General features: G+C 68.1%; 52 protein-coding genes and 3 pseudogenes (1 of these 55 running past the window's edge). 33 read left to right on the top strand and 22 right to left on the bottom strand.

All coding sequences use genetic code 11. The features are described from left to right. A protein-coding gene (locus NS2_RS06565) for a ComEC/Rec2 family competence protein (RefSeq protein ID WP_045436607.1) crosses the window boundary here: on the top strand, nucleotides 1–1,246 show its 3' portion. 308 nt of this gene lie to the left of the window's left edge; 1,246 of the gene's 1,554 nt are visible here — the last part of the coding sequence; its start codon lies beyond the left edge, outside the window; its stop codon occupies nucleotides 1,244–1,246. Here the strand turns inward: NS2_RS06565 and NS2_RS06560 are convergent. Continuing rightward, nucleotides 1,227–2,384 carry a serine hydrolase domain-containing protein gene (locus NS2_RS06560; protein WP_045436591.1) on the bottom strand — a complete coding sequence of 386 codons (1,158 nt, stop codon included), beginning with the start codon at nucleotides 2,382–2,384 and terminating at the stop codon, nucleotides 1,227–1,229. The two genes, NS2_RS06565 and NS2_RS06560, sit on opposite strands and share 20 nt — an antisense overlap. Nucleotides 2,385–2,510: 126 nt before the next feature. On the opposite strand from NS2_RS06560, the gene holA reads away from it, so the two are divergent. Continuing rightward, entirely contained in the window at nucleotides 2,511–3,485 is a 975-nt protein-coding gene (gene holA / locus NS2_RS06555; protein WP_033086443.1) for a DNA polymerase III subunit delta, read from the top strand. A gap of 15 nt (nucleotides 3,486–3,500) precedes the next feature. Here the strand turns inward: holA and NS2_RS06550 are convergent, their stop codons facing one another. Together NS2_RS06550 and rpsT are read right to left on the bottom strand one after the other, a co-directional pair. Then, nucleotides 3,501–4,253 carry an LGFP repeat-containing protein gene (locus tag NS2_RS06550; protein WP_228102671.1) on the bottom strand — a complete coding sequence of 251 codons (753 nt, stop codon included), beginning with the start codon at nucleotides 4,251–4,253 and terminating at the stop codon, nucleotides 3,501–3,503. Between the two features lie 306 nt (nucleotides 4,254–4,559). Beyond that, nucleotides 4,560–4,823: a 30S ribosomal protein S20 gene (rpsT, locus tag NS2_RS06545; RefSeq protein WP_033086444.1), complete on the bottom strand. Its 264-nt coding sequence runs from the start codon at nucleotides 4,821–4,823 to the stop codon at nucleotides 4,560–4,562. Nucleotides 4,824–5,117: 294 nt separating this feature from the next. Between rpsT and NS2_RS06540 the strand changes: the two genes are divergently transcribed. The 4 genes from NS2_RS06540 to NS2_RS06525 all read left to right on the top strand — a co-directional run bounded on the left by NS2_RS06540 (nucleotide 5,118) and on the right by NS2_RS06525 (nucleotide 9,471). After that, nucleotides 5,118–6,698 (top strand): circularly permuted type 2 ATP-grasp protein, encoded by a 1,581-nt coding sequence (locus NS2_RS06540; protein WP_033086445.1) that lies wholly within the window; start codon nucleotides 5,118–5,120, stop codon nucleotides 6,696–6,698. 64 nt (nucleotides 6,699–6,762) lie between these two features. Continuing rightward, entirely contained in the window at nucleotides 6,763–7,737 is a 975-nt protein-coding gene (locus tag NS2_RS06535) for an alpha-E domain-containing protein (RefSeq protein ID WP_033086446.1), read from the top strand. 70 nt (nucleotides 7,738–7,807) lie between these two features. Then, nucleotides 7,808–8,650 carry a transglutaminase family protein gene (locus NS2_RS06530; RefSeq protein ID WP_081985717.1) on the top strand — a complete coding sequence of 281 codons (843 nt, stop codon included), beginning with the start codon at nucleotides 7,808–7,810 and terminating at the stop codon, nucleotides 8,648–8,650. Nucleotides 8,651–8,691: 41 nt separating this feature from the next. Then, nucleotides 8,692–9,471, top strand: coding sequence for an aquaporin (locus NS2_RS06525; RefSeq protein WP_036546671.1), 780 nt, complete (start codon nucleotides 8,692–8,694; stop codon nucleotides 9,469–9,471). On the opposite strand, the gene NS2_RS06520 is transcribed toward NS2_RS06525, so the two are convergent. Further along, the gene (locus NS2_RS06520; protein WP_033086448.1) at nucleotides 9,468–10,049 is read right to left on the bottom strand and encodes a type II toxin-antitoxin system PemK/MazF family toxin; all 582 of its coding nucleotides are present in this window, start codon (nucleotides 10,047–10,049) and stop codon (nucleotides 9,468–9,470) included. The two genes, NS2_RS06525 and NS2_RS06520, sit on opposite strands and share 4 nt — an antisense overlap. Nucleotides 10,050–10,205: 156 nt before the next feature. On the opposite strand from NS2_RS06520, the gene lepA reads away from it, so the two are divergent. The 3 genes from lepA (at nucleotide 10,206) to NS2_RS06505 (ending at nucleotide 16,488) form a co-directional block, all read left to right on the top strand. Continuing rightward, entirely contained in the window at nucleotides 10,206–12,053 is a 1,848-nt protein-coding gene (gene lepA / locus NS2_RS06515) for a translation elongation factor 4 (RefSeq protein ID WP_033086449.1), read from the top strand. Between the two features lie 443 nt (nucleotides 12,054–12,496). After that, nucleotides 12,497–14,683, top strand: coding sequence for a hypothetical protein (locus NS2_RS06510; protein ID WP_071812057.1), 2,187 nt, complete (start codon nucleotides 12,497–12,499; stop codon nucleotides 14,681–14,683). Then, nucleotides 14,680–16,488 carry a P-loop NTPase family protein gene (locus tag NS2_RS06505; protein WP_052086094.1) on the top strand — a complete coding sequence of 603 codons (1,809 nt, stop codon included), beginning with the start codon at nucleotides 14,680–14,682 and terminating at the stop codon, nucleotides 16,486–16,488. The genes NS2_RS06510 and NS2_RS06505 overlap by 4 nt, the downstream gene beginning before the upstream one ends. Nucleotides 16,489–16,562: 74 nt before the next feature. On the opposite strand, the gene NS2_RS06500 is transcribed toward NS2_RS06505, so the two are convergent. Beyond that, nucleotides 16,563–18,497 (bottom strand): glycoside hydrolase family 15 protein, encoded by a 1,935-nt coding sequence (locus NS2_RS06500; RefSeq protein ID WP_045436616.1) that lies wholly within the window; start codon nucleotides 18,495–18,497, stop codon nucleotides 16,563–16,565. A 202-nt stretch (nucleotides 18,498–18,699) separates the two neighbouring features. On the opposite strand from NS2_RS06500, the gene NS2_RS06495 reads away from it, so the two are divergent. Together NS2_RS06495 and NS2_RS06490 are read left to right on the top strand one after the other, a co-directional pair. Continuing rightward, nucleotides 18,700–19,014: a hypothetical protein gene (locus NS2_RS06495; RefSeq protein ID WP_045436596.1), complete on the top strand. Its 315-nt coding sequence runs from the start codon at nucleotides 18,700–18,702 to the stop codon at nucleotides 19,012–19,014. A 49-nt stretch (nucleotides 19,015–19,063) separates the two neighbouring features. Next, on the top strand, nucleotides 19,064–19,321 hold the full coding sequence (locus NS2_RS06490; protein WP_143161415.1) for a hypothetical protein: 258 nt from the start codon (nucleotides 19,064–19,066) through the stop codon (nucleotides 19,319–19,321). Here the strand turns inward: NS2_RS06490 and NS2_RS06485 are convergent. Next, a complete protein-coding gene (locus NS2_RS06485; protein WP_033086452.1) occupies nucleotides 19,318–20,361 on the bottom strand; it encodes a M48 family metallopeptidase in 1,044 nt (347 codons plus the stop codon). The genes NS2_RS06490 and NS2_RS06485 overlap by 4 nt on opposite strands. A gap of 145 nt (nucleotides 20,362–20,506) precedes the next feature. On the opposite strand from NS2_RS06485, the gene NS2_RS38360 reads away from it, so the two are divergent. The 6 genes from NS2_RS38360 (at nucleotide 20,507) to NS2_RS06460 (ending at nucleotide 26,277) form a co-directional block, all read left to right on the top strand. Next, entirely contained in the window at nucleotides 20,507–20,596 is a 90-nt protein-coding gene (locus NS2_RS38360; protein ID WP_310736047.1) for an Ms4533A family Cys-rich leader peptide, read from the top strand. 191 nt (nucleotides 20,597–20,787) lie between these two features. After that, nucleotides 20,788–21,825, top strand: coding sequence for a sulfate ABC transporter substrate-binding protein (locus tag NS2_RS06480; RefSeq protein ID WP_033086453.1), 1,038 nt, complete (start codon nucleotides 20,788–20,790; stop codon nucleotides 21,823–21,825). 35 nt (nucleotides 21,826–21,860) lie between these two features. Beyond that, nucleotides 21,861–22,763 carry a sulfate ABC transporter permease subunit CysT gene (gene cysT, locus NS2_RS06475; RefSeq protein WP_033086454.1) on the top strand — a complete coding sequence of 301 codons (903 nt, stop codon included), beginning with the start codon at nucleotides 21,861–21,863 and terminating at the stop codon, nucleotides 22,761–22,763. Further along, entirely contained in the window at nucleotides 22,763–23,572 is an 810-nt protein-coding gene (cysW, locus tag NS2_RS06470) for a sulfate ABC transporter permease subunit CysW (RefSeq protein WP_033086455.1), read from the top strand. The genes cysT and cysW overlap by 1 nt, the downstream gene beginning before the upstream one ends. Beyond that, on the top strand, nucleotides 23,569–24,564 hold the full coding sequence (locus tag NS2_RS06465) for a sulfate/molybdate ABC transporter ATP-binding protein (RefSeq protein ID WP_033086456.1): 996 nt from the start codon (nucleotides 23,569–23,571) through the stop codon (nucleotides 24,562–24,564). Before cysW ends, NS2_RS06465 begins: the two co-directional genes overlap by 4 nt. Nucleotides 24,565–24,714: 150 nt before the next feature. After that, a complete protein-coding gene (locus NS2_RS06460) occupies nucleotides 24,715–26,277 on the top strand; it encodes a flavin-containing monooxygenase (RefSeq protein WP_033086457.1) in 1,563 nt (520 codons plus the stop codon). Here NS2_RS06460 and NS2_RS06455 read toward each other — a convergent pair. The 4 genes from NS2_RS06455 to NS2_RS06440 all read right to left on the bottom strand — a co-directional run bounded on the left by NS2_RS06455 (nucleotide 26,269) and on the right by NS2_RS06440 (nucleotide 31,694). After that, nucleotides 26,269–29,472, bottom strand: a complete 3,204-nt coding sequence (locus tag NS2_RS06455; protein WP_033086458.1) for an acetyl-CoA carboxylase family protein — start codon at nucleotides 29,470–29,472, stop codon at nucleotides 26,269–26,271. The genes NS2_RS06460 and NS2_RS06455 overlap by 9 nt on opposite strands. Nucleotides 29,473–29,506: 34 nt before the next feature. After that, on the bottom strand, nucleotides 29,507–29,920 hold the full coding sequence (locus tag NS2_RS06450) for a nuclear transport factor 2 family protein (RefSeq protein ID WP_033086459.1): 414 nt from the start codon (nucleotides 29,918–29,920) through the stop codon (nucleotides 29,507–29,509). Between the two features lie 60 nt (nucleotides 29,921–29,980). Continuing rightward, on the bottom strand, nucleotides 29,981–30,301 hold the full coding sequence (locus NS2_RS06445) for a hypothetical protein (protein WP_143161414.1): 321 nt from the start codon (nucleotides 30,299–30,301) through the stop codon (nucleotides 29,981–29,983). Between the two features lie 223 nt (nucleotides 30,302–30,524). Beyond that, the gene (locus NS2_RS06440) at nucleotides 30,525–31,694 is read right to left on the bottom strand and encodes a CobW family GTP-binding protein (RefSeq protein WP_081985719.1); all 1,170 of its coding nucleotides are present in this window, start codon (nucleotides 31,692–31,694) and stop codon (nucleotides 30,525–30,527) included. 112 nt (nucleotides 31,695–31,806) lie between these two features. Here NS2_RS06440 and NS2_RS06435 point away from each other — a divergent pair, with 112 nt between their 5' ends. Beyond that, entirely contained in the window at nucleotides 31,807–33,426 is a 1,620-nt protein-coding gene (locus NS2_RS06435) for a PucR family transcriptional regulator (RefSeq protein ID WP_147207107.1), read from the top strand. Here the strand turns inward: NS2_RS06435 and pucL are convergent. Next, nucleotides 33,408–34,328, bottom strand: coding sequence for a factor-independent urate hydroxylase (gene pucL, locus NS2_RS06430; protein ID WP_033086461.1), 921 nt, complete (start codon nucleotides 34,326–34,328; stop codon nucleotides 33,408–33,410). The genes NS2_RS06435 and pucL overlap by 19 nt on opposite strands. Before the next feature lie 209 nt (nucleotides 34,329–34,537). Here pucL and NS2_RS06425 point away from each other — a divergent pair. Beyond that, nucleotides 34,538–35,910 (top strand): annotated as a pseudogene (locus tag NS2_RS06425) (uracil-xanthine permease family protein). A gap of 72 nt (nucleotides 35,911–35,982) precedes the next feature. Here the strand turns inward: NS2_RS06425 and NS2_RS06420 are convergent. From NS2_RS06420 to NS2_RS06410, 3 genes are read right to left on the bottom strand one after another with little or no spacing between them, the layout of a single operon-like run. Continuing rightward, nucleotides 35,983–36,402, bottom strand: a complete 420-nt coding sequence (locus tag NS2_RS06420; protein WP_033086462.1) for a molybdenum cofactor biosynthesis protein MoaE — start codon at nucleotides 36,400–36,402, stop codon at nucleotides 35,983–35,985. Further along, a complete protein-coding gene (gene moaCB, locus NS2_RS06415; protein ID WP_033086499.1) occupies nucleotides 36,395–37,414 on the bottom strand; it encodes a bifunctional molybdenum cofactor biosynthesis protein MoaC/MoaB in 1,020 nt (339 codons plus the stop codon). Before moaCB ends, NS2_RS06420 begins: the two co-directional genes overlap by 8 nt. A 45-nt stretch (nucleotides 37,415–37,459) precedes the next feature. After that, complete coding sequence (locus NS2_RS06410) at nucleotides 37,460–38,665, bottom strand: molybdopterin molybdotransferase MoeA (RefSeq protein WP_033086463.1); 1,206 nt, start codon at nucleotides 38,663–38,665, stop codon at nucleotides 37,460–37,462. 107 nt (nucleotides 38,666–38,772) lie between these two features. On the opposite strand from NS2_RS06410, the gene moaA reads away from it, so the two are divergent. The 3 genes from moaA to NS2_RS06395 all read left to right on the top strand — a co-directional run bounded on the left by moaA (nucleotide 38,773) and on the right by NS2_RS06395 (nucleotide 40,555). Further along, nucleotides 38,773–39,831 (top strand): GTP 3',8-cyclase MoaA, encoded by a 1,059-nt coding sequence (gene moaA / locus NS2_RS06405; RefSeq protein WP_033086464.1) that lies wholly within the window; start codon nucleotides 38,773–38,775, stop codon nucleotides 39,829–39,831. Next, nucleotides 39,824–40,066 (top strand): MoaD/ThiS family protein, encoded by a 243-nt coding sequence (locus tag NS2_RS06400; protein ID WP_033086465.1) that lies wholly within the window; start codon nucleotides 39,824–39,826, stop codon nucleotides 40,064–40,066. Before moaA ends, NS2_RS06400 begins: the two co-directional genes overlap by 8 nt. A gap of 69 nt (nucleotides 40,067–40,135) precedes the next feature. Next, nucleotides 40,136–40,555, top strand: coding sequence for a DUF1003 domain-containing protein (locus NS2_RS06395; protein WP_033086466.1), 420 nt, complete (start codon nucleotides 40,136–40,138; stop codon nucleotides 40,553–40,555). A gap of 25 nt (nucleotides 40,556–40,580) precedes the next feature. Here NS2_RS06395 and nadE read toward each other — a convergent pair whose 3' ends face one another. Both nadE and NS2_RS06385 read right to left on the bottom strand, forming a co-directional pair. Beyond that, nucleotides 40,581–41,417: an NAD(+) synthase gene (gene nadE / locus NS2_RS06390; RefSeq protein ID WP_033086467.1), complete on the bottom strand. Its 837-nt coding sequence runs from the start codon at nucleotides 41,415–41,417 to the stop codon at nucleotides 40,581–40,583. A gap of 33 nt (nucleotides 41,418–41,450) precedes the next feature. Next, entirely contained in the window at nucleotides 41,451–42,026 is a 576-nt protein-coding gene (locus NS2_RS06385; RefSeq protein WP_033086500.1) for a TetR/AcrR family transcriptional regulator, read from the bottom strand. A gap of 204 nt (nucleotides 42,027–42,230) precedes the next feature. On the opposite strand from NS2_RS06385, the gene NS2_RS06380 reads away from it, so the two are divergent. The 6 genes and pseudogenes from NS2_RS06380 to NS2_RS06355 all read left to right on the top strand — a co-directional run. Then, nucleotides 42,231–42,797, top strand: coding sequence for an NAD(P)H-dependent oxidoreductase (locus tag NS2_RS06380; RefSeq protein WP_033086501.1), 567 nt, complete (start codon nucleotides 42,231–42,233; stop codon nucleotides 42,795–42,797). 159 nt (nucleotides 42,798–42,956) lie between these two features. After that, nucleotides 42,957–43,817 (top strand): G1 family glutamic endopeptidase, encoded by an 861-nt coding sequence (locus tag NS2_RS06375; protein ID WP_036548621.1) that lies wholly within the window; start codon nucleotides 42,957–42,959, stop codon nucleotides 43,815–43,817. A 451-nt stretch (nucleotides 43,818–44,268) separates the two neighbouring features. Further along, entirely contained in the window at nucleotides 44,269–44,508 is a 240-nt protein-coding gene (locus NS2_RS06370; RefSeq protein ID WP_033086469.1) for a redoxin NrdH, read from the top strand. 43 nt (nucleotides 44,509–44,551) lie between these two features. Next, on the top strand, nucleotides 44,552–45,022 hold the full coding sequence (gene nrdI, locus NS2_RS06365) for a class Ib ribonucleoside-diphosphate reductase assembly flavoprotein NrdI (RefSeq protein WP_033086470.1): 471 nt from the start codon (nucleotides 44,552–44,554) through the stop codon (nucleotides 45,020–45,022). Nucleotides 45,023–45,084: 62 nt separating this feature from the next. Further along, entirely contained in the window at nucleotides 45,085–47,166 is a 2,082-nt protein-coding gene (gene nrdE / locus NS2_RS06360) for a class 1b ribonucleoside-diphosphate reductase subunit alpha (RefSeq protein WP_230464640.1), read from the top strand. Nucleotides 47,167–47,233: 67 nt separating this feature from the next. After that, nucleotides 47,234–48,028: pseudogene (locus NS2_RS06355) on the top strand (DUF2332 domain-containing protein); the annotation flags it as partial. 46 nt (nucleotides 48,029–48,074) lie between these two features. Here NS2_RS06355 and NS2_RS37200 read toward each other — a convergent pair. Then, nucleotides 48,075–48,725: a 2'-5' RNA ligase family protein gene (locus NS2_RS37200; RefSeq protein WP_071812055.1), complete on the bottom strand. Its 651-nt coding sequence runs from the start codon at nucleotides 48,723–48,725 to the stop codon at nucleotides 48,075–48,077. Continuing rightward, nucleotides 48,722–50,017: a helix-turn-helix domain-containing protein gene (locus tag NS2_RS06345; protein WP_106852324.1), complete on the bottom strand. Its 1,296-nt coding sequence runs from the start codon at nucleotides 50,015–50,017 to the stop codon at nucleotides 48,722–48,724. Before NS2_RS06345 ends, NS2_RS37200 begins: the two co-directional genes overlap by 4 nt. Before the next feature lie 131 nt (nucleotides 50,018–50,148). On the opposite strand from NS2_RS06345, the gene NS2_RS06340 reads away from it, so the two are divergent. From NS2_RS06340 to NS2_RS37195, 3 genes are all read left to right on the top strand, one after another. Beyond that, entirely contained in the window at nucleotides 50,149–50,460 is a 312-nt protein-coding gene (locus tag NS2_RS06340; protein WP_033086472.1) for a hypothetical protein, read from the top strand. Then, complete coding sequence (locus NS2_RS06335; RefSeq protein ID WP_033086473.1) at nucleotides 50,448–50,714, top strand: hypothetical protein; 267 nt, start codon at nucleotides 50,448–50,450, stop codon at nucleotides 50,712–50,714. Before NS2_RS06340 ends, NS2_RS06335 begins: the two co-directional genes overlap by 13 nt. A gap of 338 nt (nucleotides 50,715–51,052) precedes the next feature. Further along, nucleotides 51,053–51,340: a DUF6968 family protein gene (locus NS2_RS37195; RefSeq protein WP_228102674.1), complete on the top strand. Its 288-nt coding sequence runs from the start codon at nucleotides 51,053–51,055 to the stop codon at nucleotides 51,338–51,340. Between the two features lie 165 nt (nucleotides 51,341–51,505). Here the strand turns inward: NS2_RS37195 and NS2_RS38355 are convergent. Continuing rightward, nucleotides 51,506–51,748: pseudogene (locus tag NS2_RS38355) on the bottom strand (DUF222 domain-containing protein); the annotation flags it as partial. 267 nt (nucleotides 51,749–52,015) lie between these two features. Continuing rightward, complete coding sequence (locus tag NS2_RS06325; protein WP_228102894.1) at nucleotides 52,016–52,864, bottom strand: EamA family transporter; 849 nt, start codon at nucleotides 52,862–52,864, stop codon at nucleotides 52,016–52,018. Between the two features lie 587 nt (nucleotides 52,865–53,451). Between NS2_RS06325 and NS2_RS06320 the strand changes: the two genes are divergently transcribed. Continuing rightward, nucleotides 53,452–54,375: an alpha/beta hydrolase gene (locus NS2_RS06320; RefSeq protein WP_228102676.1), complete on the top strand. Its 924-nt coding sequence runs from the start codon at nucleotides 53,452–53,454 to the stop codon at nucleotides 54,373–54,375. Between the two features lie 36 nt (nucleotides 54,376–54,411). On the opposite strand, the gene NS2_RS06315 is transcribed toward NS2_RS06320, so the two are convergent. Next, nucleotides 54,412–54,654, bottom strand: coding sequence for a hypothetical protein (locus NS2_RS06315; protein ID WP_033086476.1), 243 nt, complete (start codon nucleotides 54,652–54,654; stop codon nucleotides 54,412–54,414). Between the two features lie 319 nt (nucleotides 54,655–54,973). Between NS2_RS06315 and NS2_RS06310 the strand changes: the two genes are divergently transcribed. Then, entirely contained in the window at nucleotides 54,974–56,188 is a 1,215-nt protein-coding gene (locus NS2_RS06310) for a lipase family protein (RefSeq protein WP_033086477.1), read from the top strand. A 4-nt stretch (nucleotides 56,189–56,192) separates the two neighbouring features. On the opposite strand, the gene NS2_RS06305 is transcribed toward NS2_RS06310, so the two are convergent. Beyond that, nucleotides 56,193–56,516: PucR family transcriptional regulator (locus tag NS2_RS06305; protein WP_147207106.1), on the bottom strand; the 324-nt coding region annotated here is incomplete at its 5' end.

The following is a 56,516-nucleotide window of genomic DNA, read 5'->3' as shown; positions in this document are numbered from 1 at the left end:
GGTGCAGACGCACCCGCTGGGGGCGGTGCGGGCCGGGCAGCGGGTGGTGGCGGTGGTGGAGCTGGCCGACGATCCGAAGCGGGTGTCCGGCAGGGGATTCGGCGGGCCACAGGTCATGGTGCGTGCCGGGCTGGTCGAATATCGGTTGGGCGGCAGGGTCGTTCGTTCCGGTGGGGCCGTGACGGTGCTGGCACCGGCGGCGGGGTGGCGCGGGCGGATGCCCGGGCAGCGGGTGGAATTCCGTGCGCGCGTGGGGCGTCCGTGGCGGTCGGACCTGACCGTGGCGGTACTGCGGGCCGAGGCGGCCCCGCTCGCGGCGGGAGATCCGCCGTGGTGGCAGCGGGCGGCGGGGCGGGTACGGGGCGAGTTCGCGGGCTCCGCACACCGGGCGCTGTCCGAGGATGCCGCAGGACTGTTGCCGGGCTTGGTCATCGGCGATACCTCCGCACTCACCGAGCACGTTCAAGAGAACTTCCGCGAAACCGATCTGTCGCACCTCACGGCTGTCAGTGGCGCCAACGTGACGATCCTGCTGGGGGCCGTGCTGGTTTCGATGCGTGCCCTCACCGTCGATCCCAGGATCGGCGCGGTCGCGGCGGGTGCGGCGCTGGTCATGTTCGTGATCCTGGCCCGCCCGTCCCCGAGCGTGCTGCGCGCGGCCGTCATGGGCGCCGTCGCCCTGCTGGCCCTGTGTACCGGACGGCGCAAGCAGGCCCTGCCCGCGCTGTGCGCGGCGGTCATCGGGCTGCTGGCGTGGTCGCCGGGTCTCGCCGTGGATGCGGGTTTCGCGCTGTCGGTGCTGGCCACCGCCGGGTTGATCGTGCTCGCGCCCGGCTGGTCGGATTGGCTTCGGGCACACGGCTGGTGGCGGATCCCCGCCGATTCCCTGGCCGTGGCCGCGGCGGCGTTCGTGGTCACCACACCGCTCGTCATCGCCGTGACCGGTCACCTCAGCCTGGTGGCCATCGCGGTGAACATGCTGGTGGAGCCGGTCATCGCGCCCATCACCATCCTCGGCGCGATCGGCGCGCTGCTCGCCTGCCTCTGGTCGCCGATCGCCACCGCGGTCATGCACTGCACCGCCCCGCCGCTGTGGTGGCTGCTCACCGTCTCCGACCGCGCTGCCGCCCTGGGCGCTTCGATCTCACTGCCCACCGGTCTGCGGTCGGGTCTGGTGGCGGCCGTCCTGTGCGGCCTGGTCTTGCTAGCGCTGCATCCGCGCCGGGTCAGGCCACCGAGCAGATGATGTCGGTCAGCGCCGTGGGGTAGTGATCGTTGGTCTGTTCGGTATTGACGCTGACCGCGAATCCGGTTCCGGTGGGTGTGGCGAAGGCGAGGGTGCTGAAGCCGGGTATGCCGCCGGCATGCCCCCAGACCTCCTTCTCCTGCTGCCCGCAGGGCACCCGGAGCCGCAGCAGGCCCAGTCCGTAGGCCATAGCGGTGTCGTCGGACATGGGGATCGTCTGCCTCATCTGTTCGAGTTGCGGTGCGGGAAGGAGTTTTCCGGTCATCAACGCGGTGAAGAAGCGGTTGAGGTCGGCGCCGGTGGAAACGATCGCGCCCGCCGCGCCCGCCCACGCCGTCTCGGTATCGGTGATATCGGCCCACCTGTCGCCGACCTTCTTGTACCCCTCAGGATGCGGGTCGCGCAGCGCGGTTTCGCCGGGGCGCGGGAAGTAGGTGTCGTGCATCGCGAGGGGTTCGAGGATGCGGGTGCTGATCGCGGTGGCGAGGGGCCCGCCGGTGAGGTGCTGGATCATCAGGTCGAGCAGCACGTAATTGGTGTTGGTGTAACGGAATTGCGCTCCCGGCTCGAATTGCGGAGGCATGGTCAGCGCGATGCGCACCAGGTCGGCGGGTCCGAGATCGCGGTAGGCCTTGCCGTCAGAGGTTTGATCGAGTTGCTGCGGCAGCTTCTGCGTGGGGTCCTCCGGTGCGAAGTCCGCCAGCCCGCTGGTGTGCTGCAGCAACTGGTGCACGGTGATCCGATTGCCGTCATTGCCACCGCTCTCGACCACCCCCGGCAGGTATCGCCCGATCGGGGCCTCGAGATCGACCTTGCCCTCGGCGGCGAGTGGCAGCACCACCGAGGCGACGAAGGTCTTGGTGACGCTGCCGATCCGGAAGTGCGCGCCGTCGGCGTAGGGCGCGCCGGTGGCGAGGTCACCGGACCCGGCCGTGGCCGTGCGCACGCCGTCCGGTCCGCTGATGACGGCCTGTGCGCCCGGCATGCCCGAGCGGACCAGATCGTCCAGCGCATCGGTCACCTCGGTGGGAACCGCCGGGGCCGAATGGGACTCGGCGGTTCCCGAACCGCACCCGGCGATGACGGGCAGGGTCAGGGCGAGACAGGCCGCGATGATCGGCACGGTTGAACGTCGCATCGCCCGAGCCTAGGAACCCGACCGGTTCTCCCACATCCAGGACAACCCGGACCCGGCACCCATCCTTTCGGTATTCGAACGCGAGCGGGTGCGGGGGCTGTCGGGGTGGACTCGTAGGATCGGGGCGTGAACCAGCGACCCGCCCCCCTGCATCTCGTGCTCGGTGAAGAGGAACTGCTGATCGAGCGCGCGGTGGCGGGCATTACCGCCCAGGCCCGGGCCACCACCCCGGATCCGGACGCGCTCCCGGTGGACCGGCTGCGGGCGGGCGATGCGAGCACCGCGGAACTGGCCGAGTTGCTGAGCCCTTCGCTGTTCGCGGAGGACCGCGTGATCGTGCTGGAGTCCGCCGCCGAGGCCGGGAAGGACGCGGTCGCGGTCATCCAGGACGCCGCGTCCTCGCCGCCCGAGGGCGTCGTGCTGGTGGTGCTGCACTCCGGTGGCGGCCGGGCCAAGGCGCTCGCGCCCGCCCTGCAGAAGCTGGGCGCGGTGGTGCACCCCGCCGCCAAGCTGACCAAGGCGGGGGAGCGGGTCGAGTTCGTGCGCAACGAATTCCGCACCGCCAATGTCAAGGTGTCCGCCGACGTGGTGCAGGCGCTGATCGAGGCCGTCGGCTCGGACCTGCGCGAACTCGCCGCCGCCAGTTCGCAGTTGGCGGCCGACACCGGCGGGAAGGTCGATATCGCCGCGGTGCACCGGTACTACTCGGGCAAGGCCGAGGTGACCGGGTTCGAGGTGGCCGATCTGGCGGTGTCGGGGGATCGGCCCGCCGCCATGGAGGCGCTGCGCTGGGCCATCGATCGCGGGGTGCCCGCGGTGCTGCTGGCCGACGCGCTGGCCGATTCGGTGCACACCATCGCCCGCGTCGGATCGGCCGGGCGCGGCGACCCGTTCAAGATGGCCGGTGATCTGGGAATGCCGCCGTGGAAGGTGAAGAAGGCCCAGGGCCAGGCCCGCGGCTGGAACGGGGCTTCGATCGGCGCGGCGCTACAGGTGGTGGCGGCCCTCAACGGCGACGTCAAGGGCCAGGCCGCGGACGTGAATTACGCGCTGGAGCACGCACTCTCGCGCATTCTGGACCTGCGCGAGAGCGCCTCGTAGCGAAACCGCCCGGAACTACTCCGAGGGCTTCCAGACGATCTTGCCGCCCTGGAAGTCCTGGGCCTTGCCGCCCTGGTAGTCGTACTCGTCGCCGGTCGGGTAGCCGTAGCGGCCGTTCTGCCCGCCATTGCGCACCCAGTCGTCGCGGATCGCGCCCCACACGATGTGGGTGCCGGTCTTCTGCGTCGAATAGATGGCCCCGCCCTCGAACAGCTGCTCGTGGGTGGTGGTGCTGCCGGTCTTGTTCTCATCGGCGATGGGGAAGCCCAGCGGGCTGGACTCCCACCCGGCCCCGGCGTACTTGTCGCGGATCACGCCGCTGATCACGTGCGTGCCCGAACCCACCGACCAGTAGATCGACCCGCCCTGGAAGTGCTGGAACTGACCGGGCTTGGCGGTCGCGCCCGCATCGGTGACCGGGTACTTCAGCGACCCCGACTCCGACCCGGTGCCGCGCCACTTGTCGCGGATCGCGCCGCCGATGGCGTGCGCGTCGGTGGCCGGGGTCCAATAGATCGAGAGGTTGTTGGCGAAGTCCTGCTTCTTGCCGCCCCCGGCCGCGTCGGTCTCGGGAGTGGTCGGATCGCCGAAGAACTCCGGCCCGCCCGCCGCGTCATACTCCACCTCGATCGCCCCGCCGACCTCGAAGGGTCCGATGGGCCGCGCCGCGGCGACACCGATTCCGGTGGTCAGCGCGACCGCGGCGACGCTGAGCGTCAGCGCCCCCCGAGTCCAGAACGAACGATTGTCACGACGCAGCGATGCCAAGAGAACTCCCAGTAGACGTTTTCGATTGCCCCCGACGGTTCGCAGCCATCCTGCTTCGTATGGCCCGAGTCGGCAAGTGTGTCAGTCGTACCGGACGTGACAACTGATTTCGTAACGGTCGGGGTAACTCGTCGGGTACGCCCGACATTGTTTCGGCTGGCGACCGCCGGCCCGCATGCGCGACGGTCAGCGGATCCCGAGCCGTGCGCTGAAGTCGCGGGGAGGCGGGTATGCCAAAAACCGCCGTGGTCGTCGTGGCCACGGCGGCTGTGAAAAGCATGATGCCGGTAGAGGTTACCGGGTGGATCAGCCGAGCTTGTTGAAAGCCAGCGACAGGGCCGACTTCTTGTTGGCGGCCTGGTTGGCGTGGATGACGCCCTTCGAGGCGGCCTTGTCCAGGCTCTTGCTCGCGGACTGCATCAGCTCGAGCGCCTTGTCCTTCTCGCCCGCCGCGGCGGCCTCGCGGAACTTGCGGATCGAGGTGCGCAGCGCGGACTTCACCGACTGGTTACGCTGACGCGCAAGCTCGTTGGTGCGGATCCGCTTCATCTGGGACTTGATGTTGGCCACGCCGGTTTCCTCGTGTTCCTTCGTTTGGTGTGTATGCGGGATGCAAAGTCTTCGGGCGCGCACTACGAGAGGGGCAGTTGCAGCACCGACCGTCGAGGTTACCAGGCAACGCGCCGAGGTATGAAATCGGGCCTATCCGCTACGTGGCTGAAACCAGAAATTTATCCCGGTCCAACTGCGTGTTGCCCCTGCGTGATGGACCATTTTCCCATGACCCCCGCCGCCTCCGCACCGGGTCTTCCGAGGACCGACAGATCTGCCGCGCTTGCCCCCGTCGCGCCCACTCCCGCCGGTATGCCGCCCGAGAAACCGGATAAATCGGGTGTCTTCGCTGGTTATCAACCCGGTCGGTATGACCGGGCCTACGACGAAATGTTCGATTCGGCGGGCCGCCCGCGCGCTCCCTACCGGGGGATTTTCAATGCGCTGGCCACCATCGACGCCGAGGATCTGGCCGCCCGCGCCGAGGCCCTGGACCGCGCCTTCGTGGATCAGGGCATCACCTTCTCCCTCTCCGGGCAGGAGCGCCCCTTTCCCCTGGACCTGGTGCCCCGGGTGATCGCCGCCACCGAATGGACCAAACTCGAGCGCGGCATCAAACAGCGGGTGCGCGCGCTCGAGGCCTTCCTCGCCGACGTCTACGGCGAACAGACCATCCTGCGCGACCGCGTGATTCCCAAGCGCCTCGTCACCTCCTGCGACCACTTCCACCGCGAGGCCACCGGCCTGGTGCCGCCCAACGGGGTGCGCATCCACGTGGCCGGGATCGACCTGGTCCGCGACGAGCACGGGGATTTCCGTGTGCTGGAAGACAATCTGCGCTCCCCCTCGGGGGTGTCCTACGTCATGGAGAACCGCCGCACCATGGCCCGGGTGTTCCCGGACCTGTTCGCCTCCCACCGGGTGCGCGCGGTCGGCGACTATCCGACCCATCTGCTGCGTGCCCTGCGCGCGGCCGCCGCGCCCAACGAGGCAGACCCGACCGTGGTCGTGCTCACCCCCGGCGTCCACAACTCCGCCTACTTCGAGCATTCGCTGCTGGCCCGGCAGATGGGCGTGGAACTGGTCGAGGGCCGGGACCTGTTCTGCCGCGACAATGTCGTCTACATGCGCACCACCGCCGGGGAGCGGCAGGTGGACGTCATCTACCGGCGCATCGACGACACCTTCCTCGATCCCATGCAGTTCCGGCCCGATTCCATGCTCGGGGTGGCCGGGATCCTGAACGCGGCCCGCGCGGGCTCGGTGGTACTGGCCAACGCGGTCGGCAACGGGGTCGGCGACGACAAGCTCATCTACACCTATGTGCCCGCCTTCATCGAGTACTACCTGGGCGAGAAGCCGGTGCTGCCCAATGTGGACTCCTACCGCTGCTGGGAGCCCGAGGAACGCGACGAGGTGCTGGACCGGATCGCGGAACTGGTGATCAAACCGGTCGAGGGCTCCGGCGGGTACGGCATTGTCATCGGCCCCGCCGCCGGTGCCCGGGAACTCGAGGCCACCCGCCGCAAGGTGCGGGCCAATCCGCGCGGCTGGATCGCCCAGCCGGTGGTGCAATTGTCGACCGTGCCGAGCAAGATAGACGGCAGGCTCGCGCCCCGGCACGTGGATCTGCGGCCCTTCGCCGTCAATGACGGTGACGACATCTGGGTACTGCCGGGCGGTTTGACCCGCGTCGCGCTGCCCGCCAACTCGCTGGTGGTGAATTCCAGTCAGGGCGGCGGCAGCAAGGACACCTGGGTGCTGGCCCCGAGAACCTCGGTGGCGCAACGGGAATTGGCAGGCTCCGAGCTGGTCGCCGAGATGCACATCGCCCCGGAGCGCGATCAGTCGCGCGAACCCTCGCCCGCGCGGATCAATCAGCAACAACAGTAGTAATTCCGGAAACATCAGCAGCAATGGCGCTCGGCAGGTGGTTACAGCGTTAGGTGGTCGGATCATGTTGGCGCGCAATGCCGAATCCCTGTTCTGGATCGGTCGTTACGTGGAGCGGGCCGAATATACGGCGCGCATCCTCGACGTCGCGGTTCATCAGTTGCTCGAGGACGCCACCGTCGATCCGGACAGAACCTCGCGAGTTCTGTTACGCGTGCTGGGTATCGACCCGCCCGAGCAGGACCAGGAATTGGATGTGTGGTCGGTGACCGAGCTGGTCGCCTTCGGCCACGACGGCGGGTCCATCGTCGATTCCATTGCCCGGGCCCGCGAGAATGCCCGGGGTGCAAGGGAAGTCACCTCGACCGAAATGTGGGAGTGCCTCAATGCCACCTACAACGGGCTGGCCGCGGCCGAGCGTGCGGCGCGGGCGCTGGGGCCGCACGAATTCTGTCACTACATCACCGACCGCGCCGCCATGTTCGCCGGACTTTCCGATTCCACCCTCAGCCGCGACGACGGCTATCGATTCCTGCTGCTCGGCAGATCCATCGAACGCGTGGATATGACCGTGCGCCTGTTGCATTCACGCGCCGGTGACCGGACCTCTTCTCCGGCCTGGGTGACGGTCTTGCGGTCGGCCGGCGCCCACGATCCGTATCTGCGCACCCATCGCGGCGTGCTGGATGCCAATCAGATCGCCGAATTCATCCTGCTGGACCGGCTTTTCCCGCGCTCGGTCTTCCATTCGCTGCGGGTGGCCGAGACCTGCCTGCAGGAATTGGATCAACGCCCCAACAGCAGATTCGCCGCCCGGCACGAGGCGCACCGCCTGCTCGGGCGGGCGCGCAGCGAACTGGAGTTCATCCCGCCCACGGTGCTGCTCGAGGATCTGCCCAGTCGGCTGCTGTGGCTGCAGCAGACCTGCCGCGAGGTCGGGGAAGCGGTGGCGCTGCAGTACTTTCACGCCGAATCCTGGGTGGCCTGGACGGGACTGCACGGTCGCAACTCCATCGGTGCCGAGGAGGTCTCAGCATGAGCGGTCAAGCGCGGAGGCGGCAGCGAAGCGTAACCATGGAGCGCTCCGCTCATGCTGGAAAGGACGCAGCATGAGCTGGCGCATGCGGGTGGTGCACACCACCGGATATGTCTACGACGCGCCGGTGGCCCGGTCGTTCAACGAGGCCCGGCTCACGCCGCGCGCCGACAGCAGGCAGAACGTGATCCTCAATCGGGTCGACACCGTGCCCTCCACCCGGTCCTTCCGCTACGTCGACTACTGGGGCACCGTGGTCACGGCCTTCGATCTGCACGCGCCGCACACCGAATTGGAGGTGACCAGCGCCTCGGTGGTGGAGACCGAACCCTTCGCCGGGCCCGCCGAGGAGCTGTCCTGGGAGGAGTTGCGCGACGACGCCGTCGGCGACCGCTTCGACGAATTGCTCGAGCCCACCGCGTATGTCCCGCGCGAGCGCCGCCTGGCCACGATCTCGCGCCAGCTGGCCCGGGGCGTGCCGCCCGCCAAAGCGGTTGTCCGCGCGGCCGAATGGGTCAACCGGGAGATGACCTACCTGCCCGGCACCACCTCGGTGCACACCTCCGCGGTGCAGGCCTTCGCCGAACGGCAAGGCGTGTGCCAGGATTTCGCGCACCTGACCCTGCTGCTGTTGCGCGGCATGGGGATTCCCGGCCGCTACGTCTCCGGCTACCTGCACCCCGATCCCGCCGCCGAGGTCGGAGACACCGTCGCGGGGCAGATGCACGCCTGGGTGGAGGCTTGGACCGGCCAGTGGTGGGGCTATGACCCGACCAACAACATCCCCGTCACCGAGCAACACGTATCCGTCGGTGTGGGGCGTGATTACGCGGATGTGCCCCCTTTGAAAGGTATCTTCAGCGGGAGCGGCTCGACCGATCTCGAGGTGGTGGTGGAGATAACCCGCCTAGCCTGACTTGTTCCGAAGCGGTACCCATGCGAAGCGGAAGGTAGCCGATGTCCCCTACAGCTCAGGAAGTCGCCGAGGATCTCACCGATCTACAACCTCCCACCCTGGGGCGCAAGGTATTCGCCGAGGCACTGGGCACTTTCGTGCTGGTGCTGGGCGGTGTCGGCACCGCCGTGCTGGCGGGCGGACGGGTGGGTGCGCTCGGCGTGGCCCTGGCCTTCGGCCTCACCCTGCTGTTCCTGGTCTACTCGATCGGTCCGATCTCGGGCTGCCATGTCAATCCCGCGGTGACCGTGGGCCAACTGCTGCTCGGACGCGTGAATATCGTGGTGGCCGTGGCCTACTGGATCGCCCAGGTCATCGGCGGTCTCGCGGCGGGCGCGGTGATCTACGCCATAGCCAAGAACCTGCCCTCCTACGATCGCGCCAAAGACGGTCTGGGAGCGAACGGTTGGGGCGCGCACAGTCCCTCCAAGCTGACCCTGGGTGAGATCACCATCAACGGTTACGGCCTGGCCGCCGCCATCACCGTCGAGGTTCTGCTCACCGCGCTGCTGGTGTTCGTGGTGCTCGCCTCCACCGACCAGCTCTCCGACATCCCGCTGGCCGGTCTGTCGATCGGCTTCACACTCACCGTGATCCATCTGATCTCGATCCCGGTCGACAACACCTCGGTGAACCCGGCCCGCAGTCTCGCGGTCGCGTTCTACCAGGACGGCGCGCCCGCGCAGCTGTGGGTGTTCATCGTCTTCCCGCTGGTCGGCGGCGTGCTCGGGTCGCTGGTCTACGGCATGATCTACGGCCGCTCCCGCAATATGGTCAGCTAGTACCAGTGGTATTCGGCGCACAGCCGGTGCGCCACCAGGTCGAAGGTCTTGCGGGGCACGATCGCGCCCTCCCGGCGGATGCCCATCTCGGGAACATCGAGGACGCGATCCAAACGCACCCAGCTGTCGCGCCCGGCGCTGTCCCACGCGCCGGAGCCGATGCCCACCCAGTTGAGATGCTGCGCGTGTTCGGCATTCGAGGACAGCATGAGCCCGAGCAGCGTCTTGCCCTCGCGGCCGACCACCAGGACCGGGCGGTCCTTGCCGTTGTCAGGGTCCTCCTCGTAGGGCACCCAGGTCCACACGATCTCGCCCGGATCGGCGCGGCCGTCCAATTGCGGGCTGTAGACGATCTGGCGGGCGCGTTCCCCGGAGGGGACTCCGGCCGAAGAGGTCGGCCGCACCGAGACTCCCGGACCCTGCCGCGGGGTGCCCATCGCGCGCAGCGCGCGGTCCCACATCGACGACTGCCGCACCTTGCCCACCAACTTCGGGGCCTGCTGATTCACGAGCTGAGCCCCCTGCTCCTTAGCCACAATCCCCAACTGCTTCCCCAGAGCGCTCCACCTGCCGGCCATGCCCGGCAGCCTAACGGCGTACAAGCGGTTTCTCATCCGCACCGGATTCGCCTGCGGCGATTGGCCGTTCGAATGCGAGGAATGCCGAGGCGAGGACATTCCGTCCAGCACCGTAGACTTGCACGTTGACATGCCGCTGTTTCGCCATGCCGAGGAGTGACTCCGATTAGCAGCTTCGCCGACAAGACGTTCACCGATCCCAGCCGGATCAGGAACTTCTGCATCATCGCGCACATCGACCACGGGAAATCGACCCTGGCCGACCGCATGCTGCAACTCACCGGTGTGGTGGAGGAGCGCGCCATGCGCGCCCAATACCTGGACCGCATGGATATCGAGCGTGAACGCGGCATCACCATCAAGGCCCAGAACGTGCGGCTGCCGTGGAAGGTCAACGGTGAGGAGTTCGTCCTGCACCTGATCGACACCCCCGGCCACGTCGACTTCACCTACGAGGTGTCGCGCGCGCTCGAGGCCTGCGAGGGCGCGATCCTGCTGGTCGACGCCGCCCAGGGCATCGAAGCGCAGACGCTGGCCAACCTGTACCTGGCTATGGACAAGGACCTGACCATCATTCCGGTCCTGAACAAGATCGACCTCCCGGCTGCCGACCCGGACCGCTACGCCGCCGAGCTCGCCCACATCGTGGGCTGCGAGCCCGAGGACGTGCTGCGCGTGTCCGGCAAGACCGGCGTCGGCGTGGCCGAGCTGCTCGACGAGGCGGTCCGCGTGGTGCCGCCGCCGGTCGGCGAGGCCGATGCCCCGGCCCGCGCCATGATCTTCGACTCGGTCTACGACACCTACCGTGGCGTCGTCACCTACGTGCGTGTGGTGGAAGGCAAGCTCGTCCCGCGCCAGAAGATCAAGATGATGTCCACCGGCGCGACCCACGAACTGCTCGAAATCGGCATCGTGTCACCCGAACCCAAGCCCACCCAGGGCCTCGGCGTCGGCGAGGTCGGCTACCTGATCACCGGTGTGAAGGACGTCCGTCAGTCCAAGGTCGGTGACACCATCACCTCGCAGCGCGACGGCGCGACCGAGGCGCTGACCGGCTACCGTGAACCGCGGCCGATGGTCTACTCCGGCCTGTACCCGGTCGACGGGTCGGACTACCCGAACCTGCGTGACGCGCTGGACAAGCTGCAGCTCAACGATGCCGCGCTGACCTACGTTCCGGAAACCTCGGTGGCCCTGGGCTTCGGCTTCCGCTGCGGCTTCCTGGGCCTGCTGCACATGGAGATCACCCGCGAGCGGCTGGAACGCGAGTTCGGCCTCGACCTGATCTCCACCGCGCCCAACGTGATCTACCGCGTGGTCATGGAGGACGGCACCGAGCACGTCGTCACCAACCCGTCGTACTGGCCCGAGGGCAAGGTGCGCGAGATCTACGAGCCCATCACCCGATGCACCGTGATCGCGCCGAGCGAGTTCATCGGCACCATCATGGAGCTGTGCCAGTCCCGCCGGGGCGAGCTGCTGGGCATGGACTACCTGTCGGAGACCCGCGTCGAGATGCGGTACACGCTGCCCATGGCGGAGATCATCTTCGACTTCTTCGACTCGCTGAAGTCGCGCACCCGCGGCTACGCCTCGCTCGATTACGAGGAGGCGGGCGAGCAGCAGTCGGCGCTGGTCAAGGTGGACATCCTCTTGCAGGGCGAGGCGGTCGACGCCTTCTCGGCCATCGTGCACAAGGATGCCGCCCAGGCCTACGGCCACAAGATGACGACCAAGCTGCGCGAGCTGATCCCGCGCCAGCAGTTCGAGGTGCCGATCCAGGCCGCCATCGGCTCGAAGGTCATTGCGCGCGAGAACATCCGGGCGATCCGCAAGGACGTGCTGGCCAAGTGCTACGGCGGTGATATCAGCCGCAAGCGCAAGCTGCTCGAGAAGCAGAAGGAAGGCAAGAAGCGCATGAAGACGATCGGCCGCGTCGAGGTGCCGCAGGAGGCCTTCGTGGCCGCGCTCTCGACCGACTCCGCCACGGAAAAGAAGAAGTAGGACAGGCTCCGGACCTCGTGCCCCGCTTCCTATCGGGAGCGGGGCACAGTGCTGGATGGGGTGGGTGGTGGCCACCGCCGAGGGACCTCGTGCCAGGTGGGGTGATGGCCGCCGCTGTGCTGATGCGGGGGCGGGGCCGTCCACCGGCTCGCCTTCCTCTTGCCCTGTGTCCCGCTTCCGAAGGAAGCGGGACACGAGAGGTATGAGAGCTGTTAGTGTTTGGGACCTCGCAGGGTGCCGGTCGGGCAACGGGTTCGGTATGCAGGCGGAAAATGGGGCTTCCGTACTGATAGGCAGGGTGACAAGCTATGCGGCGCACCTGTGTGAACACCGCCCCCTACCTGGTGGATGTGACAGACCGGTTATCCGGAAATAGGGTGTGAAACGAGTTCGGTCCGGCGATTCGCGCGACGGATTGCCGGAGCCCTGAGAGCGGAGCCTGTATGACACGTGATCTGCCCCTCGACGATGCTGCCGGCGCCGATGACAACGGCGGGGACGCCGCGTATCACATTGCCAACGGTGTAGCGCGCGTGGCCAGGGCAGGCGCGTATGTCACCGGCGGCGCGCTGATCGCCGCGGGCGGCAGCCGCGGCGGCACCCCGGCCATCACCCACGACTCCAAGCAGGTGGGCTGGTCGCAGGTCAACGACCCGCAGCCCGAGGCTCCCAGCCCGACCAAGGCCTTCCCCGATCTGACGCCGGACTCGATGCCGCCGCAGCATCACGCGCCTGTGGCGCTGGTGAACACGCCGTTCCACCGTCTCGACGGTTTCGACCACGGCCTCGAGCGCGGCACCGACGCGGGCCTGTTCCCGACCTCGTTCGATTCGGTCCCGCAGAACCCCGCGGCCCTGTCCGGCTTCCAGGGCCTCGGCCTGCCGGATTCGGATCCCGGCGTCGGTGGTCCGCCCGGCTACGGCCAGCACCCGGCCTGGATGCCCGAGCAGCTCGGGCAGTCCGAGACCGTGACGGCCCAGCCGCACCTGCCCGCCGCCGAGCTGCCCGAGCCCAACTTCCTGCAGCACCTGCCCGGCTTCGGACTGCCCGGGACCGGCGGCATGCATGTGCCCGGCATGACGAACGGCTCGTTCGTGCCCGGCGCCGACGTGGGGCACCAGCCGGGTGCCTTCGACGGCATCGGCGGCATCGGACACACCGATGGACAGGGTGTCGGCGCGTTCGTCGGCACCAACTGGACCGTGGACGCGCACATCGGGCTGGACGGCATCTGGTTCCGCTCGGATCTCAAGGTCGATGTCGGCCTGGGCGATGTGGGGCATCAGCTCGATGCCTTCAATCAGCAGGTGAGCAACAGCCTTTCGCACGGCGGCCCGGCGTACGCGAACCAGCCCAATGCCGGTGCGAACGGTGTGCCGGGGGCCTCCGCCAACCCGGGCCAGTCGGCGAACACGCCGGGATCGGCCACGCCCGCCGCCGCGAATTCCCTTCCGGCGCACGGTGCCTCGGACGCTCCCGCGGGCGCGACACCCACTTCCGCTGTGCCCGGTTCGAATTCGCCGACCGGTACGCCTTTGACCTCGTCCACCGCTCCTGCTTCGACCGCGCCGGTCGGCGGGCTCGGCGCGCCGAGCCCGGTTGCCGCGCAACCGGCCGCGCCCGTGCTCGGCACGCCCGCGCCGTCGGCTCCGGCCGCGCCGGTGACGTTCACCCCGGCCCCCGCGCCCGCCCCGGTCGCCGCGCCCGTGGTGCCCGCACCCACCGCGCCGGTCGTGGTCGCGCCGGTGCCCGTCGCCCAGCCGGTGGCGGTGACACCGTTGCAGACCACCATTCAGCCCGACGCCGCCAATCAGCCGATCGCGAACCTGCTTTCGACGCACGGCGGCCCGTCCCCGCTGACCGCGCCCGCCGCCGTGGCCGCGCCCGCGCTGTACGACCACGGCAAGCAGCCGGTGCCGGCCGGTGGTGAGCCGTCCGCGCCGGGTCATCCGGCCACGCTGGTCGACAAGCCGGTGACGGCCGCGCCGGCCCCCGCGCCGCACCTGAGCGCCCCGGCCACCATCGAGCCCGCGCCGGTGCTCACCACCGTGCCCCCGGTCCCGACCATCAAGGTGCCGAACCCGGACACCGAGATCACCAAGCCGGGTACCGCGGTGACCACGCCCGTCACCCCGCCGGCGAATCCCGGCGGCAAGGACGACATCACCACCAAGCCGCACACGCCGGCCGATGAGCCCGGCGGCCACGGCAGCACCCCGACCGTGCCGACCGACGACGCGGTGCCGACCCATGTGCCGACCGCGCCCACGACCCAGCCGCAGGTGTCGGTCGCGCCCGCCCCGACGGTGGCTCCGGAGCCGGTCCACACCCCGCAGCCGACCGTCTCGGTCGCGCCCGCCCCGACCGTCGCCCCGGTCCCGACCGTGCAGGCCCCCATCACCACGCCCGCGCACATCGAGCCGGTGCCGGTGAAACCCATTGCGGATCACTACGATTCGGGTGCGCTGCCGATCGCCGACGACTCCGGGCTGCACCCGATGTCGGTGCACGACGGCGGTCTGCTGGTGCACGATGCCGGTCTGTTCTCCGGCCTGACGCCCGATGCCTCGTTCGTCGATGCCCACCACACCCCGGCACCGGATCCGGGCAATCACATGCTGCTGCTGTGAGCGTCGCCGGACATCAGGTCGCGGTGAAGAATCCCGATGCGCTGGGTCCGCTGGTCGAGCTGCTCGATCGGCTGCTCGAACTGACCCATGCCTCCGGCCGGTTGGATCTGTCCGGCCGCCTGGGTATCGCCCGGGCGCGCCTGACCGATCCGCGGGTGCGGCTGGTCGTGGTCGGCGAGTCCAAGTCCGGCATGAGCACGCTGGTCAACAGCCTGGTCGGGGCCGCGGTGAGCGCCACCGAGGGCCGGCCCAGCGTGCCGGTGATCGCCGAGTACGGGCCGCAGCCCAGTGCCACGCTGGTGACCCCGGGCCCGGGCGGCAATGCCCGGCGCACGCCGGTGGATCCGCGGGCGGCACTGGCCGAGCTGGCCTCCGGTGAGGTGATCCGCGCCGAATTCACCCAGCCCAGCCCGCTTTTGGCGGAGGGCTTCGTGGTGCTGGACTCGCCGGGCTCGCCCGCCGACACCCCGGCCGCCTGGTCGCTCATCGCCGCCGCGGACGCGGTGCTCTACGTCGCGGACGCGGGCGCGCCGTTCACCCCGGCCCAGATCGAGCAGCTGCAGCGCATCCAGCAGGTGTGCCCGACCGTCGTCTGCGTGCTCAACAAGATCGACCAGTATCCGCACTGGCCGCAGGTGCAGCAGCACGATCGGCAGCTGCTCGACGACGCCGGGCTGGCCTTCGCGGTCGCGCCCGCCTCGGCCCGGCTGCACGCCAAGGCCGGTTCCGATCATCAGCTGGACCTGGAATCCGGTGTGCCGCAACTGCTCGACCACCTGCGCTCGTACGTGCTGGGCCGCGCCGACGCGGTGGCCGTGCGGGCCGCCGTGCGCGACGTCGCGCTCATCACCGACCATCTGGCGCTGGCACTGCGCAGCGAGGCCGAGACGCTGCGGGATCCGCGCCGACTCACCGTCATCACCGAGCAGCTGCGCCGCACCCGCGAGGAGGCCGAGCAGCTGCGTCAGCGCACCGCCAACTGGCAGGTGACCCTGGCCGACGGCGCGGGCGAGCTGATGGCCGACACCGAGCACGACCTGCGGCACCGGCTGCGCAGCCTGATCCGCGACGCCGAGGCCGACATCACCAAGGGCGATCCGGTCAAGGGCTGGGCCGATTTCGGCGCGGACCTGGACGCCAAGATCTGCGAGGCGGTGGAGGAGAACTTCGTCATCGCCCACTACCGCTCGGTGGAGCTGGCCGAGCAGGTGGCGGCGAAGTTCCCCGACAGCGGCATCCCCACCCCGGATCTCAAGCTCGACAATCCCGGCGATGTCGGCGAGGTGCTGGAACCGGTGGCGGCGCTGGACAATCTGGACAGCGCCAAACTCGGTATCACGCAACAGGTCCTGACCGCGCTGCGCGGCTCCTACGGCGGCCTGCTCATGGTCGGCCTGGTCACCAGCCTGCTGCACATGTCGCTGGTGAACCAGTACTCGGTCGGCGCGGCGGTGCTGCTGGGCGGCAACGCGCTGTGGGACGACCGCAAGGCCCGCCGCGCGCGCCGCCAGGCCGAGGCCAAGCTGGCGGTGGCCCGGCTGATGGACGATGTGATCTTCCAGGTCAGCAAGGAGTCCCGCTACCGGCTGCGGTCGGTGCAGCGCAGCCTGCGCGATCACTTCACCGAGATCGCCACGGCCACACTGCGTTCGGTGGACGCCTCGCTGCGCGCCGCGGAGGAGGCGGCCACCGTGAGCTCGGGCGCGGGCCGCGAGGCCCGGCTCACCGAGATCGAGCGCTCGCTGGTGCGGTTGCGCGAGATCCGCGAGCACGCCGACAGCATGGGTGAGAATCCCTCGTACTGACGAGAACCCCTCGTACGGAAAGGAAGTCGGCCGTCGAAAGCGGCCGACTTCTTTCGTCCGGCGTCTTCTTTCGTTCAGCGTCCCGGATGCGCCGGGCTGAAGTGGCTGGCGCTGCGCGACTCCTCGGCCCTGATCACGTGCATGACCGCGTTGATCAACGCCAGGTGGGTGAACGCCTGCGGGAAGTTGCCCAGGTGCCGCCCGGTGCGCGAGTCGATCTCCTCGGCGTAGAGCTTGAGCGGGCTGGCATAGCCGAGCAGCCGCTCGCACAGCTGCCGGGCACGTTGCAGCTCACCGATTTCCACCAGTGCCGACACCAGCCAGAACGAGCAGATGGTGAACGAGCCCTCCGCGCCGGACAGGCCGTCGTCGGTGGTCTCGGTGCGGTAGCGCAGCACCAGGCCGTTCTCGGTGAGGTCGTCGGCGATGGCCAGCACGGTGGCCCGCACCCGGTGGTCGGTGGGCGGCAGGAAGCGGGTCAGCACCACCAGCAGCAGGGAGGCGTCGAGGCTGTCGCTGCCGTAGCTCTGGGTGAACACGCCCGCGGAGTTGACGCCGTGGTCGAGGATGTCGGCGCGGACCTCCTCGGCGAGGTCGTGCCATTTCTTGGCGTAGTCGAATTCCCCGTGCAGCTCGGCCAGTTTCGCGCCGCGGTCCAGCGCCACCCAGCACATCACCTTGGACGAGGTGAAGTGCTGCGGCTCGCCGCGCACCTCCCAGATGCCGCGATCGGGCTTGCGCCAGTTCTCGATCGCCGCCTGCACCTGCCGTTCCAGCATGGGCCACAAGGTCTCCGGCACCTGCTGCCGCGATTTCACGTGCAGGTAAACCGAATCCAGGATGGTGCCCCAGACATCGTGCTGTTCCTGGTTGTACGCGCCGTTGCCGATGCGCACGGGTTGCGCGCCGTCATAGCCGGACAGGTGGGGGAGTTCGGATTCGGTGATCTCGCGCTCGCCGCCGATGCCGTAGAGCACCTGCAGCGGAACGGCATTCCCATTGCCGTCGGTGGCCACATCGTGCAGGAAGGCGAAGAAGTCGTCGGCCTCCCGGTCCAGGCCCATGGTGTAGAGGCCCCACAGCGCGAAGCTGGAGTCGCGCACCCAGGTGTAGCGGTAGTCCCAGTTGCGTTCCCCGCCCGGGGTTTCCGGCAGCGAGGTGGTGGCGGCCGCCAGCAGCGCCCCGGTCGGCGCGTAGGTGAGGCCCTTGAGGGTCAGCGCGCTGCGTTGCAGATAGCCGCGCCACGGATGATCGGGGAAGCGCCCCAGAGTGATCCACTGCCGCCAGCATTCGGTGGTCTGCCACATCTTCTCCGCCGCCTCGGCGAAGGTGCGCGGCGGCGGCAGGTCCGACCAGGACAGTGCGACGAAGACCTCGTCGCCCTCCTTCATCCGGGTGCGCGCCCGCGCCTCCCGGCCCTCCAGGCCCAGCCGCAGATTGGTATTGAGGGTCAATGGCGGGCAGCCCTCGATATCGCAGGTGGCGCTGGCCTGTTCGTACACGTCGCCGCTGTAGTGCCAGACGGCCGGGCCGCGATGGTAGTCGAAGGCGGGCTCGCAGCTCATCTCCAGCTCGACCACGCCGTTCACGCATTTCACCGTGCGCAGCAGGATGTGCTCGGCATCCCAGTCCATGGGGGTGCGCTTGTGGGTGCGGCTGCGCGAGCGGTTGTTGTGCCACGGGCCCAGCACCAGCGCGTCGCGCACGATGAGCCAGCCGGTCTCGGTCTGCCAGGTGGTCTCCACGATCAGCCCGCCCGGCAGATACCGCCGCGCGGCAGGCACATTGCGCCCGTAGGGGCCGATGCGGAAGTGCCCGGCGCTGCGGTCGAGCATGGCCCCGAAGATGCTGGCCGAGTCCGGGCGCGGGACGCACATCCACTCCACCGAGCCATTGCGGGCGATGAGGCAGTTGGTCTCGCAGTCGGACAGGAAGGCGTAGTCGTCGATGGGGGGAAACACCGAGTGATGCATGCCACCGGTGGGGGAGGGCAGGAAGCTGTCCGACATCGACGGGTCGGCGGGCAACAGGGGGTCGCGAGGGGCGTCTACCTCGGGAGGATCGTCGAAATCGGTGCCGGGATCAACGCCGAGCTCACTGCCGAGCGGCCGGTCCATGGACTCCGGTTCGTCGTACGACTCCATACCCAACATCATGTGTCCGGACGGCCCGAATCGTCCACCATCCGCCATTCGGCCTAGGCTGGGGTCCGTGCATGCGATTGCAAATTGGTGGGACAGCGTCGAACTGTGGGTGGCAGGTCTGCCCTTCGTTCCCCAGTTCGCGGTGGTGCTGGCCGCCATGGTGCCGGTCTGCCTGGCCATCGCCTACCTGCTCGACCGGACGCTGCGAGTGGTGCTGCACGTGCTGGGCCGCGACCGGGTCGCCGCCCGGGAGGCCGCGGTCCCCGCGCGCAGCCGCGCCGCATCCGGAAGGAAGCCGCCTGAGATGCCTCGCTCCCGTGTCCAGCTTGCCCTGATCGCACTTCTTGTTCTCGTAGTCGTCGCCTGGTTGTTCACTCGCTGAGCGGGTTTCGGTACCGCTGCGGCGAATTCTCCGCGTACTGTGCAGACCCATGTCAACAACCGATGAAGGTCTGGAAGTGGAGACGCTGTTGTCCGAAGAGGACTTCGACGACGAGCCCCGTCTGATCGCCACCCACTACTGCGGCCCCGACGAGGCCCTCGAAATGGTGAAGGCCGCCCAGCTGCTGGGTCTGGGCGTCCGCCTGAGCAACCGCATCCGCCCCGACGAGGAGGACGCCGAGAGCGCCACCGAGGAGTGGCTGCTCGACATCTTCGAGACCCCGCCGGTCGTCGACCCCGAGGACTAGTCGTCGGATCCGCGGATCCGCTTGCCCAGTTTCGACAGTGTTTCGCTGACTTCCTGACCCACCGTGCCGACCGTCTCGCCGAAGTCCCGGCCCAGGTTGCGCACGGTGCGGATCAGGGGGTCTGCGGACTGCTCGAAATTCTCCCGGTACGACCGTGCGGCGTGCTTGATCTCCTCGCTGATCCGAACGTCCTTGTCCTGATCCCGGCGCGGGTATCGGCCGTCGAGGATGCGGTCGTAGTCGCCGCTGGCGATCCAGCGCCGCAGCTCCGCCGCCCGCAGCACCGAGAACGGGTGGGTCTGCAATTCCAGGTTCAGCAGTTTGAGCACCCCGTCGCGCAGGTCGCCCGCCCGGTCGTAGTCGTCGGCCTGGGCCAGGAAGGCGGCGTGGCTCATCTGGTCCACCCGCGACCCGCCCGCCAGCTTCATGTGCACCCGGACCGAGGCCTCCACGTCCTGCCCGGCCAGCAGCCCGGCCCGGTCGCCGGAGAGCTCGGACTTGCGGCTCCACTCCAGCAGCGCCGCCACGATCGCGCGCAATGCCCAGCCGCCCACCGGCATCCAGCCGATATTGGCCGCCAGCCGCATCAGATGCATGAGCATGGTCCGGTAGACCGCGTGCCCGGACAGCGCGTGCCCGAGCTCGTGGCCGACCACGAACCGCAGCTCCTCGGCGTCGAGCAGATCCAGCAGCCCGGTGGTGAGCACGATGAAGGGCCGGTCCATGCCGATGGTGAAGGCATTGGCCTCCGGGTGCTGCAGCACGAACATCTCCGGCGTGCGCTGCGCGTCCAGGATCCTGACCGCGTCCACGCGCAGCTGATGGATATTGGCGAACTGCCGCTCGTCCACCCGCACCGCGGTCGCCAGGTACATGAGCCGGTGCTGGCGTTCCTGCAGCAGCCCCGACAGGGTGCGCAGCAGGGTGTCGAATCCGCTCAGCTGCCGCAGCCCGACCAGCGCGGTGCGGTCGGCGGGATGCTCCCAGGCGCGGGTGGAGATGCCGGGGAACTCCCGGCGGATGCGAGCGGGTGTGGTCATGTGTTCCCCCGTTGGTGTCAGCAGGCGATGCGGCATCGGGCCGCCCGGATACAGTCTGCCGCGTCGGGCCAGGGTTGTGCTCGAGTCGATTTCAACCCCCGTTCCGAATTCGCGGCCTGACGTGCCGCTCTGCTAAGGTCGCGGCGTGTCATCGAGTGTTCTCCCCCGGGTCCGCCATGAATTGGCGTTGATCGCTGTGGGCTGCCTCGCGGTCGCTGACATCCACTGTCGCTGATCGCCGATCGGGCACTGCTGCACGTCTGAGTAGACTTGGCGCGCACATTTTTCGCAGTTCGTGTTCGTTTCCCCGGCGGCCTCAGGGCCGGAGCGCCACCGTCGCGTGATTCTCGCGGCGGGTCTACGGCAGCACGTTCATTTCCGCCGGTCGATGTTCCCACCGGTGGATCGCCCGAAAGGTCCACGCCGATGTCCCGCAGTGCTCGCTTCTCTCGCCGAACCACCTTCGCCGTCGCCCTGACCGTGGTTGCCGCCACCGTGAGCACCGCGTGCAGCGGTGGTTCCAGCGACACCAAGGACGGCGGCGCGGCCGGCGGGGGCGGCGGCAATATCAACCTGTTCGCCTACTCGGTGGCGAAAGCCGCCTACGACAAGGTGATTCCGGTCTACAACAAGACCGACGCGGGTAAGGGCACCCAGTTCCAGGCCTCGTACGGCCCCTCGGGCGATCAGTCCCGCAAGGTGAAGGACGGGGCCGAGGCCGACGTGGTGAGCTTCTCCGTCGCGCCCGACATCACCCGCCTGGTGGATGCCGGTCTGGTCGACGCCGGCTGGAATGCCGACGCCAACAAGGGCGTGCCGTTCGGTTCGGTGGTGGCCATCGCGGTCCGCAAGAACAATCCGAAGGGCATCAAGAGCTGGGACGACCTGCTCAAGCCGGGCGTCGACGTCGTGACCCCCAACCCGTTCTCCTCGGGTTCGGCCAAGTGGAACCTGCTGGCCCCCTACGCCGCCAAGAGCGAGGGCGGCAAGAACCCGCAGGCCGGTCTGGACTACCTGACCCAGCTGCTCACCCACGTGCACGTGCAGCCCAAGTCGGGCCGCGAGGCCACCGACGCCTTCCTGCAGGGCACCGGCGACGTGCTGATCAGCTACGAGAACGAGGCCATCTTCTCCGAGACCAAGGGCGACCCGATCGAGCACATCGTGCCCGACACCACCTTCCGCATCGACAACCCGGTCGCGGTGCTGAAGAACGCCAAGAATCTCAAGCAGGCCACCGCCTTCCGCGACTTCCTCTACACCAAGGATGCCCAGGAGGCGTTCGCCTCGGCCGGTTTCCGCCCGGTCGATCCGCAGGTGCGCGCGGACCACGTCAAGGACTTCCCGACCCCGGGCAAGCTGTACACCATCGACGACCTGGGTGGCTGGAAGGCCGTGGACAAGGAGCTGTTCGCGCCCAACACCGGCTCGGTGGCACAGATCTACGACAAGGCCACCAAGTAGCCGGGTGACCTGGGACACAAGCGATACTCGAAACCGTGAGTGACAGCAGTTCGAGCGCCGGGATCGATCATGATCCCGGCGTTTCGGTAGACGACAACCCCCGCCGACCGGCGGGCCCGGGCCGGATCCGGTCCTGGCTGCGGGTGAGCGGATCGGTGGGTACGCTCGGCATCGGCACGTCGGTGCTGTGGCTCAGCATCATCGTGCTGCTGCCGCTGGCCGCGTTGACCGCCAAGTCCTTCGAGGACGGCTGGTCCGGGTTCTGGGACGCCATCACCGCGCCCGGCGCGCTGGACGCGCTGAAGGTGACCGTCTTCGTGTCGATCATCGTCACGTTGATCAATGTGGTGATGGGCACGCTCATCGCGTGGGTGCTGGTGCGCGACGAATTCCCGGGCAAGGGCTTCGTGAACGCGCTCATCGACCTGCCCTTCGCACTGCCGACCATCGTGGCCAGCATCGTGCTGCTGGCGCTGTACGGTCCGCAGTCGCCGTTCGACATCCACCTCAACGCCACCCAGCCGGGTCTGGTGGTGGCGCTGGCGTTCGTGACGCTGCCGTTCGTGGTGCGCTCGGTGCAGCCGGTGCTCATCGAGGCCGACAAGGATGTGGAGCAGGCGGCCGCGTCACTGGGCGCGGACAACCTGACCACCTTCCGGACCATCGTGCTGCCGACGCTGGCCCCGGCCATCGTGAGCGGTTCGGGTCTGGCCTTCGCACGCGCCATCGGCGAGTACGGCTCGGTGGTGCTGATCGGCGGCGGCATTCCGAAGAAGACGCAGATGGCCTCGCAGTACATCCAGCAGCAGATCGAGGTGGACCGCCCGGTCAACGCCGCCGCGGTTTCGGTGGCGCTGCTGGCGATTTCGCTGGTGACCCTGTTCGTCCTGCGCGTCACGTCGGACCGGCTGGCGCGCAAGGAACGGGAGGCGGCCTGATGAAACTCGGCTTCTGGACCAGGATCTCGCTGCGCACGGTGGCGCTGTCGTATCTGTTCGTGCTGCTCGTGGTGCCGCTGGGCATCATTCTGTGGCGCACCTTCGAGCGCGGATTCGGCGCGTTCTTCGACTCGATCTCCACGCCCGCCGCGATCTCGGCGTTCAATCTGACCATCACCATCGTCGCGATCACGGTGCCGGTGAACGTCATCTTCGGCGTGATCATCGCGCTGGCCCTGGTGCGCGGGCGCTTCCCCGGCCGCAATCTGCTGCAGGCCGTGGTGGATCTGCCGATGGCGACTTCGCCCGTCGTGGTGGGTGTTTCACTGATCCTGCTGTGGGGCGCGAACGGCTGGTTCGGCGGGCTCGACCACAACGGCTTGAAGATCATCTTCAATCTGCCGGGCATGATCATCGCCACCATCTTCGTGACGCTGCCGTTCGTGGTGCGCGAGGTGGAGCCGGTGTTGCACGAGATCGGCGACGATCAGGAGCAGGCCGCGGCCACCCTGGGCGCGTCGGGCTGGCAGACGTTCTGGCGCATCACGCTCCCGGCCATCCGCTGGGGCCTGACCTACGGCATCGTGCTGACCGTGGCCCGCGCGCTGGGCGAATTCGGCGCGGTGATCATGGTGTCCACCGGTCTGCCCGGCAAGTCGCAGACGCTCACCCTGCTGGTGAACGGGCGATACGTCAACGACCACAACACCTTCGGCGCGTACTGCGCGGCGACCCTGCTCATGGGCATCGCCCTCGTTGTTCTTCTGCTCATGACCCTCCTAGAACGCAAGCGGGGCACTGCCAAATGATCACCGTGACCAATGCGAACAAGCATTACGGCACCTTCGCCGCGCTCGACAATGTCAGCCTCGACATCCCCTCGGGCGCGCTGACCGCGCTGCTGGGTCCGTCGGGTTCGGGCAAGTCGACGCTGCTGCGCTCGATCGCCGGGCTGGAGACCCTCGACAGCGGCGTGGTCACCATCGCCGAGCGCGACGTCACCAATGTGTCGCCGCAGAAGCGCGATATCGGTTTCGTGTTCCAGCACTACGCCGCGTTCAAGCACATGACGGTCCGCGACAATGTGGCCTTCGGGCTCAAGATCCGCAAGCGGCCCAAGCCCGAGATCAAGAAGAAGGTCGACGACCTGCTCGAGATCGTCGGCCTCGACGGCTTCCAGCACCGCTATCCGGCACAGCTTTCCGGCGGTCAGCGTCAGCGCATGGCCCTGGCCCGGGCGCTGGCGGTGGATCCGCAGGTGCTGCTGCTGGACGAGCCGTTCGGCGCGCTGGACGCGAAAGTCCGTGCGGACCTGCGCACCTGGCTGCGGCGGCTGCACGAGGAGGTGCACGTCACCACCGTGCTGGTCACCCACGACCAGGAGGAGGCCCTGGACGTGGCCGACCGCATCGCGGTCATGAACAAGGGCCGCATCGAGCAGATCGGCAGCCCGGAGGACGTGTACGACCGGCCGGCCAACGAGTTCGTCATGTCGTTCCTGGGCGCGGTGGCCAAGCTGAACGGACATCTGGTGCGGCCGCACGACATTCGCGTCGGACGCGATCCCAGCATGGCGCTGGCCGCGCACGAGGGCACCGCGCAGTCCGCCGGTGTCACCCGGGCCACGGTGGGGCGGGTCGTGCAGCTCGGCTTCGAGGTGCGCGTGGAGCTGCGCAACGCGGCGACCGGTGACCTGTTCACCGCGCAGGTGACCCGCGGTGACGCCGCGGCGCTGCACCTGGCCGAGGGCGAGACCGTCTATGCCCGTGCCACCCGGATTCCGGAGCTCCCGGTCTCGTAAGTTCGTCCCGTTTAAGCGATTTCGGCGGGAAGTCACGACACGCCCAGCTGAGTAGCGGTTTGGCGAGTCGCCTCGAGCCGTGTACGCCGGACCGCGCGCTGCCGTAGCGTGTGGCCGGGAAACGTGCAGGTCCCGAGGGGACAATCGAACGTGACGAGTACGGGTGGCAAGCGCGTCGGCATCATCGGCGCGGGCATCGCGGGGTTGGTGACCGCGAAGGTCATGCGAGACGACGGATTCGAGGTCGTCGTTTTCGACAAGGAGGACGCGGCCGGCGGCGTCTGGATCGCGGCGCGCACCTATCCGGGCTTACGCACCAATAATTCCCGGGACACCTACGCCTACACCGATCACCCGTACCCGGAGTCGGCCGATGTGTTCCCCACCGCCGCGCAGGTGCGCGAGTACCTGGCCTCGTATGTCGAGCGGTTCGGACTGACCCCGCTGCTGCGGCTGTCCACCGAGGTGATCCGGGTGTCGGAGGCCGACGGCGGGTTCGAGCTGAAGGTCTGCGGCCCGGACGGGGTCGAGGACCTGCGCTTCGATTTCGTGGTGGTGTGCGCGGGGGTGTTCTCGGCGCCGCGGCTTCCGGAAATCGCGGGTGCCGGGGAATTCGGTGGCGCGCTGCTGCATTCGAGCCAGGCGATCGACCCGGCGGTGTTCGAGGGCAAGCGGGTGGTCGTGGTCGGGGCCGGGAAGTCGGCGCTGGACTGCGCGGCGTGGGCGGGGGAGCACGCGCGGGAGTGCTCGCTGGTGTTCCGCAAGGCCCATCCCATGCTGCCGCGGTTCATGCCCGGCGGGGCGCCATCGGATCGGGTCATCTTGAACCGGTTCACCGAATCGTTCTTCCGATATCACCGGCAGAGCCGGATCGAACGGTTTCTGCACGGGCCGGGCCAGGGGATCACCGACCGGTACTGGCGGGTCATGTCGGCGTTTCTGCGGTTCCTGCTGCGCTCGCCCAAGGCCATGACGCCCGACGCGCCGCTGCCCGCGGGCATCGAGAATCTCGGGGTGAGCGACGAGTTCTTCCGGATGGCCCGGCGCGGGCGAATCGCCTTGCGGCGCGGCAGTATCGCGGCGTTCTCCGGGGACACCGCGGTCGAGCTGGCCGACGGGCAGCGGCTCGACGCCGATGTCGTCGTCTTCGCCACCGGCTGGCGGCAGGAGCTGGAATTCCTTGCGCCCGAACTGGAGAAGACGGTGCGGGTCGAGAGCCGGTTCCAGCTCTACCGCCACATCCTGCCGCCGACCCTGCCGCGGCTGGGCTTCATCGGCTACGGGTCCTCCGACGCCTGCCAGCTCAGCGCGGAGGTCTCGGCGCACTGGCTGTCCCAGCACTTCCTGGGCGAGCTGACGCTGCCGAAGGCCGATGACATGCACGGCGAGATCGCGCGGGTCGGCAAGTGGCTGGGCGAGGTCATGCCCGCGCGGCCGGAGGGCTATTACCTCGGTCCCTATCTGACGCACCACATCGATGAGCTGATGCGCGATATGGGCCTGCCGGTGCGCAGGACCGACAACTTCGTGTCCGAATACTTCGACACGGTGCTGCCGGGCCGCTATGCCGATCTCGCCGAGGAACGCCTACAGGTCCGGGTGCGCGGGTCGCGCCGCCGACGGTATGTGAGCGCCGGTCGGTCCCTGACCGGGGTCGCGGCGCTCACCATGGCATATGCCTGCTACCGGAAGTATCGCGGCCGATCAGCGTAGCGTGGCCAGCCAGCGGCGGGTGTCGGCCGGGTCGATGACATCGTCGAGTTCGAGAACCGTTGCGGCCGTGAGCGCCTTGCCGCTGTCGTAGGCGGCCTTGACCAGGGCGTCGAAGGCCGCCTGCCGCTGTGCCGGATCCTCGATGGCGGCCAGTTCCTTGGCGAAGCCCAGCCGCACCGCGCCTTCCAGGCCCATGCCGCCGATTTCGCCTGTCGGCCAGGCGATCACGAAGCGGGGCGCGCGGAAGGAGCCCGCCGCCATGGCCGGTGCGCCCAGGCCGTAACCCTTGCGCAGGATGACCGTGCCGAACGGGACCTCGAGGGCGGCGGAGTCGATGAACAGGCGGCTGAACTTGGTGACGGTGGCCTCCTTCTCGGCATCGGGGCCGACCATGAAACCCGGTGTGTCGCACAGGGAGACGATGGGCAGGCCGTGTGCGCCGCAGAGCTGGAGGAAGGCCGAGAGCTTGTCGGCGGCGGGTGCGTCGATCGCGCCGCCGAGGTGATGGCAGTCGTTGGCGATGAGGCCGAAGGGGCGGCCCTCGACGCGGACCAGGGCGGTCACGACGCCGACGCCCCAGTCGCGACGCAGCTCCAGGGACGAGCCGAGATCCACGACGGATTCGATGGCGGCGCGGATGTCATAGGCGTGCAGCCGGTTCTCCGGCACCACGTGCCGGGCCAGGCGCGGATCCGGGGCCTCCCAATCATCCACGGCCCCTTGGAAATACGAGAGGTAGCGGCGAGCCACGGCCACCGCCTCGGCCTCGTCGGCGGCGACCACGTGGATCACGCCGTTGCGGCGCTGCACCTCGACGGGCCCGATGTCCTCCGGCGCGTACACCCCCAGCCCGCCGCCCTCGATCATGGCCGGACCGCCCATCCCGATATTGGCGTCGGGGGTGGCGATCACGACGTCGCACATGCCCAGCAGTGCGGCGTTCCCCGCGAAGCAGCGGCCCGACACGATGCCGATCAGCGGCACCTTGCCCGACAGTGCGCCCATCGCCCGGAAGGTGGTGACATCCAGCCCCGAAATGCCGCCGTGATCGGTGTCGCCGGGCCGCCCGCCGCCGCCCTCGGTGAAGAAGACCACCGGAAGCCGTTGCTCGCGAGCCAGTTCCAGCATCCGATCGGTCTTGGCGTGATTGCGCATGCCCTGGGTACCGGCCAGCACCGTGTAGTCGGAGGACATGATCAGCGCCCGCGCCCGATCCGGTCCGAACCGATCGGCGTTGACCGTGGCCAGGCCCGCGATCAGGCCATCGGCGGGGGTGTTCGCGATCAGATCCTCGAGGCTGCGGCGACTGCGTTGCGCGGCGACCGCCAACGCGCCGTACTCCACGAAGCTCTCCGGATCGACCAGATCGGTGATGTTCTCCCGGGCGGTGCGCCGCCCGAGCCGATGCCGTTTCGCGACGGCTGTCTCACGCCGGGCATCGAGGGTGGTCTCGTGCCGGGTCAGCACCTCGGCGAGATCGGCGCGTACCGAATCCAGGTCCACCACGGTCGATTCCGTGGCCGGGCCGTCGTGATCGGCGGCCACCCAGGTGACCAGCACGGCGTGCGGGTCGACCACATCGCCCGGCGCGACGGCATGCCTGAGCACCCGCAGCGGTTCGGTCGCGCGCAGCACGTGCTGCATCTTCATCGCTTCCAGCACCGCGACCTCGGCCCCCGCGGCGAGCACGATGCCCGGTTCGGCCAGCGAGACGACGGTCGCGCCCATCGGGGACCGCAGCGGTTGTTCGCCCTCGGCCGGTTCGAATTCGGCGGTGGGCACAACGGGCGTGGAGTCCGTCGGCCGGGGCGGGGTGGCGTCCTCGAAAGTCTCTGCGCGCGAGCGCAAGTCGTCGAGTCGCTGTTCGAACCAATCGGTGGTCACCACGGTCGTCCCGCCCCGCTCGCGCAGTTCGGCGAGTACGGCGCGCAGCAGGTGCAGGTTGGTGTCGACGCCCTCGATCACCGTTTCCGCGAGCGCGTCCGAGCACCGGCGCAGCGCCGCCTCGTGGGTCGGTGCGTGCGTGATGATCTTCGCGAGCAGCGAATCGAACCGCACCCCTTGGCGCATACCCACCCGGGCGGCGGTGTCCACGCGCACGCCCGCGCCGGTCGGGGCGTCGAAGCGGCCGAGCACACCCGTGCTGGGCAGCACGGTGCCGTCGGCCGCGAGCAGTTCGGCGTTCACCCGCGCCTGCACGGCGTAGCCGCGGGTCTCGTTCTTGGGCAGATCGAGTTCGGCCAAGGTCGCGCCCTGTGCCAGCTCCAGTTGCAGCGCAACGAGATCCACCCCGGTCACCGCCTCGGTCACGGTGTGCTCGACCTGGAGCCGCGGATTCACCTCCAGGAACCAGACATTCGTGCCCTCGACCAGGAACTCCACTGTGATGACGCCACGGCAGCCCACCGCCTCGGCGATGAGCACCGCCTCCCGCTGGACCCGATCCCGTACCGCCGCGGGCAGATCCGGGGCGGGCGCGATCTCGACGAGCTTCTGCCGTCGCCGCTGCACACTGCAATCCCGGTCACCCAACGCGACCGCCGCGACTCCGTCCGCCACCACCTGCACCTCGATGTGCCGCGCCCGGGTCACCAGCGCCTCGGCGTACACGCGATCGTCCCCGAACCCGGCCAGCGCCTCGGCCCGGCAGCGTTCGACGGCCTCGGCCACCCGGGCCGGATCGGTCACGGACCGCATGCCGCGCCCGCCGCCGCCCGCCGCGGCCTTGACCATGACGCCGTCGGGATGATCGGCGAGCAGGGCCGCGATCTCGTCGGCCCCGGCTCCGGCGGGCGTCGCGGGCAGCACGGTGACCCCGGCCCGTTCGGCGGCCGCGCGGGCCGCGACCTTGTCCCCGAAGATTCCCAGCACCTCTGGCGACGGCCCGACGAAGGTCAGCCCCGCCGCCGCACACGCGGCAGCGAATTCGGCGCTCTCACTGAGGAATCCGTACCCGGGATGCACCAGCGCGCCCGGCCCGCATTCGGCCGCCGCCGCCGCGGCGACCACCGCCGCCACATCCAGATAACCCGCCGCACCGCTGCCCGGCAGCCCGAGCGCGCGCTCGGCGAGCCGCACCGCCAGGCTCCCGCTGTCCTCGCCGGTGTGCATCACCGCCGTCTCGTACCCGAGTTCCCGCGCCGTCCGCACCACCCGGACCGCGACCTCACCACGATTCGCAACCACTACTCGCACGCCGCCAGGCTATGGCACGAATCACGGTGGGCGGTCAGAACTTCGTGACGTAGCAGTCGTAGTTGCGTTGCTCGGCGATCAGTCCGTCCCGGATGGTGAGAAAGGTGGCGATCTCCGCCCGCAGCTGTGCGCCGGGCTCCAGCGCACCCAGCGCGACCGCCAGCGTGCCGGTCCAGGTGACCTCCAGCGCCACATCCTCGCCGGTGGCCACGGCTCGGTGAATGTCGAAGTGCTGCTCGCGGATCACCTGCTGTCCGCGCTCGGCGGCCGCGAGAATCCCGGCGAGGTCGCGGGTCGCGCCGTTCGGCAGCAGGGCGTTCGGCAGTTCGCGGTGGACGGCGTCGGGGTGGAAGAAGCGAGCGAGGTCTTCGCCGGTGGCACCGGCGGCGACGGCCTCGTGATAGCGGACGGCCAGCTCGATGTTCGGATGATCCGGAAGCGCGGTCACTCGGCCAGTCAATCACGGCGGTGATCGACGGTGGGGATATGTTCGGGGCATGCATTGGGATCAGATGACGGCTACGCCCGGCGCGCTGCGGACCGCGGCGGCACGACTGCGGCGGGGTGTGGGGCAGCTGGAAATCCTGGCGCGGATTATCGAGGCGGCGGAGGGGCCCTGGCTGGGGGCCATGGATTCCGATGGGCGGGGGACCGCCGAGTTGCGGATGCATCTGGCGGGGAAGTACCGGTTCACCGCGGTGGTGACGAGTATGGGGAAGCTGGCGCTGGCGGAGATGAATTCGCCGGGGCGGGGGAAGCGTGCGGAGCTGGTGCTGTCCACCAAGGCCGCGCAGCGCAAGGGGTTCGACAATCCCAAGGACGTGCCCAAGCCGCAGGAGTGGGTGGATTACGTGGTCGGCTGGGTGAAGTACGCCAGCGCCGAGGTCGGCCGCCGCGATGTGGTGGAGTGGCAGCTCAAGGGCGCGGATCAGCGGCTGGCGGCGATGAACGAGAGCGTCGAGACCATGCGGGCCGCGCTGGTCGAGCGCGAGCAGATGCGCGATGAGCTGGCGGCCGAGGTCGCCGAGCTGCGGGCGGAGTTCGAGGCCGAGTCAGCCCTCGCCGACAAGCGCGTCGTCGGTGGCGGCAGTGTCGCGGTCGGCCGAGACACCGCGGTCGGCCAGGACACCGCGGTCGTCGGAGATGCCGCCGTCCTCGACGACGTAGCGCCAGACGGGGAGCAGGGCGTGGTCGTCGAGGGGGTCGACGGCGAGGTGGGCGGTGGCGCGGAGGCGGTCGAGGACGGCGGGCTCGTCGAGGCCGGAGCCGATCAGGACCAGGTTGCTGACCCGGGGTTCGTGGCGGGTCCAGGCGGTGGGCTCGATGATGATGTGGCGGCCGACCATGTGCAGCACGAACTTTCGCGGGTCGTCGGGGACGGCGAAGGCGAGCACGCCCTTGGCGCGGAACAGGCCGGCGGGCGGATCCTCCAGTAGCGCAATGAGTTCGCGCGGATTCAGGTCCGTGTCGGAGGTGAAGGCGACGCTGTCGTAGGCGTCGTGCAGGTGGCGGTGGTCGCGGCAGTCGCCGTCGTGACTGCACTCGTGGTCGTCGCCGTGCTCGTGATGCTCGTCGTGCAGCAGCTCGTCGAAGCTGAGCTGTTCACCGACCCGGGGTTCGTGCGGCGCGCGGGCGGGGACGTCGAACAGCAGGCCGGGGTCGATGCGCCCGTGGCTGGTCGCGTACACCGGGACCTGCCCGACCAGTTCGGTGATCTCGGTCCGCAGCCGTTCCAAGGCATCGGTTTCGACGCGGTCGGCCTTGTTCAGCACCACCAGATCCGCCATGCGCAGGTGCGTCGCCAGCTCCGGGTGCAGCTCGCGGCTGTCGGGGAAGTGCTCGGCATCGACCACCTCGACCAGCCCGCCGTAGCGGATGCGCGGATTGTCGCTGTTCACCACCATGCGAATGAGATTGCGCGGCTCGGCCAGTCCGCTGGCCTCCACCATGATGACGTCGATCTTCTGCCTGGGATGGGCCAGCCGGTCGAACAGTTCGTCCAGTTCGCTCACGTCCACCGCGCAGCACACGCAGCCGTTGCCGAGCGACACCATGGCGTCGACCTGCCCGGCCACCAGCATGGCGTCGATATTCACCGCGCCGAAGTCGTTGACCACCACCCCGATCCGCGTGTTCCGCGACCGCAGCAGCCGGTTGAGCAGCGTCGTCTTCCCGGCACCGAGGAATCCGGCCACGCTCAGGACAGGGATACGCCGACTCATCCCGACCACCCTACCGATGGCGCGTGAGGCGGCCGCAGCATGTATGAAACCGGGTGGAAATACCGGAGTTCTACCGTGACGGACTAGTCGAACCGACCACGGGAGGTGCGCCGTGCGGGTGCGGGACATTCTCGATGCGCCGCAATTGCGAATGCGGTTGCTGCACGGGAACGCGGGGGAGTTGGATCGGCCGGTGGCTCGGATCTGCGCGACGGACATGCCGGATCCACGCCCGTTCGTGACTCCGGGGGCGCTGGTGTGCACGGGTCTGATCTGGCGGCAGGAACCCACGGATTCCGAGCGGTATGTCGGAATGCTGGCGGGCGCGGGCGTCGCCGGGGTGGTGGCCGGGCAGGCGCTGCACGGGCATGTGCCCGAGGACGTGGTCGCCGCCTGCGAACGCCACGGTCTGCCGCTGCTGTCGGCCCCGCAGAGCGTGCCGTTCAGCCGGATCATCGAATACCTCGCCGAACAGGCCGCCGAGGTGCGCTGGCGACGGGTGCAATCGCGCGCCGACCGGCAGCGCCGGCTGCTGACGGCGGTCGCCGCCGGGGCCGGGATCGAGACCCTGGTCGCGGATTTCGCTGCCGAGCAGCAGGTTTCGGCGTGGCTGGTGACCTCGACCGGGACGGTGATCGCGGGCACCTCGGATCTGGGCGAGGACGAGATCAACCGCATTGTCGCCACCGCCCTGACCGCGCCGCGCCTGCCCGCCGTCACCACCGGCGCGATGCGGGTGCTGCAGGTCGGCGCGGGCGATCGAATCACCGCCTGGTACCTGGTGATCCGGCCGTCCGCCCCCGAACTCGATCCCTTCGGCACGGATCTGGCCGCGGTCGCCGAACTCTATCGTCAGCGCCGCGCCGACCGGCAGCATCTGGACTGGGAACTGGCCGACCGGTTCCCGGTGCCGTTCGCCGAGCGGGCCGATGGCGGCGATGTGGCCGTCGTGTGCGAGATACACGCGGCCGAGGGCGCTCTCGGCATGGCGATGAAAAATGATGCGCAGCAGCGGCGCTCGCTGCCCGGCGGGGTGGCGGGTGCCATCGATCGGGCGGGTGCACCCGTGAACGGCGCGGATGTCACCGCCCCACAGCATGTTTCGGGCTGGACGGATACGGCGGCCGGTTTGTCGGCGGTGCGCGCCGCGCTGCACGACGCGCTGCCCGCGATCGTCACCTCGGTCGACCGGGAGGGCCGGGTGGTCGGGGTGACCGGCGGGACACAGGACGAGATCGCCACCGTCATCCGGCAGCGCATCGGCCGAATCGCGGCCGCGCTCACCGAGATTCGCCTGGCCATCGGCGTCGGCGCCCGCCAGCCGGAGGAGACCCTGGCCGGGGCGATCGGCGCGGCGGCCGCGGCCGCCACCGCCGCCCGCGACGACACCGCGCCGGTCAGCATGCGGGTGGCCGATATCGATACCGCCGTCGGGCTGCTCACCGCGGTCCCGGGCGGCCTGCAACGCCGCTTCGCCGAACGGGTGCTCGGGCCGGTGCTGGATTACGACCGGCGGCACGGGGCCGGACTGCTCGAGACCCTCGGCGTCTTCCTCGGCTGCGAGGGCTCGTGGCGGCAGGCGGCGGATCGAATGCATCTGCACCTCAATACCGTTCGCTATCGGATCGGCCGGATCGAGGAGCTGACCGGGCGTGACCTCGGGCGGCTCGACGATCGGCTGGACCTGTACCTGGCGGTGCGGACCCTGGCGGGTCAGACCGCGCCGGTGTAGGGGTCCCAGGCGATGCCGGCGTCGGGCGCGCCCTCGCGCAGCACGCTCGCCTGGATCAGGCCGTAGGGGCGGTCGTCGGCGTGGAAGACCTCGCCCTTGTTCGGAACACCGAAACGGTCGATGTCGTAGGAGAAATGGTGTTTGTTGGGCGCCGACAACCGGATCTCGGCCAGGCCCGGGTAGGCCGTCAGCGCGGCCTTGCCCATCTCGAACAGGGTCTGCTGCAAGGCTTTCGAGTGCAGCGTTGCGAAGGTCTCGACCAGGGCGGCGCGAATGCCGTGGTAGGCGGCGTCCCAATCCTCCGGCGGGGTGGCGAAGCGCCAGCGGGCGATCAGGCTGGTGGCCAGAATCCGGTCGTAGGCGGGTTCGAGAACGGTGAACGGGTCGGTCAGGAAGCCCGCGAATTCCGAGCCGGTGGACTTGAGGATCACCAGGTCCTTGACGCCGCCGATCACCCACTCGCGGCGGTCGGGGCCGGATCCGCTGACGGTGATCGCCGCGATCCGCACCTCCGGGCCGATCCGCGTCCAGGTGTGGTCGTGTTCGCCCCCGCCGACCGGAACCCGTTGCCACGCATACTCTTCGATCTCGATGCGGGCCGAGTCCACCGGCTCGATATCGTCGACGAAATGCCGGGCCAGGGCCAGCCCGTAGTCCTCGATGCTGCCCTCGCCGTGACTCTTGGCGTAGGTGTAGATGGTCTGCTTCTGCGAATCGGTGGGCAGCACCGCGCCCTGATCGCCGATGGTGTGCGCCTCGTCGAACGCGCCGCGCAGGCACGAGGAGACGTTCAGGTCCCGGATCTCGTGCCGGGCGGTATCGCGGTAGATCCGCACCACCCGGTTCTCCGCCTTGCCGTACTGGTGCGGGCCGAGCACGATCCGGCCGCCGGCTTCGCCCATGGTCGCCTCCCGTCGTCGCTGAACACGGTGTCGCTGCTGAACAAACACTGTGCCCCACTGTGGCGCACGCGGGCCGCCGCCCGGGCTGGTTCGGAAGACAAAACGCCGGAGCCCGTGGGCCCGGGGTTTCGGCACATCGGACAAATCTCCGGCGCGTCGCGACTGCCTAGCCTGACGAGTAACTGACCCGGAAGGAAGATCGGTCCATCATGACGACGACTCATCCCGTGGACACGCGGCTGCCGTGGCATCGGCTGTTGATGTTCGGCATCCAGCACGTGTTGATCATGTACACGGGATGCGTCACCGTGCCTTTGGTTTTCGGCGCGGCCGCCAAGCTCGACAAGCCCACGGTGGCCCTGCTCATCAGCCCGATCTGCTGGTGGCGGGCATTATCACGGTGGTGCAGAGCCTCGGGCTGGGCAAGCTGGCGGGCGCGAGGCTGCCGATCGTCACCGGCGCGACCTTCGTGGCCATGAGCCCGATGATCCTGATCACCAAGGACTACGGGCTGCAGGCCATGTACGGGTCCATGCTGCTGGGCGGTGTCATCGGCATCGCGCTGGCCTGGCCGTTCGCCTCGATCGTGCGGTTCTTCCCGCCGCTGGTGAGCGGGTCGGTGCTGACGGTCGTGGGCATTTCGCTGATCGGGGTGGCGGGCGGGCTCATCGTCGGCAGCGACCCCAAGGCCGCCACCTTCGCCGCACCCTCCCGGATCGCGCTGGCCGCGGGTGTGCTGGCGATCGCGGTGCTGTTCACGGTGCTGGGGCGCGGGGTGTGGTCGCAGCTGGGCATCCTGATCGCGCTCATCGTCGGCGTCGCCGTCGCCGCGCCCATGGGGCTGGTCAAGCTGGACGGGGTGTCCAAGGCGGCGTGGTTCGGTGCGCCGCATCCGTTCCACTTCGGTGCGCCGCAGTTCCCGATCACGGCCGTGGTCGCCATGGCCATCGTGATGGCCGTGGTCTTCGCCGAATCCACCGCGAGCATGCTGGCCATCGGCGAGATCGCCGGAAAGCCGCTGAGCCGCGGCGATCTGGCGCGCGGCCTGGTCGGTGACGGCCTGTCCGCCGTGCTGGGCGGCCTGTTGAACTCGTTCGTGGACACCATCTTCAACCAGAATGTCGGCGCGGTCGCCAGCACCCGCGTCTACAGCCGCTACGTCACCGCGGTCAGCGGCGCGATCCTGGTGCTGCTCGGCCTGGTGCCGCGGTTCGGAGCCCTGGTGGCCGCGGTCCCGCAGCCGGTCATCGGGGGCGTCGGCCTGATGCTGTTCGCGACGATCTCCGTGATCGGCATCGACACCCTGCGCAAGGTGGATCTCTCGGATCGCCTGAACCTCACCCTGATCGCGGTCTCCATCGGCGTCGGCCTGGTCCCGGTGCTGACCAAGGGCATGTTCGACAAGTTCCCCTCGTCGGCCCAGATTCTGCTCAACAGTGGCATAAGTCTCGCCGCCGCAACGGCTTTCACACTGAACCTGATCTTCAACCACACTGGAATCGGCGATATGGCGCGGGGCACGACGAAACCCGCACCGGCGGAACCGGATCCGGAAACCCCCGAGACCGTGCCCGCCACCTGACCCCCCTCCTCATCGGGGAAGCCGGAGCCGTGGATTCCGTCCGAATCCACGGCTTCGGTTTGTCCGGGGGGATCAGCCGCAGGCGTTGACCCATTCCGAGAGGCCGTCGGCGAACAGCTGCCGCTTCCAGATGGGGACCTCGTGCTTGATGCGGTCCACCAGTTCGGCACAGGTGGTGAAGGCCTCACCGCGATGGGGCGCGGCCACCGCCACCACGATCGCCAGGTCGCCGATGCTCAGCGAGCCGATGCGGTGCACCGCGGCGACCGGCAGACCCGAGGACTCGGCGACCTCGGCGCACACCTTGCGCAGGAACTGCTCGGCTTGCGGGTGCGCGGAGTACTCCAGAGCAGAAACCGCCTGCCCGCCATCGTGATCACGGACCTTGCCGGTGAACACCACGATGCCGCCGTGCTCCGGGCCGCTCACCGCCTTCTCCACCTCGGCCGGGTCGAGCGGTTGATCGCTGATCCGGGCCAGCAGCTCACTCATGGTCGCCTCCTCCGGCCACCTGGGCCAGCAGATGTTCGAGAATCGGGGTGAGCACGGCGATGCCGTCCTTCACCCCACCCGGCGAACCGGGCAGATTGACCAGCACGGTGCGCCCGGCCAGGCCCGCCACGCCCCGGCTCAGCGCCGCGAGGGGGAACTTCGCGGTGCCCGCCTGGCGGATGGCATCGGCCACGCCGGGCAGTTCGCGATCGATGAGGGCGCGGGTCGCTTCCGGGGTGCCGTCGGTGGGGGAGGCCCCGGTGCCGCCGGTGGTGACGACCAGATCGGGCTCGGAGGACAGGGCCTCGGAGAGGCCGTAGGCGATATCGGCGTCGGCGAACACCAGCGGGCCGCGGACCGAGAAGCCCTGCTCGGCAAGCCATTTCGCGAGAACAGGACCGGTGGTGTCGGTGCGGGAGCCCGCGGCCGCGCCGGTCGAGGCGACCACCACCGCGGCCGTGCGGCCCTCGCCCGCGCGCGCGGCCGCCGCGGCGGTTTCGTGGCCTTCGTGCTGCCTGTGGTGCCCGTGCTGCCGCTCGGCCTCGGGGCGCACCCAATGTCCGTGCTTGCCACCCTCTTTGGTGATCAGCCGGACCCCGTTCAGGGCGGCCGCCGGGTCCACCGCCTTCACCATGTCGTGCAGCGTGAGTCCCGCGACCGCGACCGCGGTCAGCGCCTCCATCTCGACCCCGGTGGGCCCCTTGGTCTTCGCGGTCGCCTCGATGGTGATGGTGGTGTCGGTGAACCCGAACGACACGTTCACCGACGACAGCGCCAGCTGATGGCACAGCGGAATCAGCTCGGAGGTCTTCTTCGCCCCATTGATCCCGGCGATGCGGGCGGTGCTGAGCACATCGGCCTTGGGCATATCGTCGGCCCGGACCAGCCGGATCACCTCGGCGGTGGTCTGCAATTCGCCGACGGCGACCGCGATGCGCGCGGTATCGGCCTTGGCGCTCACATCGACCATGCGGGCGCGACCCTCGCGGTCGACGTGGGACAACTCACTCATGAAAACCACCTTGGCACAGGGCGGACGGGACGCACATCGAAGGGTTCACAGCGGCCGGACCTCGACGATCGTGCCCGCGGGCACCTCGGTGGCGGCGGCCGGAATGTCCACCAGCACATCGGCGTGCGCCATGGCCGCGATCAGATGCGAGCCCTGACCCGATACCGGCGCCACCCCGCCCTCGGCCAGCCTGCCGCGCAGGAATTGGCGCTTGCCCGCGGGGGAGCGGACCGATTCCAGCAGGGGCAGTTCGGAGATCGGGATGGCGGGCAACCCGGCCAGTTCGCGCAGCAGGGGGCGGGCGAAGATCTCGAAGGACACCATGGTGCTCACCGGATTGCCGGGGAAGCTGAGCACCGGCACGCCCTCGATCAGACTCAGGCCCTGCGGGCCGCCGGGTTGCATTGCCACCGAACCGAATTCGCCGCCCAGCGGGGTCAGCACCTCCTTGACGACCTCGAAGTCGCCCATGGAGACACCGCCGGAGGTGAACACCACATCGGCCGTCGCGACCGCCGCGTCCAGGCGGGCACGGAAATCCGCATGGTCGTCGGTGGCATGCGTGACCGACACCACCTCGACGCCGTTGTCGGACAGCGCCGCCGCCAGCGCGATGCCGTTGGAGTTGAAGATCTGGCCGGGCAGCAGAGTCGCTCCGGCGGGCCGCAATTCGTCGCCGGTGGTGATCACCGCCGCGCGCACCCGGCGCAGCGCCGGCAGCTCGCCCAGCCCGACCGCGGCCAGCGCCGCGATGTGCCGGGGCCGCAGCAGCGTGCCGGCGGCGGCCAGCAGCTGTCCGGCCCGCACATCGGTGCCCGGTTCGCGCACGAAATCGCCGGTGGCCCTGCTGGTTCGGATCGTCACGGTGACGCCGTCGGACTCGGTGTGCTCCACCGGGACCACGCAGTCCGCGCCCGGCGGCACGGGCGCGCCGGTCATCACCTTCACCGCGGTGCCCGGCGCGAGTCGCACCTGCTCGGTATTGCCCGCGGCGACCACACCGGCCAGCGGCAGGGTGGCGGGCACGACGGCCACCGACTCGGCCTGCACGGCGTATCCGTCCATGGCCGAATTCCGGAATACCGGCAGGTCCATGGGGGCGTACACGTCGGCGGCCAGGCGGCGGTCCAGGGCCCGGTCGATCGGGACGGTCTCGGCGGCGCGGTCGGCCAGCGGCCGCAGCGCATCCTCGATGCGCCGACGGTGGTCGTCGACGGGCCGGGCCGGGGCGAGCGCGTGCCGGGAACTCATGCTGGTGAGCCTATACGCGGGTGAAACCTCCGATTGCGGACCGGGCAGTCGACCTGGTTGGCTCGTGCGAATCTACGAACACTTGCGGACCCGGCAATAATGGTCGAATGACCGTGGTTGCGATGGGCATGCCCGCTGTGCGTACCGGGCGACCCGCGATGGATGGGCGCCCGGACACACCATTCCTGCTGGACCGCTTCGGCCGGGTCGCGCGGGACCTGCGAGTCTCCATCACCGAGAAGTGTTCGTTGCGCTGCACCTACTGCATGCCGGAGGAGGGGCTGCCGCCCATTCCCGCCGATGAGCTGCTCTCCACCGCGGAGATCGTGCGCCTGGTCGCGCTCGCGGTGCGCGAACTCGGCGTCCACGAGGTGCGCTTCACCGGCGGCGAACCGCTCATGCGCCGCGATCTGGAGCAGATCATCGCCGGTTGCCATGCGGCGCTGCCGGATACGCCGCTGGCCATGACCAGCAACGGGGTCGGGCTCGAGCATCGGGCGCACAAGCTGGCCGAGGCGGGGCTGAGCCGCATCAATATCTCACTCGACACCGTGGACCGCGCCGGCTTCCACCGCCTGACCCGCCGCGATCGCCTGGACTCCGTGCTGGCGGGCATTCGCGCCGCCATCGCGGCCGGGCTGACCCCGCTCAAGGTGAATGGCGTGCTCATGCGCGAAACCCTGGACGGCGCACCCGATCTGCTGCAGTGGTGCCTGGACGCGGGCGCGGAACTGCGGTTCATCGAGGAGATGCCGCTCGACGCCGACCACGAGTGGGCCCGCGCCAATATGATCACCGCCGCCGAACTGCTCGAGGTGCTCGGCAAGCGGTTCACCCTCACCGAGGCCGGGCGCGAGGACCCGTCCACTCCCGCCGAACGCTGGCTGGTCGACGGCGGTCCGGCCACCGTCGGTATCATCGCCTCGGTGACCCGCAAGTTCTGCGGTGACTGCGACCGCACCCGCCTGACCGCCGACGGCCGGGTCCGGTCCTGCCTGTTCAGCGATCAGGAGTACGACATTCGCGCCGCCCTGCGTTCCGGCGCGACCGACGCCGATATCGCCCAGCTCTGGCGCGGCGCCATGTGGAACAAATCGGCCGGGCACGGCATCGACGCCGACGGCTTCGTCCCGCCCGAACGAACGATGGGAGCCATCGGTGGTTGAGGTCCGCTATTTCGCCGCGATAGCCGACGCGGTCGGCAAGGAGAAGGAGACGCTGGACCTGCCGTCCGGCGCGACCCTCGCGGACCTGCGCACCACCCTCTCGGCCACCTACGGCCCCGAGCTCGAGCCGATGCTCAAGGTCTGCGCCTACCTCATCGGCGACGAACTCACCCGCGACGCCGCCGCGACGCTGTCGCCGCGGGTGGACGTGCTGCCGCCGTTCGCGGGTGGCTAGCCCTCGGTTTCACTGCCGGGCGCTAACATTCGCCGGTCACCGCACGCCGCCGCCAGGAGACCGACCCGAATGACGCCAGCCCCCGAGTCACGACCCCAGTCCCAGCCGCATCCGGCCTTCGCGCAGGTGCAGGCCGACCGCGCCGCCAGCCTTCAGTTGCGCGCGGCGGACTGGATCACCAAATTCGCCGGCTCGATGCACTTCGTGTACATCCACGCGATCGGCTTCGCCCTGTGGATGGTCTTCTTCGAGAAGAGCCCCTGGCCCACCCTCACCCTGGCGGTCTCCCTCGAAGCGATCTTCCTGTCCACCTTCGTCATGATCGGCCAGAACCGCCAGGCGGACTTCCAGCAGGCCAAGGCCGACCACGACTTCCAGGAACAGGAACTCGAACTCAAGACCAACACCGAACTCACCCGCGCCATCCACGCCATGACGGCCGAACTCCACCGGCGCATCATCGAGGACCCGGATCAGCACAAGAACTGACGGAGTCGCTCGACCACCCCGGTGACTATTTCCACCAGGTGTCGAGCGGGGTAACCGGGACGGCTCGCTTGTGGCGGGTGTTTCGGAAGATGGTTTCGAGGCGGTCGGCGACCTCGGGGGTGACGGGCTTGCCCTCGAGGTAGTCGTCGATCTGGGAGTACTTCAGGCCCAGGGCTTCCTCGTCGGGGAGGGAGGGGCGGTCGTCCTCGAGGTCGGCGGTGGGGACCTTCTGCCAGACGCTGGGGGGCGCGCCGAGTTCCTGGAGCAGAGCCGCGCCCTGGCGCTTGGTGAGACCGGTCAGGGGAGTGATGTCGACGCCGCCGTCGCCGAACTTGGTGAAGAAGCCGGTGACCGCCTCGGCGGCGTGGTCGGTGCCGACGACCAGCAGGTTGAGCTGACCGGCGATGGCGTACTGGAGGACCATGCGCTCGCGGGCTTTGATATTGCCGCGCACGAAGTCTCGGAGCGTGGGCTGCTCGTGCAGTTCCAGGATTCCGGTGGCGGCCTCGCCGGCGGCGGCGTCCGCGCTGGGCTTGACGTTCACCACGACCGACCGGTCCGGCTGGATGAACTTCAGCGCGATCTGCGCGTCCTCCTCGTCGAACTGCACGCCGTAGGGCAGGCGCACGGCCACGAAGAGGGCGTCGTGGCCCTCGGCGCGCAGTTCCTCGGCGGCCAGCTGGCACAGGCGGCCGGTGAGGCTGGAGTCCTGGCCGCCGGAGATGCCGAGCACGAAACCGGCCGCGGGCGTAGAGCGGAGATAGTCCTTGAGGAAGTCGATGCGCCGCCGCACTTCGGTTTTCGGTTCGATGGTCGGCAGGACGCCCAATTCGGCAATGATCTGTTCGCGCAGGTTCCCCATGCGCTCACACTGTACTGACCCGGCCGGAGCCGCCTACACCGCCGGAGCGGTCACCTGCCGGACGAGGCTCTCCCAGTGCGCGCCGACCTGTTCCATGGTGTAGCCCAGTTCCCGGATCTGATGCAGCACCAGCGCGGCGTCCAGGGCGGCCAGCAGCGTGTCGGCGGTCAGGCCGATGTCGCCGGGCGCCTGGGCCTGCCGGAGCAGCAGCGACACATGGGTTTTCGCGATGTTGTACGGCGGTCCGGCGTACTGGCCGCCGATGTTCGCGTTCTTGCGCACATCGCCCTCGACCTCGACCAGGGCCAGGCGGGCGCGGCCGAAGGCGACCAGCCGCTCCACCGGCGGCGCGCCCGGACCCAGCGGCGGCGGCCCGAACATGTAGGCCCACTGCAGCTTCTGGTCGGATTGGTCCAGCAGCGCCAGCATGAGCCCGGCGCGATTGCCGAAGCGGCGGAAGACGGTACCCTTGCCCACGCCCGCCAGCTTGGCGACGGCGTCCATGGTGACCGCGTCCGCGCCGCACTCCCGGACCAGGGCCTCGGCGGCGTCGAGCAGCAGTTGCCGGTTGCGGGCGGCGTCGCTGCGCTCGTGGCTGCTGCCGGGCATGAGCAGCGGCACCGAATGCGGCGGCTGCTTGGTGCCGATCGGCTCGATCGACAGGGCGATATTGGGCAGGGCGACCGGCTCGCTCGGCGGTGTGTCGCGTGTCACTTGCTTCCTGCTCCTACCCGGGGAATGTAATCGGACTGCGGTCCGGTTACAGCGTATCGAAAGTCCGCCGCTGAATCGGTAACCCTTGGAGTGATCATCATGTCGCAGACCCGCATTCTCGTTCTGGTCGGTAGCCTCCGCGCCGCGTCCATCAACCGCCGACTGGCCGAGGCCGCCGTCAAGACCGCTCCCGAGGGCGTCGAGCTCGCCATCTACGAGCGTCTCGGTGAGATGCCTTTCTACAACGAGGACATCGACGCCGAGGGCGAAGTGCCCGCCGCCGCGCAGGCCCTGCGTGACGCCGTCGCCGCCTCCGACGCCGTGCTGCTGGTGACCCCCGAGTACAACGGCACGCTGCCGGCCGTGCTGAAGAACGGCATCGACTGGGCCTCGCGCCCGTACGGCGCGGGTGCGCTCAAGGGTCGTCCGGCCGCGGTCATCTCGGCCTCGATCAGCCCCAACGCCGCCAAGTGGTCGCACGACGACGCCGTGAAGGCGCTCGGTGTGGCCGGTGCGGAGGTCGTCGAGGAGGCGTCGCTGAACTTCGGCACCATCGGCCGGCGCTTCGTGGAGACGCACCCGGCCGACGACGCCGAGGCCATCACCCAGCTGGCCGCCACCGTGCACCTGCTGGCGCAGGCCGTCAATGCTCGGGCGAACGTCTGACGCAGCTGGCGAACATCTGATCGATTGTCTCGATCGCTTGCTGAATTCAGCGCAAGGCCACGGCTTTTCAGCCGTGGCCTGCCGCTTTTACGGGACGATCCGGGCTACCGTCAGACCATGAAGCTATCAACGGGCAACTCTGCGGTAGGCCGTTGTTTCATGGCGGTCACGCTGGCCGTCTCCGCGGTCGCGGTGGTGGTGAACGCGGCCGACGCGATGGCCGAATCCGGCGTCGCCTCGAATGTCCGCCTCTACCTGGGCAACTGGGCCGGGTACGTGGTGCGGGGTGATATCCGCGAGGTCAGTGCCACCTGGGTGCAGCCGGAGGTGGACTGCCGGGATCCCGGCGTGCTGCAGCGCGTGGTGCCGTGGGTCGGGTTGAACGGGGCGCAGGGGCTCGACGGCCAGGTGGCGCTGCCGCTCATGCAGACCGGCGTCGAATCCCTGTGCGCCAGTGAAGCGGCCGTGTACGCGGCGTTGCCGGGGTTGCAGGTGGAGAATCTCGCGGCGGGGGTGGCCTACGCGGATCCGCGCTTCGCCGGGACGGTCATGAACGCGGGGGCCAAGCTCTCCAACGCGCTGGGGGCGGCCGCGAACGGGCTGTGCTCGACCGGCATTCTGGGCGGCTTCTGCCGTCCGGACAAGGAGGTCGACGGGTGGTGGGAGGGCTACCCCGAGCCGCCGGTGAGCTATGACGACGTGGAGGTCCGCCCCGGCGACGCCATGCACTCCACGGTCAGCTGGGACGGCGGGCGCTATGTCATGACGCTGGAGAACCGCACCGCGAAGTGGACGCGCACCACGGTGGCGGCCTCGAACGTGCCCGCCCGGACCGCGGAGATCGTGGTGGAGGGGCACCTCGACGCGGCGCTGCCCGGTTTCGCGCCCATCACCTTCACCGAGATCAGCATCGACGGGCGGCCGCTGTCGGACTACGACGCTCAGGTCTACGGCATTCCGGCCACCAATCGATTGCTGGCGCCCGGTCCGGTCGCGGGGGCGTCGTTCACGAGCGAGTAGTTGTGCTGTTCGGGCCGCGACACGCCGAGCGGAGCGGGGGCCCCGGGAATTGGGGGCGGGGCCCGGCGGGTTCGAAAACCGGGTGGTCGCTCGAGTCTGCTGTGACTCGTGGGATGGGTGTTGATCAGCGGTGATGGTGTGTTTGCTGGAAATGAACTGAAGGTCCAAATTGTGATGTGCGTCGCAGTCGTGTCGAGTTGCGAATCGAGTGTCCAGGTACTTACGGCACCGGAATTTCACCTTTGTGAGTCGCAACATGTCGTGTTGTATGAACTTGTCGGCCACTAGGTGTAGTGTCTTGGGAGCTGGAAGGCCACCAGGGGAACACCTCGAAGTTCACCTGGTGACCAGGGGCTTCGGTTCCGCTTCCAGGGGTTTGCGCACTTACTACGTGGATCTTGTTTGAGCCGTGCACTGCAGACGGACCGAAGGCAAGGAGAAGGGGATACCAATGACCATCACCGTTTACACCAAGCCCGCTTGTGTCCAGTGCAACGCGACCTACCGCGCCCTCGACAAGGCCGGTGTCGACTACAGCGTCATCGACATCTCCGAGAACCCCGAAGCCCGCGACTACGTGATGGCACTGGGCTACCTGCAGGCCCCCGTCGTCGTCGCCGGTGACGATCACTGGTCCGGCTTCCGCCCGGACCGTATCAAGTCCCTGGCCGACGCGGTCGCGGTGGCATAACCCGCCACCTCCTGCAGGTTCGTCCGAATCGAAAGGAGGGAAGATGACCGAGAACCACGGTGGCACACCGAATCTGGTCTACTTCTCGAGCGCTTCGGAGAACACGCACCGCTTCGTGCAGCGGCTGGATCTCCCCGCCGTTCGCATACCGCTTCATACCGCCGACTCGCTTCGCGTCGACAATCCCTACGTGCTGATCGTCCCCACCTACGGGGGAGGTCGGCACGTTTTGGGTGGGCAGCGATCCGACAAGGAATTCGTGCCCCGTCAGGTGGCCGGTTTCCTCAACGACCCGCACAACCGCGCACTGTTGCGCGGCGTGATCGCGAGCGGCAACACGAACTTCGGCGATACGTACTGCTATGCGGGAGAAGTCATCTCGCGCAAGGCGGGGGTCCCGTACCTGTATCGCTTCGAACTCATGGGAACTGCCGAGGACGTCGAGCGCGTCCGAGAGGGATTGGGATTGTTTTGGCAACGACAACAGCACCGGTCGGAAAGACTGCCCGCGTAGAGCGCCCGGTCAGCGGCGACTCGTCCGCGACCGAGGGCCTGGACTACCACGCCCTCAATGCGATGCTGAACCTGTACGGCCCCAACGGCGAGATCCAGTTCGACAAGGATCGTGAGGCCGCCCACCAGTACTTCCTGCAGCACGTCAACCAGAACACGGTGTTCTTCCACAACCTGGAAGAGAAGCTCGATTACCTGGTGCGTGAGAACTACTACGAGACAGATGTTCTCGACCAGTACAGCTTCGAGTTCACCAAGCAGCTGTTCAAGCAGGCGTACGCCAAGAAGTTCCGCTTCCCGACCTTCCTCGGCGCGTTCAAGTACTACACGAGCTACACGCTCAAGACCTTCGACGGCAAGCGCTACCTGGAGCGTTTCGAGGACCGGGTGTGCCTGGTCGCCATGACCCTGGCCGCCGGTGACGAGACCCTGGCGCAGGAGCTGGTCGAGGAGATCATGGACGGGCGCTTCCAGCCCGCCACCCCGACCTTCCTCAACTCGGGCAAGAAGCAGCGCGGCGAGCCGGTGTCCTGCTTCCTGCTGCGCATCGAGGACAATATGGAGTCCATCGGGCGCTCCATCAACTCCGCCCTGCAGCTGTCCAAGCGCGGCGGCGGTGTGGCCTTGCTGCTCAGCAACATTCGTGAGCACGGCGCGCCGATCAAGAAGATCGAGAACCAGTCCTCGGGCGTCATCCCGATCATGAAGCTGCTCGAGGACTCGTTCTCCTACGCCAACCAGCTGGGTGCGCGCCAGGGCGCGGGCGCGGTGTACCTGCACGCCCACCACCCCGACATCTACCGCTTCCTCGACACCAAGCGCGAGAACGCGGACGAGAAGATCCGCATCAAGACGCTCTCGCTGGGTGTGGTGATCCCGGACATCACCTTCGAGCTGGCGAAGAAGAACGAGGACATGTACCTGTTCTCGCCGTACGACGTGGAGCGCATCTACGGCGTGCCGTTCGCCGACATCAATGTGACCGAGAAGTACTACGAGATGGTCGACGACAAGCGGATTCGCAAGTCCAAGATCAAGGCTCGCGAGTTCTTCCAGACCCTGGCCGAGCTGCAGTTCGAGTCGGGCTACCCGTACATCATGTACGAGGACACCGTGAACCGCGCCAACCCGATCGCGGGCAAGATCACCCACTCCAACCTGTGCTCGGAGATCCTGCAGGTCTCCACCGCCTCGGAGTTCAACGACGATCTGTCCTACGCCAAGGTGGGCAAGGACATCTCGTGCAACCTGGGTTCGCTGAACATCGCCAAGACCATGGATTCGCCGGATCTGGGCAAGACCGTCGAGACCGCCATCCGGGCGCTGACCGCGGTGTCGGACCAGACCCACATCTACTCGGTGCCCTCGATCGAGCAGGGCAACAACGAGTCTCACGCCATCGGCCTGGGCCAGATGAACCTGCACGGTTACCTGGCGCGTGAGCACGTCCACTACGGCTCCGAAGAGGGCGTGGACTTCACCAACATCTACTTCTACACCATCGCCTACCACGCCATCCGCGCCTCGAATCTGATTGCGCAGGAACGTGGTTCGTACTTCGGTGGCTTCCCCGAGTCGAAGTACGCCTCCGGTGAGTTCTTCGACAAGTACACCGAGCAGGTGTGGGAGCCCGCCACCGAGCGGGTGCGCCAGATCTTCGCCGAGGCGAACGTCCACGTCCCGACCCAGGACGACTGGCGCGAGCTCGAGGCCCTGGTCATGCGGCACGGTATCTACAACCAGAACCTGCAGGCCGTCCCGCCGACCGGTTCGATCTCCTACATCAACCACTCCACCAGCTCGATCCACCCGATCGCCTCCAAGATCGAGATCCGCAAGGAAGGCAAGATCGGCCGCGTCTACTACCCGGCCCCCTACCTGACCAACGAGAATCTCGAATACTTCGAGGACGCCTACGACATCGGCTTCGAGAAGGTCATCGACACCTACGCCGCCGCCACCCAGCACGTAGACCAGGGCCTGTCCCTCACTCTCTTCTTCAAGGACAGCGCCACCACCCGCGACGTCAACCGCGCCCAGATCTACGCCTGGCGCAAGGGCATCAAAACCCTCTACTACATCCGCATCCGCCAAATGGCGTTGGAGGGAACCGAAGTCGAGGGCTGCGTGAGCTGCATGCTCTGACGAATGGTATCGATGAGGGCGCCCCGGCTTCTGCCGCGGGCGCCCTTTTCGTGAGTGGGGAGGCGTCATGGAAACCGCCGCACGCTACCGCAACTTCGCCGAACGCGAGGTACACGACTACTCGCCCTGCTATGAGCGATGGTGCCTCGGAATATCCGGGGACACAGAGCTTCTCGCGCTGATCGAAACGCTGCCGGTGTACAAGCGCCAGCCGAACCTGGTCCTCGGCGCGGCCCGCTACCTCGGGGTGACGGTGGGCCCGTTCGAGGAATTCAAAGACTTCTTGATCGCCAATTGGGCTCAGGTACGCGAGGTCGCCATGACCCGTCGAACCCAGACCAACGAAGTTGGGCGGCCCGCGGTCCTGCTGCCGTTGCTGAGCCGATATGGCTCGGATCCAGTGGCGCTCATCGAATTCGGTACATCCGCGGGACTGTGCCTTTACCCCGACCGATACAGCTACACCTACGACGGCGGACCCGTTCTCGATCCGCTGGACGGTCGATCCAGCGTCGTCTTGCCCTGCGCCACAACGGGTAACCCGCCGCTACCCGATCGCCTGCCGAATGTCGTTCATCGTGCGGGCATCGACCTCAACCCACTCGATGTCAGCGATCCGGATGACCTGCGTTGGCTGGAATCACTGGTCTGGCCCGAGCAGCGAAACCGTTTGGACCGCTTACACAATGCTGCTTTGATCGCGTGTCGGGACTCTCCTCGTTTGGTGCGGGGCGATCTCATGAAGTCGCTGAGCGATGTGGTGCGCGAGGCCCCGGCCGGTGTGCCCGTGATCGTCTTTGGAAGTGCCGTACTGCTCTATCTTCCCAAGGAAGATCGGGCGGCGGTTCCAGCGATGATGCAGGAGCTTGGGTTCCTGCGTACTCATCGTCGCACCGTCTTGGGCCGGTCTATTCGGGCGTTCCTGCCAGCGGGATTCGGTAGACGACCAGTGATGAGTACGAGCGAGGGCGGCGCTCGAGCAGAACCATTGCCACCTCGGCGACGGTCACGCGGACCCCATGCATGGTCGTGTTGATCGCAGCGACCGCGCGCGTGGCGTCGGCGGCACTCACTCCATCGGCGTTGGCGTAGGCAATCGTGACATGCGGGTGAAACTCCGCTGTCTTGACCGGGGCGTCCGCGCAGACTGACAACGTCGCTGATCGAAGCGCGTCACGTAGATTTCGAATCCGTTGGGTAGGTGTGGCATTGAACCCAACCGCGCCACGAGTCCCGCCCAATTCGTTCAGGTCGATGTCGAACGGCCCGATTGCGCTGCACGCCTTCGCTGCTGCCGCGCGAATCGCCTCGATCTGTTCGGGGCTGCGCTCCGTGTCGTAGGCGATCCGGTCCAGTGTCATGTGCAGACCGTCCGGCGGTGTCGGATCGTAGTAAGGGAAGTCGATTGCCCCTTGGCAGTGCTTGGCCAGCGAGTGCAGCTCGAGTGCGTTCTCAAAGGTCAGGAACCAGTAATAGGCACGGTGGTTGACTGGGCGTGCCCAGTGGTTTCTGAGCCATTCGACACTCTGACACCCTCCACTGTCCGACCGCCGACTCATGCTTGCGGAACCGTATTACTCAGCGCTGCAACAGCATCGCGGACAGTATCGAGTTGTCCGGCGCTGCCCCAACGGTTTCGGGCGTCGCGCACGAACTCCGCCGCCCTGTTCCGCACTGAAATGATCGGTTTGTCCGAGGACGTTTCCAACGCGCTCAGAACCAGGTTCGTGGCGCGGTCCAGGTCGGGGTTCTTGGCTGCGATCTGCGCGTGCGCGAGATCGATCGCGACGAGGGAGCGGCTCCACGGTGATCCGAATTTGCTGATCTCAGGAAGTGCCAGCGCCGCATACTGTTCGACCTTGTCGGGCATACCCAAGGCTACATAGGCGGTGGCGGCGTTGCTGGCGGTCTGGGTTTCGCTGTAGCAGCCCAGGGAGACGCTAGACGGTATTCCGTCTGGTGGGTTGTGGTGGGCGAGCATTTCGTAGGCGGTGTCAACGGCTCGGCGGACCCCTTCGGCGTCGCGGAGTTTCCCCATTGCCCGCGCGGCCCCGTTGATCATGAGTCGAACGTTTTGCGGCCCGGACGGCGCGCAGGCGAGACCGTCTTGCGCGTAGTCCAGGGCGTCGGCGAAGCGCCCGGCGTAGTACTCACAGAAGCTCTGGAGACCGCGCGCCCATGCCCGTAGGTTCGGATCCTCGGCGAGGTCGGTGAAGGTGTACGCCTCGAGGCAGTACGCGCGAGCGAGGGGGAATTCTCCGCGCCCGACCGCGAGATACCCGAGCAGCCCCGAAGTTTCGCCCGCCACTTCGAACAATTGCTGGCGCTGCTGTGGACGGCTGCACTCGTCGACCAGTTCGCCGACCCATGCGCGCTGCTTGGTCAGTGTCGCGACAAGGTCGCCGTGATCGAGAGACTCGTATCCCTCGATCGTCGCTGCCGTGTTCGCCCGCAGTGCGCGAACGATCTCCGGGTCGACCGATCTGGCCAGCGCGTGGACGCGCCGCAGCACGTCGATTGCGTCCGTGCCCTCACTTGTATGCGGGGGCGGCTCGGCGTGCGGTGCGGTGCGGCGGCCGGTCTGTTCCGTCGTGGCGCGGGCGCGCAGCGCGATCAGTTCGCCGTTCGCGCCGAGGGCCTTGTCGATCGCTGAAACGAGCTCATAAGAAGGGAGATTGGCGTCCTCCCATTCGGCCATGGACACGTATTGACGGGTGTAGCCGATCCTGGTGCCCAGTATCCGCTGGCTCAATCCGGGGATCGCTTTTCTGCGCCGCCGTATCTCGCGCGCCAACTCGTCGGCAACCGTGGTTGCCGCACCTGTGGGCTCATCGGCCCGACGCTCGCCCATCTGCACATTCTTGCCGATGGCAAGAGGGTGGCAAGTCGCTTTCCTGCGGACTTGCCACCTTTCCGGGACTGCCGCGTCCGAGGTTGTCTCGAACCAAGGCAAACGGACTACGGACCTCGAGGGCAGTCAAGATGCGAACGTTGCCGACAGCATTGGGACATATCGACGACGAGGTGACCACAGCGCCGGAATGGGACAAGGCGCTGTGTACGCGGCTGGCGCGCCAGCTCGGGTACCTGCTGCTATGGCCGCCGGAGAACACCCGGCTGAGACTGCTGGACCTGGTCCGCGAAACCGACGTCGACGCCGTGATCGCACCATCGCCCGCGCATGTGGACGCGCTCACCCTGGACCGGATCATGCACGTATGCGATGTCGAAACAGCGACCCCGCGCGAAACATTCGCGCGCTACTTCGGAGGGCGGCGCGGATGTCCAGCGTGAGCCCGCTCGGTCTCCAGGACTTCGCGGTCATCGGCGCGCTCGTCACCGCCGACGCCCTCGAAGTCGACCGGGTCGTGAAGGTGATCGCGGTGCCGCCGTCCGGGCCGGGCATGAGCCTCTCCGATGACGCTGTGCGCCGCATTCTGGCACGCCTGGCGGCACGGGGGCTAGCTGAGAACACCTGCCAGGGATGGAAGCTCACTCGCCGCGGGCGTGCCCTGTGGGGATCCAAGGGAAGCCGGTTCACGTTATGAACTTCCACCTCGGCGAACGGGTGGAGGATGAGAGAATTGTGAAGGAAATATGATGCTACGCAATACTTCTCGTGTCGGCCTGTTTCTGTCTACGGTCGCCGCCACGATCGCGATCGGCGTCGGAATCGCCTCCGCCGGGGGCACTTACGGGGACAAGGATTGGTGCGATGCCCAGGACAAATGGCACGCCCAGCAGTGTTACGACGCGTACGCATACAGAAGCCCTAGTCAAGCGAAATGCCTCGAGAACGCCACCTGGTGGCTGTCGGAGTGCTACAAGGGCACCTGCCCGATCTGGGTCTCACCATATGACGGCCAACCCTATTAAGGTGCCTGCCATGCCTCCCACATTCGACGGCGTCGGAGAGTTCGGCGAACCGATCGCTACCCGCGAACTCGTCTCCGAAGACCACGGTGGCTCGGTAGTCGTTGCGCTGGGCGCACCACGACCCGACCCCGACCGCGACGGGATATGGCTGTGCCCGTGGCGGATTGACGGCATCGGCGAGACGTGGGCCACCGGCAACCCCGGGCGCGGCACCGACTCGTGGCAGGCCCTCACCTCCGCCATAACCATTGCGATGGCTGCACTGGAGGGCTCGGGGCATCCGGTACAGCCAGCCTGACGAACAACACCCAAAGCTACCCCCGGCGTCGATCGTCCGGGGGTCGCGCTCTCCCTCATGAGTTCGAGGTGGGGCGTACCCGGGGGTCAGCGCAGGCCGTGAGACATCGCGTGCCGCTTCTGCACGCAGTACCGCATCGACGCCCTGGGGGATCCGCTTCATCACCTTCGCGATCTGACGAACGTGATCGGTCGAGATCAAGCCCATTTCCTGGATCGCGGCCGTCCACGCCAGGACCGGTTCGAGGATCTGCCCGGCTTCCTGACGCACGCCCAGCGCCTGTTCGGCGGTGACCCGGCCGTGGGCGTCGGCGTGCCCGATGCGCAGGGTCTGCTCGAGGTATTTGGCGGTGTGGTTTTTCCATCCGGCTTTCTCGGGCAGGGCACGGCGATTCACCTGCGCCACCATGCGGTGTTCGACAGCGGCCATCCGACGCTTGGTGGTTTCCCATTCCCGCATCAGGGCCACGGAATTGTCATCGATGAAGGGGGCCAGAGAATCGTTGAGCAGGGTGTCGGTCGCACGCGACACCATGGCGATCGCGTCTGCGGTCGTGATGTCGTCGAGAACCATTCCCTCCCCGGTCATGTCATCGTTTTTACGCTTATCACGCTGATGCTTGAACCCGAATTGTCCGATATTGCAACATAATTCACGGTACCATATGTGAATTGTTCAGGCGGGCAATCCAATTACAATGGCACCGGTCAGAACGCTTGCTATTCCGAACGCTCCTTGCCGAGAAATTCGCTCGTTCAGTAGAACTCGACTGAGTAATGCTCCCGCAACGATGCTCGATTCTCTGACGCTGGCTACGACTGCGATCGGGAGTTGGGGCATGGCGACGAGGGTCAGGCCGAATGCTCCGAGCATTGTGGAGCCGCCCGCGATGGTCAGGGGGAGGGGGCGCAAGGTCAGGGTGGAGGTTGAGGTGGGCCGGGCGAGGTCCCTGATCTTGAGGACTGTGCCGCTGCCGCCCATGACGGTGATGAGGTATGGCATGGGGGCGGCGTGGTGGACGCCGATGCCGTCGAACATTGTGTAGCTGGCTACACAGCAGCCGATTGTGAGACCCCACAAGACCGATCGGCGGCCGCCGACTATGCCGGGGGCGGCGGAGCGGGCGCGGGAGAGGGCGATCATCGCGACGCCCGCGGTGATGAAAGCCACGCCGAGCCAGCGGGTCCAGCCGATGGTGGTGCCGAGGATGGCGGAGGCGGTGACGACCAGGACGGGGGAGCTGCCGCGGACGATGGGGTAGACCTCGCCGACGGGGGCGGTGGCGTAGGCCCTTTCGAGGAGGGCGAAATAGATGGTGCTGAACAGGATCGACGCGGCGGCGAAGGGGACGGCGTAGAGCTCGAAGTGCCAGGTGGCGAGGGCGAGGGGGAGGAACAGCAGGCTGCCCGCGAGGAGCATGTCGGCGGTGGGGGAGACGGGGCGGTGGCTGCGCCGGATCCAGCCGAGGGCGACATTCCAGCCGGCGTGCATGAAGACCGAAACCGCCAGGGCCAGGTATGCCATCGACTGCACGCTCGAATCCTCTCGGATGGTCTAGACCAAATGCTCCGAGATGAACCTAGCCGGACGGCAATGCGCTGGTCAACGTGATATCCGTGATCGAAACGGTTGGTTGACAGCGCGTTTCGAGGGGTTGACGGTGCGGGAACGGGGCGGGGGTGTTCGCTGCTGTGCTGGGTCCCACGCGCGGGCGGGGCCGAATTGTGAACTCTCCAGAAGGTGCTTTGCGACCTGCCTATCGGCACCCCCGGCTGGTTACGCTCGCAATGGGTTCCGATATCGGATCGAGATAAGAATGCGCGGTCGATATCGACACCGGAAACCGCACTGGGACACGCGTTTTGGAGGTGAGGTCCGAGTCCTCCCCTGCCCCGCACGTCGAGGACATTTGTTCGATTCATGACAACTGCCAGTGCAGTCGAGAACTGCACTCCCAACGGATGAAGACACCCACCGAGCGGAAAACCTCGCAACCGCCCGGTGGGTTCTTCGGATATCACGCCCGGGTGCCAGGAGTTACATTGTCGGACAGCAGCATATGGCGGACTCTCGCGATTGCGGTCACATTGGCGATCGTCGCGGTTCTGCCGGTGAACGCCACCGCGGATCGAACCGCGCTGCACGCGAATGTCATTCACTCCGACCGGATCGGGCCGCGCTGGGAACGAGTGCAAGTCGATTCGGCGGCCATGGGCCGCCCGGTCACCCTGGACGTGCTGCACGGTTCGGGTGACGGGCCCCGGCCGACCCTCTATCTGCTCGACGGCGTCGATGCCGAAGGCGTCTCGGACTGGCTCACCAAGGGGCACGCCGCGGATTTCTTCGCCGACAAGCCGATCGATGTGGTCTTCCCGGCGGGCGCGACCGGCAGCATGTACACCGACTGGCAGCACCCCGACGCCGCCCTCGGCTGGAACCGCTGGGATACCTTCCTCGCCGGCGAACTGCCCGGCGTCATCGAGCCGTACCTGCACTCCGACGGCCGTCGCGCCATCGCGGGCGTCTCGATGGGCGCACAGGGCGCGATGATGCTCGCCCACCGCCACCCGGGCCTGTATCGCGCGGTGGCCGGGATGAGCGGCTGCTATTCGACCGTGGACAGCACCGGCAGCATGGTCACCGCCCTCACGGTGGCCTCGCGCGGCGGCAATGTGATGAATCTGTGGGGTCCGCTCGGCACCTTCGATTGGCTCACCCACGACAGCACGGTGGGCGCGGAAGCCTTGCGCGGCACCGTCATCTATCTCTCGGCCGCCTCCGGCGTGCCGGGCGTGCCCGATCTGGCCGAGGTGCTCAGGTCGGCGGATATGCCGGCCGCGTTGCAGTCCGCGGGCGGTGGTGTGGCGCTGGAGGCCGGGGCTCGGATCTGCACCGAGCATTTCGCGAAACGGTTGAGCGACTTGCGGATTCCCGCGACCGTTCACTACGAGCCCACCGGCATCCACGCCTGGGAGGATTTCTCCGCCCAGCTGGGCCCGGCCTGGGATACTCTCGCGACCGCGTTCGGGCGGTAGTCGCGCCGCCCGAAATCTAGCGCGGTACCGGCTGTTTCAATGCCGGAATCCGTAGCGCGGTAGTCGGCGCAGGCCGGGCCGGATCCGGCCGTCCACCGTCACGGCGAGTCCGGCGTGTACCGCCGCCACGGTGAAGTCGGACGCCTCTTTCCAGGTGGCCGCGTATTCCATGGTCAGTTCGGCCCCGTCGTCGGGCCCGCCGAGATAGACGGTGACCCGGTGCGTGAGCGCTTCCCCCAAGCTGTCGAACAAGACCTTGCCTTCGGTGCTGCCGGTCATGCGTGCTGCTCCTCGAGTAGTGCGGGGAGACCCGCGGCCGACCCCTGCGGCGGCGGCGCGTCTCTGTGACCGAAAGTAACTGGAATAGCCCGGACGAGAACGTGTTCCGAATCGGAGCTTGGAAATGTCACAAGCGCCGCACGATTCTTGTTGTTACCCGTTGGAACAGAAACGATTGCGGCTCAAATGATTGGAGCCGCGGGCGGCCTCGACATCAAGGCGCAAGCGTTCACAATCGGCCGCCGCGCCGATTGTGAATGTTCGGAAGGTTCCCCCGAGATGCTCCCGTGACCGCCCTTCCCTTCCTACGCTGCCCGGCATGAGGATTCGTGTGCCGGTCGCGGTCATCGGCGCTGCCCTGTTCACCGTCGCCCTGGGATCGATCGGAGTCGACCCGGGATCGGCTGTGGCGCAACCACTGCTGGCACCGGATCCGGACCCCTTCTACGCCGCGCCCGCCGATATCGCCGATCACAAACCCGGTGACGTGCTCGGGGTGCGCGCCATGCCCGCGCTGGGGAGCTTTCCCGACACCGAGATCAGGCTGATCAAGTTCCGCTCCACCGACTCCGAGGGCAAGCCCATCGCGGCCACCACCACGGTGCTCTCGCCCCGCAACCGCCGCCCGGACGCCCCGCTGCTGTCACTACAGCAGATCATCAACGGGCTGGGCGCTCAGTGCGCGGTCTCGCGGGTGCTCTACACCACCGACCCCAACCTCACGGTCCGCGAGGCTCCGGCCTGGAACGTGCTGTTGCAACGCGGCTGGACGGTCGCGCTGCCCGACCACCTAGGGCCTCGATTCGCCTACGGCGCGGCCAAACTGGGCGGCCAGATCACCCTCGACGGCATTCGCGCGGCACAGCACGTGTCCGATTTGAAGGTCGAGCGCAGTCCGGTCGCCATGGCCGGTTACTCGGGTGGCGGGATGGCCACCGCCTGGGCGGCGGCGCTGGCCGCCACCTACGCCCCGGATCTGCGGATCGCGGGCGCGGCCATGGGCGGCGTGCCGATGAACCTGGTCTCCATGCTCGAAACCCTGGGCCTGAACCGGCATCCCGCCTTCGGGCTGGCGCTCGCGGCGGGGCTGGGGCTCGAACGTGAGTATCCGGACCGGTTTCCGCTCTCCGCCCAGCTCAACGAACACGGCATGGCCGTGCGCGACAAGCTGGTCAACAGCTGCACCAACGACATTCTGGCCGCGGGCGCGGGGCAGGGCGCGCTCGATATCGCCAAGACCACCGTCATGACCGACGACCCGCAGGCGCGCTCGGTGGTGGAGGAGAACAGCCTCGAGCTGTTCCCGGGCGTCCCGAACATGCCCGTATTCGAATGGCATTCGCCCATCGACGGACTGGTGCCGGTGGACGCCATCGTGGACACCGTCCACCGCTACTGCGCGGCGGGCGCGCGGGTCTGGAGCGAGCCCGAACCGGTGCCCGACCACCTCACCGCCGCCGTGCTCGGCCTGCCCGCCGTACTCGCCTGGCTCGACGCCCGCATGCGCGGCGACGCGGCACCGACCAACTGCTGAGCCGCTACCCGGCCTGATAGGTCCGTGCCACCAGCGCGGACCGCAGGTACCACAGGCCCGACGCCTGGGTCGGGTCGAATCCGGTGAGCTGCCCGATCCGCTTGAGCCGGTAGTCGACGGTATTGGTGTGCACGTGCAGCATTCGCGCCGTGCGCTGCCGGTTCAGGTTGTTGCTGATGTGCGATTGCAGCGTCTCCAGCAGCTCCGCGTGCTCGTCGAGGGGATCCAGCAGCGACCCGAGGTGGTCGCGGCCGGGGCCGGGGCGGGTCAGCTGGTATTCCAGGGCCAGCTCGTCGAATCGGAACAGCCCGCGCACCAGCCCTAGTAC

Source organism: Nocardia seriolae NBRC 15557, from assembly GCF_007990715.1.
Classification (GTDB): domain Bacteria; phylum Actinomycetota; class Actinomycetes; order Mycobacteriales; family Mycobacteriaceae; genus Nocardia; species Nocardia seriolae.
The sequence above is the reverse complement of the archived record's forward strand: the minus strand, read 5'-3'. Positions and strand labels throughout refer to the sequence as shown.

Excerpts from the sequence above, each read along its gene's own strand:
- NS2_RS06525 (WP_036546671.1), top strand. The coding sequence starts at position 8,692 with ATGTCCCCTACAGCTCAGGAAGTCGCCGAGGATCTCACCGATCTACAA.
- NS2_RS06395 (WP_033086466.1), top strand. The coding sequence starts at position 40,136 with ATGACGCCAGCCCCCGAGTCACGACCCCAGTCCCAGCCGCATCCGGCC.
- NS2_RS06380 (WP_033086501.1), top strand. The coding sequence starts at position 42,231 with ATGTCGCAGACCCGCATTCTCGTTCTGGTCGGTAGCCTCCGCGCCGCG.
- NS2_RS37195 (WP_228102674.1), top strand. The coding sequence starts at position 51,053 with ATGCCTCCCACATTCGACGGCGTCGGAGAGTTCGGCGAACCGATCGCT.
- NS2_RS06485 (WP_033086452.1), bottom strand. The coding sequence starts at position 20,361 with ATGACCACACCCGCTCGCATCCGCCGGGAGTTCCCCGGCATCTCCACC.
- nrdE (WP_230464640.1), top strand. The coding sequence starts at position 45,085 with ATGCTGAACCTGTACGGCCCCAACGGCGAGATCCAGTTCGACAAGGAT.
- NS2_RS06440 (WP_081985719.1), bottom strand. The coding sequence starts at position 31,694 with ATGAGTCGGCGTATCCCTGTCCTGAGCGTGGCCGGATTCCTCGGTGCC.
- NS2_RS06385 (WP_033086500.1), bottom strand. The coding sequence starts at position 42,026 with ATGCCCGGCAGCAGCCACGAGCGCAGCGACGCCGCCCGCAACCGGCAA.
- NS2_RS06530 (WP_081985717.1), top strand. The coding sequence starts at position 7,808 with ATGAGCTGGCGCATGCGGGTGGTGCACACCACCGGATATGTCTACGAC.
- NS2_RS06465 (WP_033086456.1), top strand. The coding sequence starts at position 23,569 with ATGATCACCGTGACCAATGCGAACAAGCATTACGGCACCTTCGCCGCG.
- NS2_RS06325 (WP_228102894.1), bottom strand. The coding sequence starts at position 52,864 with ATGGCATACCTGGCCCTGGCGGTTTCGGTCTTCATGCACGCCGGCTGG.
- moaA (WP_033086464.1), top strand. The coding sequence starts at position 38,773 with ATGACCGTGGTTGCGATGGGCATGCCCGCTGTGCGTACCGGGCGACCC.
- NS2_RS06310 (WP_033086477.1), top strand. The coding sequence starts at position 54,974 with ATGAGGATTCGTGTGCCGGTCGCGGTCATCGGCGCTGCCCTGTTCACC.
- nadE (WP_033086467.1), bottom strand. The coding sequence starts at position 41,417 with ATGGGGAACCTGCGCGAACAGATCATTGCCGAATTGGGCGTCCTGCCG.
- NS2_RS06510 (WP_071812057.1), top strand. The coding sequence starts at position 12,497 with ATGACACGTGATCTGCCCCTCGACGATGCTGCCGGCGCCGATGACAAC.
- cysW (WP_033086455.1), top strand. The coding sequence starts at position 22,763 with ATGAAACTCGGCTTCTGGACCAGGATCTCGCTGCGCACGGTGGCGCTG.
- NS2_RS06410 (WP_033086463.1), bottom strand. The coding sequence starts at position 38,665 with ATGAGTTCCCGGCACGCGCTCGCCCCGGCCCGGCCCGTCGACGACCAC.
- NS2_RS06500 (WP_045436616.1), bottom strand. The coding sequence starts at position 18,497 with ATGTCGGACAGCTTCCTGCCCTCCCCCACCGGTGGCATGCATCACTCG.
- pucL (WP_033086461.1), bottom strand. The coding sequence starts at position 34,328 with ATGGGCGAAGCCGGCGGCCGGATCGTGCTCGGCCCGCACCAGTACGGC.
- NS2_RS06540 (WP_033086445.1), top strand. The coding sequence starts at position 5,118 with ATGCCGCCCGAGAAACCGGATAAATCGGGTGTCTTCGCTGGTTATCAA.
- nrdI (WP_033086470.1), top strand. The coding sequence starts at position 44,552 with ATGACCGAGAACCACGGTGGCACACCGAATCTGGTCTACTTCTCGAGC.
- NS2_RS06335 (WP_033086473.1), top strand. The coding sequence starts at position 50,448 with ATGTCCAGCGTGAGCCCGCTCGGTCTCCAGGACTTCGCGGTCATCGGC.
- NS2_RS06370 (WP_033086469.1), top strand. The coding sequence starts at position 44,269 with ATGACCATCACCGTTTACACCAAGCCCGCTTGTGTCCAGTGCAACGCG.
- NS2_RS06375 (WP_036548621.1), top strand. The coding sequence starts at position 42,957 with ATGGCGGTCACGCTGGCCGTCTCCGCGGTCGCGGTGGTGGTGAACGCG.
- NS2_RS06315 (WP_033086476.1), bottom strand. The coding sequence starts at position 54,654 with ATGACCGGCAGCACCGAAGGCAAGGTCTTGTTCGACAGCTTGGGGGAA.
- NS2_RS06340 (WP_033086472.1), top strand. The coding sequence starts at position 50,149 with ATGCGAACGTTGCCGACAGCATTGGGACATATCGACGACGAGGTGACC.
- NS2_RS06345 (WP_106852324.1), bottom strand. The coding sequence starts at position 50,017 with ATGGGCGAGCGTCGGGCCGATGAGCCCACAGGTGCGGCAACCACGGTT.
- NS2_RS37200 (WP_071812055.1), bottom strand. The coding sequence starts at position 48,725 with ATGAGTCGGCGGTCGGACAGTGGAGGGTGTCAGAGTGTCGAATGGCTC.
- NS2_RS06480 (WP_033086453.1), top strand. The coding sequence starts at position 20,788 with ATGTCCCGCAGTGCTCGCTTCTCTCGCCGAACCACCTTCGCCGTCGCC.
- NS2_RS06420 (WP_033086462.1), bottom strand. The coding sequence starts at position 36,402 with ATGAGTGAGCTGCTGGCCCGGATCAGCGATCAACCGCTCGACCCGGCC.
- NS2_RS06520 (WP_033086448.1), bottom strand. The coding sequence starts at position 10,049 with ATGGCCGGCAGGTGGAGCGCTCTGGGGAAGCAGTTGGGGATTGTGGCT.
- NS2_RS06560 (WP_045436591.1), bottom strand. The coding sequence starts at position 2,384 with ATGCGACGTTCAACCGTGCCGATCATCGCGGCCTGTCTCGCCCTGACC.
- NS2_RS06535 (WP_033086446.1), top strand. The coding sequence starts at position 6,763 with ATGTTGGCGCGCAATGCCGAATCCCTGTTCTGGATCGGTCGTTACGTG.
- NS2_RS06490 (WP_143161415.1), top strand. The coding sequence starts at position 19,064 with ATGTCAACAACCGATGAAGGTCTGGAAGTGGAGACGCTGTTGTCCGAA.
- moaCB (WP_033086499.1), bottom strand. The coding sequence starts at position 37,414 with ATGAGTGAGTTGTCCCACGTCGACCGCGAGGGTCGCGCCCGCATGGTC.